The following is a 57,671-nucleotide window of genomic DNA, read 5'->3' as shown; positions in this document are numbered from 1 at the left end:
GGTACCATGCCCGTTGACCACCCATTATCCTTGGGAATGTTGGGAATGCATGCAGCACGCTCAACCAATCTGATCATGCAACAAGCTGATTTATTGATCGTACTTGGGGCGAGATTTGATGATCGTGCTATCGGAAAAGCAGAACAATTCTGCCCTGATGCCAGCATCATTCATATTGATATTGACCCGGCTGAGTTAGGCAAAATCCGCCGACCACACCTGGCGATGAATGCCGACATTAAGCAGGTATTAACCCACCTGTTGCCTTTAGTTGAAACTCGTTCACGCAGCGAATGGCGCTCAACCGTCAGTGATATGCAGCGCGAATTTCCGTTCAATCAACCCAACAGCACCAACCCACTGTGCCACTATGGTTTGATTCGCGCGGCGGCCGAAGCGCTGGATGATGACACCATCATTACCACTGATGTGGGACAACACCAGATGTGGGTAGCGCAGGCTTATCCGTTGCATCGCCCGCGACAGTGGTTAACGTCTGGCGGGCTGGGCACCATGGGATTTGGTCTGCCCGCTGCCATTGGTGCAGCACTGGCGAAACCAGAGGCAAAAGTAGTGTGTTTTTCTGGTGATGGCAGCCTGATGATGAATATTCAGGAAATGGCGACCGCCGCTGAAGAACAGCTGAACGTTAAGATTATTTTGATGAATAACCAATCATTGGGTTTAGTCCATCAGCAACAGGAACTGTTCTTTGGTAAACGTATTTTTGCAGCCGACTACCCGTATCGCACAAACTTCATCCATATCGCAGAAGGGTTTGGTTTCTCCACATGTGACCTCAACACAGCCAGCGACCCTTATGCTGCCTTGCATGAAGCCTTAAACCGACCAGGCCCGGTATTGATCCACGCACTGATTGATGTGGATGAAAAAGTGTATCCGATGGTGCCACCGGGTGCGGCAAATATCGATATGATTGGAGGGGAGTAATATGACGACTCAACAAATGGCAGGACAACCAACACCAAACCTATCGACTTCTGCGCAGGTGACACTGTTACTCACCGTACGCAACCACCCCGGGGTGATGTCCCATATTTGCGGGTTATTTGCCCGGCGCGCATTTAACGTCGAGGGAATTTTATGTATGCCGTTGGCTGGCGGTGACGAAAGTCGCATTTGGCTGCAAGTCTTGGATGATCAGCGATTACTGCAAATGATAAGCCAGTTGGAGAAACTGGAGGATGTGCTCCAGGTGCGCCGCTTCGGGCCTGAAATGCCTATTTTTGACCAAGTAGAAGACTTAATTGCCAATCAACGGTGACGTTGTCACTAGCATTGAATTACGTTGGATGGCAGACCTTTCAAGCTTGCAACTAATATACGAGCATAGATAACCGGCTGTTATCGATAATATACCGTTAACGGCCTTTTAAAATTAGATAAGAGGTTAATTAGGCCAAGAGTAATTTCTGTAACTCTGCCAGCGAACTGACTTGGTAACGAGGCGCAATATTATCATCCGGTACACTGCCGTGCATATTAAGCCAGCAAGTATCTATCCCTGCATTAATACCACCCTGAATATCGGAATGCAGATTATCGCCCACCATTAGAATATGCTCTTTGGCCGGGTTATTCATTAAATTGAAAGCATGCTCAAATATAGCCACATCCGGTTTGGCCACCCCGACTTGTTCAGAAATGATCAGCGGAGAAAAGACATTTTTCAGACCAGTACGTTCCAAACGTATCGTTTGTAGCTCGGTAAAACCATTGGTAATAATGCCCATATTCACTTTACCACTCAAGGCATCAACCAACTCACGGGCACCCGGTAGGAGTGAACAGATATCCGCCATGGCGACTAAAAACTCACTGTTCAACCGGGTAGCTGCCACCCCCAGTTTCTCTGCCCACATCTCAAAACGGGTGTTTTGTAATTCGCTGGCGGATATTTTCCCATCTTGATAATCAACCCACAGTGGTTTATTAACCAATTGATAATAATCGAAATCCTGCACGGAAAAATCCACATTAAAGCGAGAAAACATCAGCTTTAACCCTTGATATGCATCAAAGTGAAATAGTGTCTCATCCGCATCGAACAGTATCCATTGGTATTTCATCACGACTATCTCTCTGACATTATTAGGCGCGCTATGGTAGCGACTATTAGCGTTCAGCTCAAGTTACACCGCGACGATACCTGGCTAATCATATTAATAGTGCTGCCGATATATCACGGTTTATTGCGATAACGTCTTCACCGGTTACTAAGGGGGCATCAAACGCCGACAATACTTTGCGGTTTATTTCAATCAGCGCGTCGTCAATTTTGATTTCCATATCTAACGCGATATCTGCTAATTTTTCTCTTTCCCAAGAGTCGCGGGAAATCAATAATTTCAAGAAAGTCACGATGCTATCGGGCAAATTAGCACTAATTGCTGTTATTGATTGTGGATTAATCTCTTCCTGAGTCGATACCTCAGTATTTTCAGTAACAAACAGACTCTCCAGCAACACCACTAATTGCTGGCTTTCATTTTTTAACAGATTAATACGGTCTGTATCATTAATAACTTCAGCGGCTTGAGACGGCAGACTCAGTGTCATCGGGGTTGCACGGCTATCAAGATCGCTATAAACCAATTTGCTGTCTAAGGCAAAACGCTTATATACCCGTTCAAGAAATTTCACTTCTGGTGGCGTAATGGTTCCCTCTACCTGAATCAAATGTGCCAAAAAGCGAGCAATGGCCCGACGGTTCTCCAGCGAGAGCGGCTCAAGATTATTTTTCAGGGCCAGTAGGGTATTATTTTTCCTGATACCGGGTTGGAGATAAGCTTTCAACCGCATACGCTGACCGGGGCTAAGATAACCCCAGGCATCAATATGTCGGGTCAATATCATGGATTCTGGCTCACCGATACGCCCATCGATCATCACCGCTGCGCAAGCCAACTCCACCGCAAGCATGGTCACGCGGTATGCGGCAAAGGTGGCAGATTCAGCCACCATTGACTCAATAGGGAACAGTGCCACAGTATCTTGCAAAACAGGTGTGCGGTTATCTGCTCTGACATCAGGTTCAATACCCACTTGCAGTGATGCTAATGCAAAGGTTAATGCCATAACCTGACTGCGGGATAAACGCTCTAATGGCTTGGTGTCGCACGCCGTACTGAGCCGAAGAAAAAGCTCATCCAGCGTTACCATCAACAAACCATAACCCACTCTCGCTTTGATACTTTCTAACTCTGTTTTTAATGCTGCTGACCACAACGGCATCGGTAGTAATAGTTGCCCTTCCAGTGACATTTTTTTCTTTGGATTAACACTGGCAAAACGGTTATAGATATCCAGGTCATGCTGGCAAGATTCAAATATTGGCCTCAGCCTATCCCTATGCGCTTTACACACAGCCACATTCGGCAGTTCCCCCATCTGCTGAAAGAATTCTTGCCCCATTAATCCCGCAGATGCAGGGCGATAAAATATCAGTAGCTTGGTTTTATTTATGGGTAATAAAAATCCGTCTCCATACTGCTCACGATAACGCTGCTGAAAAAGTGAGGAGAAAATATCAGCACAATGTGCCATTGAGATATTCTGATTTATCGCCGGATCAGCCTCGCCCCAGGCGAGCGCCCAGGCGGCAGGCAAAGGTTGCTGGTCAACAGCCAACTGCCCTAAACCAACCAGTAGCGCCAACGGAAGTTCTGTTGATGCCTCGCGGGTTAATGGGGGTGGAGAGAGATAGAGTTTCTCTTCTATATTCACTCGAGATATATAAACCAACAAGTTCTGCGCATAATGATTAAATGCGTTATTTTTCCCATAAATATTTAGCAGGCGATTAATTTCTTCTTCAAGAATAGGAAGTTCTTTTTTCGCTACCGGATCAATTGCAGCATCGATTAAAATCCGATGTTCCAAACCATAGAAGAATAGGAAGACGTAACCAATATGCGCAGTAGGTGATTTACGCCCATCTGCAAGCCATTGTAAATAAGCTCTTCTCGCTTGCGGCGAACATGTCGAGTAATCAGGCGCATTATCAATCAGCGGCAAGGAGATATCTATTTCTTGTTCTGCCACATCCATCGATGGGTTAATAAATGCAGGTTCCGCACCAGTGCGATTACTTTTGTATTTATTACCAATGTAAATCATGCCATCGGGTAAATTTATTCCAGCCACAACCGCCAACTCGCCAGGACGTAACCAGGAAGCGCGGGCTAAAGATCCTCGCGAGGTCTCGGGTTTTTTAGTCGCGGGTTTCTTGATTTCATCAACTGATGGGGTCTGATTTGCGCTGCTACCTTCAATGCTATGTTCGGGTTCAAGCTGCGAAGGGGTAATAGGATAATCGCCAAGATCAGGTATCGCTGCAGTTTTCTGCATGTCCGCGCTAATAGATGAGGCGACAGACCGCTTCGTCCCTTTAAGATTTTGCCAGACAAAATACATGCATAAGATAGCCGCACTCAGTGCAATCCACACTTCTCTTGGGATACCTGTAATCAGCCCTAAAACGACTATTAGTAGGATAACCCAGCCGGTACCGGTAGATTTTCTCTTCGCCACGATGGTTTATATGCCCCTATCTTAAAATAGTAATTTTTATTCTGCCTTTAATGGCGATTTTTAATAAATAACTCTTTTCACACACCGTTTTTACACAAATAAACCACGGCAAAAAGCCGTAGAGAAAACCTGTAAATTTAACTTAAGTGCAATTTACAGGTTAAATAATAAGTCAGTGTTTTAATTTAATGCATCTGCCCACCATAACAACAGGCCAGAATGCACAATAAATCAATTATGCCAGTTGATTATGCATTCAGCTAGCAAAGACTATGCAACCATTGGATAAACTCCGCCGCTCTTGGTTTGTCCAGGGTTCGCTTGGGATAAATTAGATAATAAGGTTTTGTAACGGGTAATTTATGTTCAGACAACTGAATTAAACACCCCTCATCTAATTCTTTTTTAATCAAATGTTGTTGGCCCAGTAAAATACCGTTCCCCGCCACGGCCGAATCAATCGCCATGGAGGTTAAGTTGTAGATTGGCCCTCGGTTGGGAACACACTCATCTAATTTTGCTGACAGCAGCCATTCATGCCAATCAGGTAAGAACTGCCCTTCTTTGCCCCAATCAACATGTATCATTGGGTAGATAATGTTGTGTTTACCATCAAGCCAAGGGGTAGTTAATAGCAGTGGGCTTGCAACCGGAAAAACCCAATCCTGAAATAGCATTTCTTTCTCTTGCTGGGGATAATGTTCATCACCAAAAGCCAGATAAAAATCTGCCGCAGTACGATTGAAATCAACCACCCCGTGAGTAGCATGAATCCGAATATCCACATCGGGATATTGGTCTAACCACTGCTTGAGATGCGGATTAAGCCATCGACTCGCCAGGGCGGGCAGTGCTGAGATATTCAATGATATATTGCCTTTATCCCGCGCCATACTCTGTTGGGCCATCCGTAATGTTTCAAATGCCTGCTGTACATAAGCTAAATAGGCACTACCCTGCGAGGTCAGTTCAACGCCTGATTTCGAACGGGCAAATAATTGAATCCCCAGATGTTGCTCTAACTGACGTATTTGCTGGCTAACCGCCGCTGGCGTTAATGATAACCGGGCCGCCGCACTGGCCAGACTGCCGGTATTAGCGGCTGTCTCGAATGCTAAAATGGCGGTTAACTTTGGCAAACGAACAGCCTTCAAACTATTCATAACAGCCTCCCTTCTCCATAACGCATTATATTGATACCGATAGCCAAACTTAACCTAACAGTAACGTTTTATTGTTATTCCAGTTACAACTAATCCTATACAGTTAGGAACAGAAACCAAGCAACATTTAGCATTACTGGGAGGATATATGCAGCAGCTCAGCGAAATTATTAATATGGAAGCCAACCCAATCAACGATGTTATGTTCATCACACAGTGCAAGAACACGTTAGAAACATACGGTGCCTTGGTACTATCAGGCTTCTTGCAGCCCCGCGCGCTGAGTAGTATTAAACAAGAAGGCGTCAGTCATAAGCATCGAGCTTACTATGCCGCTAATCAGCATAATGTTTATCTGACCAAAGCCGATCCCGCCTTCCCTGCTGACCATCCCCGTAATCGGTTGGTTACCTCATCAAAAGGCTGTATTACTGACGAAGAGATCCCTACCGATTCCGCATTACGAACGCTGTACAATGCGCAAGATTTCCAAGACTTCTTGTGTGCCGTATTAGATGAAAAACAACTCTACCCTTACGCCGATTCACTTTCTTCCATTAACTTGCACTATGCCAGTCAAGGCCAAGAGTTAGGTTGGCATTTTGATAATTCATCATTCGCCATCACCTTATTAGTACAAAAACCGCAAGCGGGTGGCGTCTTTGAATATATTGAAGAGATGCGCGATGCCGATAAAGGAGAGATGAATTACTCAGGAGTGGAACGACTGTTAAACCAACAGGTCACACCTAAAACATTGCAAATTGAACCCGGGGACTTAGTGCTATTTCGTGGAAGAAATGCGATTCACCGAGTCACGCCGACCCAAGGGGATATCACACGAATGCTGGTAGTGTTAGCCTATAATGCTCAACCCGATATTGCGCTATCCGAGACCGCCAGAATGACTTTTTACGGTCGTATTTAGTTTTCAGTGGTTTTGCATTTACTTAACGGCTCTGCGGGCGTCCTTGCCCGCTAATAACATAGCTATTTTCTGCCAGCATACAACATTATTAAACCACTCCGGTGGTCACGCTGAAATGGCGGCTCTCTCCTGGGGATAACATTAATAACGTCCCCTTTTCTTTCGCCGCCAAATACCCTTCCGGGCGACAGGTTGCAGGTAAAATAAATGCAGCCACTTTCTGATCGCCATTATGTAAAATCCAACGAGTAGCATAATTAAACTGCGCGGTGGAAAAACGAGTAACAAAACGATGTCCTTGCGGGGACAACATAAAGAATTCTGCATTATCAACATATTGCGCAAGATTATCGGCAAAAAATACAATTTCTGGATCGTAAAACTCCGATTCATTTAAATCGGTTAATCCCTGAGTTCTTTCCCGTAATTGTTGGGTGTAGTGCAACCATTGCGGGGTTGGGTGTACATGTGCCGGCACTGTCTCACGCAATTTCAGTGCTGAACCGGGTAAGTTTTGACGGAAAGTGGCCCCAGGAATATAGGTGTAGTTCATATGACACATATATTGCAAAGGCATCGGCATACTGGATAAGTTAGTCACCTTCATCTCAATATCGAACTGCGCGCTACCGGCCCTGAGCCTAACCAGCGGTTGCGCACAATAATGATCACCGAACCCTTTCACATATTCCACACTGCCCGTGACGGCAAGTGTGTCGCCGTCAATAAGGAGCCAAGCGTAGTCCATTTCAGCACAAGGCATCTCGCCGTGTAATACATGGTCGTCCTCAGGCGATGGACAACCATTACGGCGCAAACCCGAATGGAAAGCAAAACAACCGTAGGTGTCAACAATGTTCTCTCCGCGCTTAGGTTGAGAGAACATATTTTCCATTTTCAGGTTATGCCCATCAAATTCCGCATCCCAAATCATTTGGCCGTAATAAGGTAAAACGGTCAGGTACCCACGAGAATTAACAATTTTCAGAGCTTCAATACCTGAGGCATATTTAAAACTGATAACAGTAAAATCACTACTGCTATAGATCTCTTGCTCCTGGTGACTGAACTGTTCACGGATTAGCGTTATTTTGGCGGTCATTTATTGTTACTCCCGGTTCAATTAAGACTCATTATTTGCCAATGTTGCCGCACTTGTCCGTTGTTTATTGCGCAGTTCACCCCAAAAATAGAAACCAACATAGGCGAAACACAATAATGAGACAAAAAATGCATGTTGCATTGAACCAAGATGGTCAGAGACAAACCCTTGTAATGCTGGTACCACTGCGGCCCCCACTATCGACATCACAATAATGGCCCCGGCCACTTCGGTATATTTGTTGTCTACTGTATCCAGGGTACCTGCATAGATAGTCGCCCAGCAGGGCCCAAACAAGACGCTGACAAATACGGCTGCATATACCGCAGTAAAGTTGGGTACGGTTACGACATAAAGCAGCGTTAATGCACCTAAAATAGAATAGGCAATTAACACTTTTTCGGCTTTAAATCGTGTCATCAGGAAGTTGGCCACAAACTTACCAATAAAGAAGCAAATAAAACTGTAAATCATAAAGTTCGAGGCATCTCGTTCATTAGATGCGCCCAGGTTTAAGGCCAGGCGAATCGTAAAGGACCATACTGCGACTTGCATACCCACATAGAGGAACTGCGCCGCAATGCCTTTTTTAAAACGACTGTTCCCAGCTAAATATTTCAAGGTTTCTTTTAATGACGGTGAAACCACTTTTTTACCGCTATCACCTTGTGGTTTGCAATGAGGATAACGAGTAATAACAAATAACAGCATAACCAGCAGCAGAACAAAAATCAGATATTTATAAGGTTCCAATGTATGTTCTAACATCGTAAGACGAAAAGCATGAATCTGATCTGGCGTCATCGCGGCCATTTGGTTGTGTAAACTATCACCTTCCTGAAATACCAGGTATTTACCGAGTACTATCCCCATCAATGCGCCGATCGGGTAGAAAGTTTGGCTGATATTAAGCCGTAAAGTGGCATAGTCTTTATGACCAATCATGGAGCTGTAGGTGTTAGCAGCAGTTTCAAGGAAACTTAAACCAATAGCGATGGCAAAAATAGCGGCCAGAAACATAGTATATGTTGCCATATGGGAGGCAGGATAAAACAACATACATCCGATAATATAAAGTGTTAACCCGATTAATATAGCAACTTTGTAACTGCTTTTTTTGATGACCAAAGAGGCAGGAATAGCAATCAGAAAATAACCGCCATAAAAGGCACTTTGTACCAGTGCACTGGCAAAATCACTGAGTGCAAATACGCTTTTAAATTGAGTAATTAAAATATCATTCAGACTGGCTGCACATCCCCATAGCGGGAATAAGCAGGAAAGCAAAATAAATTGGAATAACGGCGTTTTATTTAAATAGCCATCTGGCAGTTGAACGGTATTAAGGCGCATTTTATTTTCCTTGGTGTAGGGTCTTTAAAAAATCAATAAATTGCGACGCATCAGGATAAGAACGTTGGGTTCCCTTTCCTGTGACACTGTAGGCTGCAAAAGCAGAAGCCATTTCCATCGCTTTTAATATATTGCCGTGCTGGACATATTCATGAGCAAAACAACCAATGAAAGCATCACCTGCGCCGCTGGTGTCGATGGCGTGGACACTAACCGGTGGCACATGGTCAATGTGTTCACCGTGCATCCATAATGAGCCGCGATGCCCCAAAGTAATGATCAGGTTATGTAACCCTTTATCCAATAAGCTGCGCCCCGCACGGTAAATGTTATCCAGACTATCAACTGGCATTCCGGTCAGAATCGCCAGCTCAGTTTCATTTGGCATAAAGAACTCGCACTGACATGCATAGCCGATATCCAATGCTTTAGATGCGGGGGCTGGATTAAGAATAACTTTAATCTGGTGCTGGCGGGCAAAGTCGATAGCGGCGTAGACCGTTTCCAGCGGAATTTCGAGTTGTAGAATAATCAATTGGCAAGCTTTGAGCGCATCAGCAGCAGCATCGACATCCGCGGGTAACAAATGATTGTTAGCGCCTTTGATAATCAAAATTCGATTTTGTGATGATTTATCGACGAAAATCGGAGCCACACCACTCGAGGCCCCTGTAACTGCTTTTACATACTGGGTATCAACCCCAGCTTTTTGTAGATTTCTTATGGTATTTTCCGCAAACAGATCATCACCAACCCGAGTGACCATCATCACATTGGCACCTAACTTGGCAGCGGCAACCGCCTGATTGGCCCCTTTACCGCCGCACCCAATTTCAAAATTCGGTGCCTCCAATGTTTCCCCGACTTGCGGCATTTCATCAATATAGGTGATCAGATCAACCATGTTGGAACCAATTACTGCAATATCCATTGTTAACCCCTTTATTCTAATTTTCACCACGCAATGTTATTGCAATAACATTATCAGCTGACAAATGTTATGTGTGTGACAAAGATCGCAGCAATTGAAGTGCGCAGCATGGGAACTACAGGAGTTTGACATGAATTAAAATGTTATTATTATAACAATTGGTAAGGAATGATAATGTAAATCAGTGATATTTAGAGGATGGATATAATCGTGGCTAACAGAAACTAAAAATCCCGGCCATTATTGCACCGGGATTATTCAGGGAATTGTGTTGTAACAGGTGTATCGTGGCTTATTTAATCGCCATAGCATCACGCATGGTAAAGAACAGGTCGGTCTGGTCTGTTAGACCAACCACATTTGCCGCATTCGGTCCGTAAGCTGCTATGCGCAATTGGGTACCCGTGTGCCCTTGAGAATCATCTTCAGAGTTGCCGTAGCTTATCGCCATAACTGCGCCATCTTTCGTGGTTAACGCTTGTGTTAAGCCAGGAGCTTTTGCATCTGCTTCAATAATTTGACTGGAATGCGCGTGATCTGCTGTCACAATAACCAAGGTATTACCGTCTGCACGCGCAAACTCCAGTGCTTTTTGTACTGCTTCATCCAAATCGACAGTTTCACCGAACTGACCACAAGGGTTCGCCGCATGGTCTTGTTTATCAATGGATGCCCCTTCAACCTGTAAGAAGAATCCTTTTTCGTTATGTTTCAGCAGGTCAATTGCTTTTTCAGTCATCACTGCCAAGGTTGGAATATCTTTAGTACGCTCAGCATTGTTTTCACAAACTACCGGCGGCTTATCTAAATTGCCATGATAAGACGCTTTCGGCCCCTGCCAACGTACTGGCATGTTACCTGGGCTAAATAACCCTAATAGCGGTTTTTGTTGGTCTGCCTGCTTTATTGCATTCAGATCAGCAAGATTTTCGACAATAACATAACCTCGAGCCAGGGCTTGTTCACGCAGAGATTTATCTTTCCATTCACCGGCTTTAGCGACTTGGCTGAATGATTTAGCGCCACCACCCAATGTGACATCCGCGCGCCCGGCAATCATCTGCTCAGTAATTGAACCGCGCCCACCATTTTCCAGCGCATTGCTACTGCACTTCTCGCTCGTTTCCTCCGGGCCATAGCATTTTCGCCCAGTTACGTGAGCAAACTGTGCCGCAGGAGTGGCATCTTGCAGTTCAGCAGTTGAAACGTTACCGGTTGCTTTACCGGCTTTCTTCGCTAACTCCAACAAGGTGACGTGATCTTTTCCGAGCACATCAACACCCAGCGCGCCGTTATACGTTTTTACACCTGAGGACCAAGCTGTTGCGGAGGCAGCCGAGTCAGTCACGTAGTCTGGTTTTTGCGTTTTCTTATCTAATGAGTAGTGCGTGTATTGCCCTGTCAGCGGTAACGCATCAATTCCTTTAAAGAAACCACCGGCCCCCATAGCATAGTTACGTGCTGAGGTGATTTCTGAATCGCCCATACCATCGCCAATCAGTAAAATGACATTCTTTACGGTTTTATTGGAAAGCGAATCACGAAGAGCCTGTGTCTGATCACCGGTCAAACGTCGTGCCCCACCAAATTGAGTGACATCTCCCTTGGCGCTACGGTCATATAAGCCAGTGGCGGAAGCAACAGCATTCGGTGTAAACAATGAACTGGTGAGTATCAGAGTGGATAACGCTATGCCGGACAAAGTGGATACGCGGTTCTGCATCGGTATAATTCCTTGTTGTAAAACAGTAATACAATTTGTATTGATTGGTTACAACGGATACTAGAACAAGCGAATGACGCTTTTATGACAGTCGCGATTAATTGTTATCTCTGACAATGCAGGCTCCCCTGACCTTTCCACGTGTTCACCACAGGCTAAATCAGGCCACCGTTGGCGCGTAAAACTTGCCCATTAATCCAGCCACCGTCTTTTCCAACCAGAAAAGCCACGGCTGCTGCAATATCCTCTGGCGTTCCTAATCTTTCTAGTGGCGCCATTTTCGCCATTTTTTCAATTAATTCTGGTGATTTACCATCAAGGAAGAGCGAGGTTGCCGTCGGCCCAGGAGCCACAGCATTAACGGTGATATTACGCCCCCGCAACTCTTTCGCCAGAATAGCTGTCATGGTTTCAACCGCCGCTTTGGTTGCAGCATAAACACCGTATTTTTCCAGTTTCAGCCCGACAACACTGGTTGAAAAGTTTACGATGCGGCCGCCATCTTTCAAACGCTTTGCCGCTTCACGCATCCCGTTAAAGCTCCCTTTCAGGTTAATGGCGATCTGGCGGTCAAAGTGTTCATCATCACTGTCTGCAATGGCACTGAGAGATAGAATTCCAGCATTGTTGACCAAGACATCAACCCCGCCAAACGCAGCTTCTGCTTGAGAAAATAACTGTGCAACCGCTGCGGCATCACTGATATCCCCCTTCGCACTCACTGCATTTCCGCCCGCTTGTTGAATTTTGCGCACCAGTGTTTCCGCCTCAATGTCACTCCGGGCATAATTGATTAGAACGGTATACCCCTCCTGAGCCAAACGCTCAGCAATTGCTGCGCCAATACCCCGTGATGCTCCGGTTACAATGGCAACCTGCCCGGTTGTATTCACCATGATTTTCTCCTCGACGTGTATTTTATCGTTTGTGACGATGCATTGATTGCTATCCAGCAAGTGGAGCATGCTATGTTTAACCGCCCGCAAACAGAGAATGCCACTTTTATCGTTTCGGATAATCATCTATTATTCGTTAACACTATCCGAATAAAGCGAACAATCACGTGGACCGAATTGATGCAATGCGGGTATTTATCAGGGTAGTGGAACAACGCAGTTTTACCCAAACCGCCCAAGATTTAAATCTACCGCGATCTACAGTGACAGATGCTATTAAACAGCTCGAAAAGCGTTTAAATGTGCGCTTATTGCAGCGAACTACCCGACATGTTAGCCCTACGCTGGATGGTGGCGCTTACTACCAGCGCTGTCTGCGTATTATTGCTGATATTGAAGATGCTGAAATGGCCTTTGCCAATGCTAAGCCACGGGGTTTGTTACGAATTGATGTACAGGGCACGCTAGCCCGCCATTTCGTCTTGCCACAATTACCTGATTTTATTGCTCAATATCCTGACATTGAGTTATTTATCAGTGAAGGTGACCGCTTGGTCGACCTTATTCGAGAAGGTATTGACGGGGTGCTACGTGTAGGTAATTTACAAGACAGCGATATGGTCGCCCGCCGAGTGGCGCTGTTGCCACAAGTCACCTGTGCTGCACCGCAATATTTACAACGACAGGGTACCCCACTCCGGTTGGACCAATTATCAGGTCATCAGATGGTAGGTTTTCGTTCTAGCGCAACCGGTAGCCTGATGCCACTGGAATTTGGCACTGACAGCACCCTTAGCCGCGATAAAACAACAGGTTATAATAAAGCACCGTCCTCCAGGGTAATAACAGAAAGCGCATATCTACCCTCTGCTTCGTCTTCATATACTAAAACTCAGCAAGTAAAATTACCGACGGTTCTATCAGTCAGTGGTGCAGAAAGCTTTGTAGCAGCCGCACGTCTTGGATTGGGTATTATTCAAGTGCCTCGTTACCATATCGAATCTGACTTAATCGCTGGCACCTTGGTTGAGATACTACCAAAATACGCACCACCCCCGATGCCAGTCTCGTTCCTGTATCCTCACAACCGCCAGCTTTCCCCTCGAGTACGTATTTTCAGTGACTGGTTGAGCCAGTTATTTCTTGCCACTGAGATAAAGTGATAATACGCCGGTACGCCTATCCTGAATCCATGTTGCCACGATAGGCAGCCGCACCAACCGACACGGCCGCCACTCATTATTGTGCTTTTTCAACCGATTGACAGATATCGATATCAAAATAACCATCGGTTATGCCGTCATTGAGGTAAACCTCATAACACGCACCTTCTACCGAACGATAACCACTTTGTGGCAGATGCTGGTTATACAACTCGCTCCAGGCTTTGGCATAATCATCATCCGTTACCCTGGTGTGATACACCGCATACAAACCGCCGGGAATCACTTGTAGTTGTAGTTGATCACTGAGTTCTGCGGGCAACACATAATCGTCAGCCACCGACAAGGATACGTCAGCCCGTAGCTCAGCAGGAGGATTAGTCTCAGGATTGTCCCAGTAAAGAGCCAACCACTCTTTCCCAGGGATTTGGTACTGAGTATAGAGTGAAGAAAGTTGGTTAAAGCCTTGCGGGATAGTCTCGTGATAAGGGCCGACCAGCCGAATACTGACTATTTGCTGCGGTTGCTTTTCTACTATCTTAAATGTCATATCGCTACCTCGACTTAATGGTTTCAAGAAAGATGAAGTGACCAAAAATGCGATTTTACGCCACAACTGTACATTCATACAGTATAGCGAGATTTTATGACATTCGGTTAATTTTCAACCTTGATTTGTGAAGAGCTTCGCAAAAAATCATCTGCCTGTTTAAGCTGATGATGGCTGAAAACGGTTATTCCGTGGCGGCGCAATAACGCCGTGGTGACTCCCTGTCCTGTGCGCTGGGTGCCGCTAAAATGACCATCATAGATGCGACTGCTCCCACAAGATGGGCTCCCTTCGGTCAAAATTGCTACTGTGCAGCAGTGCTTTTGCGCCAACTCCAGAGCCTGATAAGCCCCTTGCAAAAACTCCCGGCTAACATCATTGCCCCACTGCTCGATCACCCGCGCCAGCCCTTGCAACACCGCCTCGCCGTTACCTTGCTGAATTTCGGCTGGCGGACGCGGTACCGGCATACCTGCGGATAATTCAGGGCAAATAAGGACCAGTCGCCCCTCATCCTGCCAGCGTTGAATAATTTCATCGCTAACAGACAGGGCACTGCCGTTATAACGCACCGGTTTTCCCATTAAACAGGCACTGATCAGAATGCGCGCAGGTTTTGGTTCCACGTAATTATCAACCTTAATATTATGCAGCGAATAAAAAATGATGATTATGCTGATAATAACCAATTAATGGCTGTTGGTCATGAGCGTGCGTTGATAATTGGTGCAGAACCGATAATTTTCATGTCAATAAATGGCATTGCTGCTTATTTTGCATAATTCAATGCCGCTAACACCTGCGGCAACAGTCGCGCCAAACGGCTAGCCCAGAGCGCCTGACCTGCTTGATGCGTAATAAGATCCTGACGAATCTCAATACCCACATAAGGTAACTGCCGCTGTTCTGCGTGGAAGGGTAACGTGAAATCTGTTGCATCCGTCATGGCATAAGGTTCGTTAATCCCGACGTGCAAGTCACCTTCTTGCTGTAACAATGAAACCAGTTGCAAAGCAAACTCAGGATTACGATGAAACAAGGTACCAATCTGCCAGGGGCGCGCGATGTTTTTAAACGACGGTGTAAAACTGTGCATGGAGAGGATCACACTCATCTGGCCGCTATCACGGCGTTGATTCAGCGTTTGTGTAATCAAATCATGATAAGGCTGGAATACCTCAACCCGGCGCGCTTCAGCCTCTGCTACGGTGACACCAATATTGCGCGGGATCCGAGTGTGCTCGGAAATTTCAGGGATCGAACTGGCGATTCCCGGCGTGCGATTGCAATCAATCACCAATCGAGAATATTGCTGATGAATCAAGGTTGCATCCAGATACTGGCTAAGTAACCGCGCCGTTGCCAATGAACCTATATCCCAACCGATGTGGCGGTCAATTTCTCCTGAGGGTAACCCCAAATCACCAAGTTGAACCGGTATCCGTTGACCGGCATGGTCGGCCAGTAAGATAAATGGCGATTGGCTGTGCGGGCGCTCGATAACAGCTGACTGAGGATCGCCATCACGTAATAAAGGAGACAAAATGATATTTGACATGGAGTTAGTACCTGGCATGAAGTGGCAATCGTAAGTATCAGTCGTCACAACAGTTAATACTCACAATCAAGGGCTTTCGTAATCAATAAGCTCTCATCCTAGCCGCTAATGTTGGGTTCGCCCACCCCGAATTTATACCTAAATTTTCTTGGTTATGCGATTATCGCCACAGTAGGTATCTTTTGATGCCATATTTCAGGCAATCATTATTGGTAAAACTGTCTACAACCAACGGCAGCAGCATAGCGGAGAGTTATGGAAACGTTTTTTATTGATCGGATGGCAACTCCACAAGGTGAACTGTTACTGATCGCAGACCAAGAAAACCGGCTACGTGCCATCGATTGGACTGACCACTACGAGCGTCTGATGAAGTTGCTAGGCAACCATTACGGCCCGGGCGCGTTTACATTGGTTGAACAACGCAATCCCGGTGGGCTAAGTGACAGTATGCAACGCTATTTTGCTGGTGACCTGAGCATTATTGATAATTTACCGGTTAAAACCGCTGGGACTGATTTTCAGCGTCAAGTCTGGCAAGAGCTGCGAAAAATCCCCTGTGGCGAAACGATTACTTATGGCGAGTTAGCCAAACGAATCAACCGCCCTACCGCTTCGCGTGCTGTCGGGATGGCGAATGGATTGAACCCTATTTCAATTGTTGTCCCTTGTCATCGGGTCATTGGGCAACAAGGTGCATTGACAGGATATGCCGGTGGAGTGGAGAGAAAACGCTGGTTATTAATGCATGAGGGTTATCTTTTAGCACGCTAACTATTGTTGCTCTTATCAGACGCAAGAAAAGATGTTAAAATTGACGCATATCAATATTAATGGGAATACCCTATGATCCCGGAAAAACGCGTAATCCGACGTATCCAGTCTGGTGGTTGTGCAATTCACTGTCAGGATTGCAGTATTAGCCAGCTCTGTATTCCGTTTACCTTAAATGAAAACGAGCTGGATCAGCTCGACAATATCATTGAAAGGAAGAAACCTATTCAGAAAGGACAGGCGCTGTTTAAAGCGGGTGATGAACTCAAATCCCTGTATGCCATCCGTTCCGGGACCATTAAAAGCTACACCATTACCGAAGAAGGTGATGAGCAAATCACCGGTTTCCATCTGGCGGGTGATTTGGTCGGTTTTGACGCTATCAGCAATTTGCAGCATCCGAGCTTCGCACAAGCTCTGGAAACATCCATGGTTTGTGAAATCCCGTTTGATACGTTGGACGATTTATCCGGCAAAATGCCAAATCTGCGCCAGCAGATGATGCGCCTGATGAGTGGTGAGATCAAAGGTGACCAAGATATGATTTTGCTACTTTCCAAAAAGAATGCAGAAGAGCGTCTGGCGGCCTTTATCTATAATCTGTCTCGCCGTTTTGCTCAACGTGGTTTCTCTCCACGTGAGTTCCGCCTGACGATGACCCGTGGTGATATTGGTAACTATTTAGGTCTGACGGTAGAAACCATCAGCCGTTTACTGGGCCGTTTCCAGAAAAGCGATATTCTGAGTGTGAAAGGTAAGTACATTACTATCGAGAATACCGAAGCTCTGGCCAAACTGGCGGGTAATCCAAGACCAAGTCTGTAACCTGATCAAAACCAGAATAATAAATACCCGATAGATTTCAAGTTGCAGGAAGGCGGTAAGTAACGGCCTCGTAGAGGCCAGGTCTGAGGATCGACCGGGTAACGCAAGCCGCCAGCAAATCTGCAACTTGAAAATTTATTGGTCTGCTTCCCACAGCCACCTATCCTGTTTCCCTTTCATGGTTTACTCTTTAACTAACATACTGTTAATTCACGTTTGTAAGGAGACTCTATGGCAAAGTATCAGAATATTCTGGTTGCTATTGACCCCAATCAGGATGATCAACCTGCACTAAGACGTGCAGTTTACCTTGTGCAGCGCAATGGCGGCACCATCAAAGCATTTTTGGCTATTTATGATCTGTCATATGATATGACCACCCTGCTGTCGCCTGATGAGCGTACCGCAATGCGTAAAGGGGTTATCAGCCAACGTTCCGCATGGATAAGCGAGCAATGCCGCTTTTATCTTGATGCCGGTATTCCAATTGAAATCAAAGTGGTATGGCATAATCGGCCCTATGAGGCCATTATTCAGGAAATCCTGAACGCCAAGCACGATTTGTTGTTAAAAATGGCGCATCAACACGACCGCCTGGAGTCGATTATTTTTACCCCAACCGACTGGCATTTATTGCGTAAGTGCCCATGCCCAGTCTGGATGGTGAAAGACCAACCCTGGCCGGAAGGCGCCACAGCGCTGGTGGCCGTTAACCTCTCAAGTGAAGATCCACTCCATGACCCACTAAATCTCCGTTTGGTCAAAGAGACCAGAGAGTTAGCCGAACATGTCAATCAAACGCCAGTGCATCTGATCAGCGCCTACCCGGTAACCCCGATTAATATCGCCATTGAATTGCCTGATTTTGACCCGAGCGTCTATAACGATGCAATTCGTGGTCAGCATTTGGTTGCGATGAAAGCATTACGCCAGCAATTTGGCATTGATGAAAAATTCACCCATGTTGAAAAAGGTCTCCCTGAAGAGGTTATTCCTGATTTGGCTGAACACTTGCGGGCTGGGGTGGTTGTTCTGGGTACCTTGGGGCGTACTGGGCTATCTGCCGCCTTTATTGGCAATACTACCGAACATGTGATCGACCATCTTAAGTGTGACTTACTGGCAATTAAACCCGAAGGATTTACCTGTCCGATAGAAGGTCATGAAGATCTGGAAGAGATTGAATAACCCTTGTCTGACATCACCCATTGATTAAATCAAAAAGAAGGGCCACCGAATAGGTGGCCCTTGATCTGCGATTCGTAATAACGAATTACAACGCGCGTAAAATTGCTTCTACGCTGTCTTTAGCATCGCCAAACAACATTTGGGTATTTTCTTTAAAGAACAATGGGTTTTGCACGCCAGCATAACCGGTATTCATTGAACGTTTAAAGGCAATAACACTTTGCGCTTTCCATACTTCCAACACCGGCATGCCGGCAATCGGGCTACGCGGGTCTTCAAGTGCTGCTGGGTTAACCGTATCGTTGGCACCAATCACCAACACGACATCAGTACTTGGGAAATCATCATTGATTTCATCCATTTCCAGCACTACGTCATAAGGGACCTTGGCTTCAGCCAATAACACGTTCATATGACCGGGCAAACGCCCAGCTACCGGGTGAATACCAAAGCGGACTTTGATGCCCCGCGCTTGTAGTTTTGCAGTAATCTCAGCGACGGGGTATTGTGCCTGTGCCACTGCCATGCCATAACCCGGAGTGATGATAACTGAGCTAGCATTTTTCAGCAGGTCAGCCACTTCTTCAGCCGTGGTTTCACGGTATTCACCCATTTCTTCAGCATTACCGGTTGAAGAACCATCAGTACCAAAGCCACCGGCGATCACACTGATAAATGAGCGATTCATCGCTTTACACATGATGTAAGACAGAATAGCACCGGAAGAACCGACCAAGGCCCCCGTTACAATCAACAGGTCATTGCTCAACATGAAACCTGCGGCAGCCGCAGCCCAACCGGAGTAGGAGTTCAGCATTGAGACCACAACCGGCATGTCAGCACCACCGATAGATGCCACCAAGTGCCAGCCAAAGCCCAAAGCAATCACCGTCATCAATAACAACGCGACCACTTGTAAGCTAACGCTGTCGGTTTTGACGAACAAAATCATCAGCAGGAATGACACAACCAGCGCCACCAGATTCAACTTATGGCGTTGTGGCAACATCAGTGGCTTGGATGAGATAATCCCGCGTAACTTACCAAAGGCAACAATAGAACCGGTGAATGTGACTGCCCCGATAAAGATACCTAAGAAGACTTCGGTCAGATGGATATTCACCATCACCGCGTCCATCACCACCGGGCCGTGATCCAGATAGCTGTTAAAGCCAACCAGAACGGCTGCCAGACCGACGAAACTGTGCAAAATGGCGACCAGTTCTGGCATTTCAGTCATTTCGACTTTCTTCGCCAGATAGATACCAATTGCGCCACCAATCACCATGGCAATGATAATCCAGCCAACATTACCTGAATCCGGCCCAAGGATGGTGGCGATAAGCGCGATAGCCATACCGGTCACACCGAAAGTGTTACCTTGTTTGGATGTTTCGTGGCGCGACAGCCCAGCCAAACTGAAAATAAATAAAATCGCAGCAACTATGTACGCAGCTGTAACGAGACCACTAGACATCAGTTACCCCTATATTTTTGTGTGACATTATTTTTATACCCACCGAGTTTTATACCACTCAGTTTTTACGGAACATTTTCAGCATGCGCTGGGTGACCGTAAAGCCACCAAAAATGTTGATACTGGCAATCAGTACGGCAATAAAGGATAAGAAGCTTACCCAGCCGCCATGGCCAATCTGCAATAATGCGCCGACAACAATAATGCCTGAAATGGCGTTAGTGACTGACATTAAAGGTGTATGTAGTGCATGGCTGACGTTCCACACCACGTAATAACCCACTACGCACGCCAGTGCAAACACCGTAAAGTGAGATAAAAACTCTTTCGGAGCAACATTTGCTAACCAGCCAAACAACACAACGACCAGTGCCATAATGATGTATTTCGGCCATGGCGAGCCAGGCTTGGCGTCTTCTTTCACAATAGGTTCAGCTTTAGCCGCCTGAGGCTGTGCTGATACCTGAATAGGCGGTGCTGGCCACGTTATTTCACCGGTTTTGACCACGGTTACACCGCGAATCACGGTATCTTCGAAATCAATATCTATCTCACCATTTTTCTCTTTACAGAGTAATTTCAGCAAGTTAACCAGGTTAGTTCCGTAAAGTTGCGATGACTGTGTGGGTAAACGGCTGGGTAGATCGGTATAACCGATAATTTTTACGCCATTGTCTGTCACTGTCACTTTATCGGCGACGGTCAATTCACAGTTACCACCGGTTTGCGCGGCCAGGTCAACAATCACACTGCCCGACTTCATGGATGCCACCATCTCTTTGGTGATCAACCGAGGAGCAGGTTTACCCGGAATCAGTGCAGTGGTAACAATGATGTCCACTTCAGCAGCTTGAGCGGCAAACAGTGCCATCTCGGCTTTGATAAAAGCGTCAGACATCACTTTGGCGTAACCATCACCACTGCCCGCTTCTTCCTCAAAGTCCAGCTCAAGGAATTCAGCCCCCATACTCTGAACTTGTTCTTTTACTTCTGGGCGGGTGTCGAATGCACGCACGATAGCACCCATACTCCCTGCCGCCCCGATGGCTGCCAAACCTGCAACCCCAGCCCCGATAATCACCACTTTCGCCGGTGGAACTTTACCCGCGGCCGTAATTTGCCCAGTGAAGAAGCGACCAAATTCATGGGCAGCTTCAACAATGGCACGATAGCCGGCTATATTTGCCATTGAACTGAGCGCATCCATCGATTGCGCGCGAGATATGCGCGGCACTGAATCCATGGCCAATACGGTTACCTGACGCTCCGCTAACTTTTGCAGTAATTCCGGGTTTTGAGCTGGCCAGATAAAACTGGCTAACGTACTCCCGGCGCGCATCAGGCTAATTTCTTCCTCAAGGGGCGCATTCACTTTGAGGATAAGGTCGGATTGCCACACATCGGTGGTATCCGTAATGGTGGCACCCGCTTCCTGGTACGCCGCATCGTCGAAGCTGGCTAAGTGACCAGCTCCACTTTCAATCGCCACGGTGAAGCCTAATTTCAGCAGTTGTTCCACCGTTTTCGGCGTTGCTGCAACACGGGCTTCATTGGCCAACCGCTCTTTTGGTACACCAATACGCATAATGTTCCCTTTTTACCTGTCTTTGATGATGAGTATTGCCATATCCATCTTACTCGGCGTTGCTGGGACGTTAGCGACCTACACTCACCCGAACCACTGACGTGGGATTCGTTTGCTTGCAGCCTACCGGCAACACCCACTAATTTGGGTATGCTTCAGTTCTATTTGGTTACTGATAAACCTGCTTTGCTACAGCTCCCTATAACCTACTGAAAATGTGACTGATGATCCATATCTGTGTGTGCTTCTGGTGCAGTTTTTGCACTAAAACTGGCAGGCGGAAAGAACTCTCTATAATTCACTACAAAAATAATATTTACCAGCGGCTTGTCCTGCAACTTTGCACCAAAATAACAAGCCGGACAATAATGAGGCAGCCCAGTAATGGCGCGGCAGCAGGTTAGCAAAATGTAAATAATCAGCACTTATGACGTTAAAGCAATTATTCGTAAAGCTTATCCCTATTATTGCTGTAAAGTACCGGCGGGCTAATCTTCAGAATTGATATACTAAGTCATATAAATTGCTGAGACACCCGCCATTATTACATGTAATAATCATCTGCTATTCTGTTACACATCAATTGTTCCGCACGTATCAACGTTAATGCGCAAGGCGAAAGGATTTTTTATGAAGCTGAAATACACGATCATCGCATCGGCATTGCTATCACTCACCGCGCTTTCTGCTGCACAAGCGGCAAAAGAACTCGCGCCTGAGCAAGCAGCAGCCATTAAGCCATTTGATCGCATTACTATTACTGGCCGATTTAATGCAATAAATGAAGCAGCGGATGCGGTATCCCGCCGTGCTGACAAATTGGGTGCAGACTCCTTCTATATTCAGGATATCAACAGCAACAATAATGGCGGCAACTGGCGTGTAACGGCCGATGTTTATCATAACGATGCAGCGGAAGTGAGCAAAGAAACCCAGTATCGCGTCTTTAATGATGTGAAAGAATTGCCAAAAGCAGAAGCCTACGCGCTTCAGCCTTATGATACCGTTTCTGTTAGTGGCTTCTTCCGCAGCCAGCCTGATATCAACGATGCCATTTCAAAAGCGGCAAAAGAGAAAGGGGCTTACTCCTTCTTTATCGTGCGTCAGGTTGATGCAAACCAAGGCGGCAACCAGTTTGTGACGGCATATGTTTATAAAGCAGATGCGGCAAAACGTGTTGTTCAGAGCCCGGATGTTATTCCTGCCGATTCTGATGCTGGCCGTGCGGCACTGGCTGCCGGTGGCGCAGCTGCTGCCAACGTTGAAATCCCAGGTGTTGCCTCTTCAGGTACGCCAAGTGCTGATGTGGGCCGTTTCTTCGAAACGCAATCATCAACCGGTAAACGTTACACTGTCACCCTGAATGATGGAACTCAAATTCAGGAGCTGAATAACACGACAGCCGCACAGATGGTGCCGTTTGATTCTATTACCTTTAGCGGTCACTACAACAGCATGACTGACGTATCTCATGAAGTGGCTAAACGTGCTGCGGCAAAAGGTGCGAAGTATTACCATGTGACTCGCCAGTGGCAGAACCAAAGTGGTGGTAACCTGAGTGTTAGCGCTGACTTGTTCAAATAAGTTTGCTTAAATCGTTACTGTAAGGGCAGCTATGTGCTGCCTTTTTTTATGTGTCTGTTGTTGTCCTGCTTCTTATTGGTACGGACTGAATAATTTTTTGCCCAAATCGCATAACCAATCATTGCATGATCGCGTTCCACTCCGTAAAATCTCCCAAAAAATTTGGGGCTATTATCTGTCAATTATCGATAATCTTTCCTCATATAATGCTGCTTACAAGTCAGTAACCATTCATTAATACTTTCAAAACCAGGATCCATAATTGGAAAAAAAACTCGGCCTGACTGCGCTAACCGCGCTGGTGCTTAGCTCAATGCTGGGAGCAGGTGTCTTCAGCTTACCGCAAAATATGGCAGAAGTTGCCAGCCCTGCGGCACTGCTTATCGGCTGGAGTATTACCGGCGTGGGGATCATCTTCCTGGCGTTTGCCATGCTGTTACTGACGCGCTTGCGCCCTGATCTCGATGGCGGAATATTCACCTATGCCAAAGAAGGCTTTGGTGATCTTATCGGTTTTTTCTCAGCCTGGGGTTACTGGCTATGCGCCGTTATTGCTAATGTCTCTTACTTAGTAATTGTTTTTGCTGCATTAAGCTTCTTTACTGATAAATCGGGCCACATTATCTTCGGTGAAGGGAATACTTGGCAGGCATTGCTGGGAGCCTCCTTCCTGCTATGGTTGGTGCATGCACTGGTTCTGCGCGGTGTCCAAACCGCCGCCAGTATTAACCTGGCCGCCACCTTGGCAAAACTGCTGCCTATCGGTGGCTTTATTGTGTTGGCGGGCCTGGCATTCAGCCTTGATACTTTTAGTTTTGATTTTAGTGGTGTCGCGCTGCATACCCCGGTCTGGCAGCAGGTTAAGGACACCATGCTAATAACGCTCTGGGTCTTTATTGGAGTGGAAGGCGCAGTCGTTGTTTCGGCCCGCGCACGCAATAAAAAAGATGTGGGTCGGGCAACCATGTTAGCCGTGCTTTCTGCCCTGTGCGTTTATTTGCTCATTACCCTATTGTCTCTTGGCGTAGTGCCGCGGGCTGAGTTAGCTGGTATGCGTAATCCGTCGATGGCTGGAATTATGGTCGAGATGATTGGCCCTTGGGGTGAAGTCATCATTGCCACTGGGCTCATTATTTCTGTGTGTGGCGCTTATCTTAGCTGGACCATTATGGCTGCTGAAGTGCCGATGGTTGCAGCTAAGCACGGGGCTTTTCCCAAAATGTTCCGCCATCAGAATAAAAACAATGCACCGGCACAATCTTTGTGGTTAACCAACTGCGCAGTACAGGTGGCTCTGATTCTGATTTGGCTGACGGGCAGCAACTACAATACCTTACTAACAATTGCGTCAGAAATGATTCTGGTACCCTATTTCCTCGTGGGAGCCTTCTTATTTAAAGTCGCCTTAAAGCGTCATGACTGGCGTTTGATTGTTGCTGCCAGTGGCGCGTGCTTGTATGGTTTGTGGTTAATTTATGCTGCCGGGTTAGTGTACCTGCTGTTGTCCGTTCTGTTATATGCCCCAGGATTATTGGTATTTATTTATGCGCGCAAAGGGCATGAAGGGCTGAAATTACTCAATACCGTGGAGCGAGCGGCTATCGGCCTGGTGTTGATTGCAACTATTCCAGCAACCTGGTTCGCGATGCATTAAGCCCGAATAAAAGCGGCGAAAAATAAGATCTCAAATGGGCTGACCGCGTTACCTCAGTTTGCCCGTTTGAGTATCGTCTGTTAACTAATGATTAGTTGCCCCCGCCAAATCCACCGATAAACACTCCCCCTGCTGGCTTAATTTTATCGATTCCGGCAATTTTTGTTTAATCTCGCCGAGTTGAGCAGTCTCCAAAGGGTAAGGCAACTGGATATCCAACACCGTAATGCCCTGTTGTTCGGCTAGCCGAATCAAGCGAACAATATTGGTTTGGTCATTAAGCTGGGTAGATAATACCTGTAAGGCCAATGCGTTAAGCCGCTCTTGCGGTGTTTTTTCCGATTCAGTCTGCGATTTTACTACCATGCCAAATATCGGCATAACACCATAAATCGCATCGATAAAACTCCACCGTTTTTTGCATGATGCGGCTAAAAATTCCGTGTAATTGAAACAAACCTTTTCACTGTGCGCTGGCGCACCAATGTGTTCGCCACTCATCCCTCAGTCCTCAGCTGATCGATACAGCTATTCATTAATCGTAAGTATTGATATATAAACGATAGGCGCAACAAAATAGAGATGACGATATAATCACTTTTATTAATATAATGAAATGATTTGCCTGTTGTCTAGCAATCACTCATCAGCATTAATGATAAGCGGAATAAATAACATGCATAGTATTGCTGTCAACTGCGCGCTATGCTGAATTCTGGCACCTTTATAAACTGAAAAACATGACCAAAATTGTTTTTGTGGAAGACGACCCGGAAGTCGGAAAATTGATTGCGGCCTATCTGGGTAAGCATGACATTGATGTGTTTGTAGAACCCCGTGGCGATACTGCCCAGGCGGTGATTGAACAACAACAACCGGACTTGGTATTGCTTGATATCATGTTGCCAGGAAAAGATGGCATGACGCTATGTCGTGATTTGCGGCCGGTTTATGAGGGGCCGATTGTGCTACTGACCTCGCTTGACAGTGATATGAACCATATTCTGTCGCTTGAAATGGGCGCAAATGACTATATTCTCAAAACCACACCACCCGCAGTACTGCTAGCACGCCTACGGCTACATCTTCGCCAGCATAATCAGCAACAAAGCAAAGAGATCATTAGTCCGCCATTTACCGGTCATAATGCGATTCATTTCGGCTTACTCTGTATCGATCCGGTAAACCGCCAAGTTAATCTTAATGATGAAGAGATAACATTATCCACGTCTGATTTTGATTTGTTATGGGAGTTAGCTACCCATGCAGGAATAATAATGGACCGTGAAGCGCTACTGAAAAATTTACGCGGAGTCAGCTACGACGGCATGGACCGCAGTATAGACGTTGCCATCTCGCGTTTGCGGCGCAAACTCTATGACAATGCTTTCGAGCCATTTCGCATCAAAACCGTGCGTAATAAAGGCTATTTATTCGCCCCCAATGCCTGGGAGTCCGTGCAACAATGAGGAAGCTATTTATTCAGTTTTTCTTATTGCTGTTCGTCTGTTTTATGGTGATGGCGATGCTGGTCGGTTTGGTTTACAAAGTCACCGCAGAGCGTGCTGGCCGGCAGTCATTAGATGACCTGATGAAAAGTTCACTTTCGTTGATGCGCAGTGAATTGCGAGAAATTCCCCTGAAGGATTGGAATAAAACCATTGCTACACTGGATTTAAATCTTTCCTTTCAGTTGCATATAGAACCTCTCGATAAACGAGATCTCGGCGAGCGTTTGAATAAACGCCTGCGTGCCGGTGAAATTATTGCGTTAGATGATGAATATACTTTCCTGCAACGTATCCCACGCAGTCACTACGTTCTTGCTGTCGGCCCAGTCCCCTATTTATTTTATTTGCATCAAATGCGCCTGCTCGACTTGGCCTTATTAATCCTGATTGGTATGTCCTTAGCGCTGCCAGTATTCTTGTGGATGCGCCCGCACTGGAAAGACCTACTGAAACTGGAGAATGCAGCTCAGCGACTGGGGGCTGGCTATCTTGACGAGCGAACCCATTTTGATCCTACGTCCAGTTTAAACCGCTTAGGCGTGGCGTTTAATCAAATGGCTGACAATATCAATACTCTGATTGTTAGCAAGAAATTACTCATTGATGGTATTGCTCATGAACTCCGCACACCGCTCGTGCGTTTACGTTATCGTTTAGCGATGAGTGACAACCTGACAGAAAGTGAACAATTGGCTTTAAATCATGATATTGGCCAGTTAGAAGCACTGATTGATGAGTTACTGACCTACGCTCGATTGGACCGCCCGCAGGTTTCCCTTAATCTGGAACCCATCGACCTACCCGCCTGGTTAACAGCAAAAGTCGTGGATATGCGCTTAATCCATAGTGATCGGGAAATCGAACTCGATATCCCCCATCGCGGTGACTTTGGTGCTGTTGACCTGCGTCTGATGGAGCGTGTATTAGATAATCTGGTTAATAACGCGCTACGCTATTCCACTCAACGACTACGTATCGGATTATGGTTTGATGGTGACAACGCCTGCTTGCAAGTTGAAGATGATGGGCCTGGTATCCCTTTGGAAGAGCGCGCACGCGTTTTTGAGCCTTTTGTTCGCCTCGATCCCAGTCGCGACCGGGCAACAGGAGGCTGTGGCCTGGGCTTGGCGATTGTTCACTCCATCGCACTGGCTTATCAGGGCAGTATCTCCGTCGATGCCAGTTCATTAGGCGGTGCCAGTTTCCGGTTCTGTTGGCCGGTAAAAAGCCTTTACTCACTGTCCGTTGATCAAGATTAAGCACTAACTTTTACTTTGGAGTGTTTTATGACCACCGCTTACCACCACCTGCGTACAACCTTTACCCGTCTTGCACGTTTCGAACACCTGTCGGCTATTGCCGGATGGGATATGCAGACTATGATGCCAGCGAAAGGTAATCTTGCCCGCTCAGAAGCGATGGCGGAGCTAAATGTCTTACAACACCAGATATTAACGGCCAACCAGGTTGGTGAATGGTTAAAACAAGCTGAGCAAGAAACGCTTGATGATATTGCGCAGGCAAATTTATGCGAAATGCGTCGCCATTATGACAATGCAGTCCTGCTGCCAGAAGCACTGGTAGAAGCTAAATCACTGGCAGGTGCACGATGTGAGCATGCATGGCGGCAACAGCGTATCGCTAATGATTGGCATGGTTTTGCAAAAAACTTGCGGGAAGTGGTCAAACTCAGCCGTGAAGAAGCCTCGATACGTTCTCAGGCGGCTGGTATCTCGGGTTATGACGCATTACTTAATCTCTATGAACCAGGGACTAACAGTGCCGATTTAGACCGTATATTTGGTGATCTTAAGCAATGGCTACCTGACCTATTACAAAAAGTGACGGCTAAACAAGCCAATGAAAACTGCCTGATACCACAGGGCCCTTTTGACGTGGAAAAACAGCGTCAGCTTGGGTTACAAGTGATGAAAGTACTCGGTTTTGACTTTGACGGCGGGCGGGTCGATGTCAGTGTACATCCGTTCTGCGGTGGTGTTCCTCAAGACGTACGCATTACAACTCGTTATAACGAACAAGAATTTCTCAGTTCATTAATGGGTATTGTGCATGAAACAGGCCATGCCCGTTATGAGCAAAATCTACCACGTGAATGGTTAGGGCAACCCATTTCCCATGCACGGTCAACCGCCATCCATGAGTCCCAAAGCTTACTGTTTGAGATGCAATTAGCACGTAGTAATGAATTCTTACAAGTGATCCGCCCACTGGTAGCAAACCAATTTGGCGATCAACCCGCTTTTGCGCAACAGAACTTCATAGCTCTCAATCAACGGGTTAAAACGGGTTTTATTCGAGTTGATGCCGATGAAGTGAGCTATCCTGCCCATGTTATATTGCGTTATGAAATCGAAAAAGCGTTGATCAGTGGTGAAATCGAAGTAGATGATATCCCTATGCTGTGGAATGAGAAAATGCAGCAATACCTCGGTATTAATACTGAGGGTAATTACCGTAATGGATGTATGCAAGATATCCATTGGACCGATGGTGCTTTTGGCTATTTCCCAACGTATACATTGGGTGCAATGTATGCAGCGCAACTGTTCCAAACTGCCCGTGATGCTATTCCGGGGCTGGATAAGAGTATCGCTAGTGGCGATCTCAGCGCCCTATTCACCTGGTTACAACAGAATATCTGGCAGCATGGCAGCCGTTACTCAACCGCAGAATTAATGACCAAGGCTACCGGTGAAACACTTAACCCTCGCTACTTCCGCCAACATTTAGAGCGGCGTTATTTGTAATTTATTGCGTGTTGGTCTGCGCCTAACCTCTCATTAGGGTTGGGCGCCCCTCTCCCTGCATAACTCAAATTACATCCCACTATCAAGCGACGTTGATGTTACATAAGACGATAAGTTTATTAAAACGCTTACTGTATGTTGTAACTAAAACAAGTGATTTTGTCGGTTATTTATCTGGTTTATTACCGTTGTACAATCGGTTACAAGCCGAAACCAATGACTCACGGAAGCCAGTATATATTTCCTCTACTCTCTTTATAACGACCCAACGGGGCCGATATACAAACAGAACACTGAGGAATAAATTATGAAAACAGTATTAGCTCTGATTGTTGCTGCAACCTTGGGTGTATCATCTATAGCAATAGCCGCCGACACCGTTGCACCACCGGCGGCACCCGTTGTTACAGCACCAGTAGCTCATAATGCACCGGCTAAAACCATGCACCACAAGAAAGCTAAAAAAACTGATTCGATGAAAAAAATGGATAAAGCAGCCCCGGTGCAAAAAGCACAGGCGGCCAAAAAACACCATAAAAAAGCGACACACAGTAAGTCTGCTCCAACCGCAGTGCCAGTGACCAAATAGCGGCAGCATTTAACTTGTGAAAGCCACAACAGGCTCTCACGATTGACCTGCAACAGCGATTCACTCGACACCCGGTTTACCGGGTGTTTTTTATTAGGAGTGCTGATAATGCTGCGCCATTATTTATTTGAAATCACTTTAGCCATATTAGTTATTTGCGGTCTGATCACATTATTCTTTTATTTATAGTACCAACGGCCGATAGCGCTCTAAAATTATCGAAAAATCAATTACTGACAACATATGACACAACTTATTATGTCTATAGTTAGCGCTAGTGGAGCTGTGATTAGCCGTCTAATCAGCAGGTCTCAGGTGTGTTAATGGATAACCTTTGGTCAGTAAATAAAGGCAAGGCTAATTATTTATGCGTTTATCTTCATTATTGCTATTGAGTCTGTTGCCACTTTCCATCTCTATGGCTTTAGCCCTTCCCCCCACTGACAAGCCGGATGACGAAAGCAGCATTGCGGATCAAACCACGTTGTTCTTCGGGAAAGATGACCGTACAGCGATAACAAACAGTACGGAGTGGCCGTGGCAAGCCATCGGGCAAGTTGAAACAACCAGTGGCAACCTTTGCACAGCAACGTTAATCTCCCCTCGTCTGGCGCTCACCGCAGGCCATTGCGTTCTTACCCCACCGGGGAAAATTGATCGCGCGGTTGCCTTACGTTTTATGTCTCATGATGGTCATTGGAAGTACCAGATTACCCGACTGGAAACGCTGGTTGATGCCAAATTAGGTAAAAAACTTAAACCTGATGGCGATGGTTGGATAGTTCCACCCGCCGCCGCCGCTTATGATTTTGCACTTATTCGGTTAACTAACACAAAGCCTATCCCGATTAAGCCGTTACCGCTTTGGGATGGAACCGCAAGTGAGCTGACACAAGCGCTTAAATTGGTTAATCGTAAGATAACTCAAGCAGGTTATCCCCTTGATCATCTTGAAACTTTATACAGCCATGAAGACTGTCTGGTTACCGGTTGGGCACAACAGGGCGTACTCTCACACCAATGCGATACCTTGCCAGGTGACAGTGGTTCCCCACTATTACTAAAAAATGGCGACGCGTGGTCTTTAATTGCGATTCAAAGTTCTGCACCGGTCGCCAAAGACCGCTATCTTGCGGATAACCGCGCCCTGGCGGTAACGGCGATTAGAGAACGGTTAAAAACGCTCGCTAAAAATGCAGCAAAGTGACCACTTTATTCAGTGATACACAGAGTGAGGGATATCCCCTATTTCTTACTGACACAATGGGGCTTTTGGTTGAATTTGAAAACAAAAGTCCCACCTAATGCTGCTGCGTAACGGCTCAACGTGGTGAGGTTGGGAGAAATGATACCTTTCTCCATACGACTGATATTTTGTTTTTTCAGCCCTGCTCGTTGCGCCACTTCCTCTTGTGTTAAATTACATTGCTGACGGGCAGCTTTCAGCTCAGTCATCATGGCGTCGCGAATCTGCAAGTCTGTGTAAGCTTCTTTGACCTGAGGATGATTTAAAGCATCTGCTTTAATCTCAGCAAAAGAAATAATGTCAAAGTCATCTTGTTTTTTCATGGTTGCAATCTCCGTTTGATTTCCTTCATCCGCTGATAAGCCAACATCAGTGTTCGTCTTGGGGTCTTTTGCGTCTTCTTTTGTAAGATATGAATGATGTAAACCTGCCGACCCAGGTGGTAAAAGAAAAAACCACGCCCGCCCCCCTCTCTAGCACTAACCCGCAACTCCTTTAGCCCGCGCCCAATATCCCGCACCTCTGGCTCCCGCAACTCATGACCATAAGCCTCTAACTCATCCATAGTTTTAATCAGAGCCGCCTGAATGCCTACAGGTAATTTAAACAACTCGCGCTGTGCCAACCTCAACAAACTAATTTGATACATAAGCAATCCCTGCGCTGGAAAAACTCTATCAAACTCACCATAGGTAATCAAATATGGTGACCCTAAATCAGACAAACTTTAACCCAATGGTCTGATTTGTCAGTACCCATATAGCGGGAGTTCAAGATAGGAGGCAATAACGCCGCGGCCATGCAGCCCAGTTAATTTACAATTCTCGAGAGGCTTCGCATCAACATCAGCAAGTTTCATCTATTACATAGTTGACATGCAGATAAAAATAGATGAATCATAAAGATAGTGAATTTTATAGCGGTATATTAGGAAGGAATTTAGTCAGTAAGAGACTCCGCGCCTAAATCAATGATACTTAGAACGCGGAGTGATATTAATCGCTAATCAGGCAGAAAGCTGTTCGATAGTTTGCAGAATACGCTTGTCAGAAATAGGGTAAGCTGTCCCCAATTGCTGAGCAAATAAGCTCACACGCAGTTCTTCAATCATCCAGCGAACTTCTTTAACTTCTTCATCTTGCTGGCGTTTTGGCGGCAATTTATGCAGCCATTGCTGCCACATCTGTTGCACGTGTTCTACGCGTAGCATTTGGGCACGATCACGATGCGGGTCCATAGCCAGCTTTTCCAATCGGCGCTCAATCGCTTGCAGATAACGCAGTGTATCCGGCAGACGTTTCCAACCATTATTGGTCACGAAACCACGATAAATAAGCCCCCCTAGCTGGGCTTTAATATCAGAGAGAGCCAATGCCATTGAGATATCTATCCGGCCTTTCAGTCGCTTATTAATACTGAATACCGTCGTCAGAATTTGTTCAACTTGCTTGGCAATCTCAACCACCGTGTCATTCAGTTCAGCACGAACCTTTTCCTGTAGTCGAGCGAACTCCGCCTCTTGCCATGCGGGGCCACCATACTGCGCAACTAACTTATCCACACCACAAGCTATGCAGTCATCAATCAGGTCCAACACTTTGCCATAAGGATTGAAATAGAGCCCGAGCTTGGATTTGTTCGGCAATTTCTCATGTAAATACTTTATAGGGGATGGGATATTCAATAATAGTAAACGTCTTGTCCCCTGCCACATAGCTTGTTGTTGCTGAGATTCTGTATCAAACAAGCGAATAGCGACACTGTCTTTTTCATCCACCAGTGCCGGGTATGCCTTGACTTCATAGCCACCACGACGCTGCTCATAGCACAGCGGTAGATCACCGAAACTCCAGATATGTAAGTCAGTTTGTTCAATACCATCGTCGGCAACGGCGGACAATGTTTCCTGCACTTTCTCTTGTAACTGTAGCTTCAAGGCAGCAAGGTCTTTACCTTCACGCAAAATACGATTTTTATCATCGAGCACACGGAAGGTTATTTTAAGATGATCTGGCACTTGGTCCCATTGCCAACTATCACGTGACACTGTCACACCCGTCATGCGCCGCAGTTCACGCTCTAATGCATCGAGCAGCCCCACCTCCATCGGGGTAACGCGAGCCAGAAACGCCTCAGCATAATTGGGCGCGGGGACAAAATTGCGCCGCACCGGTTTAGGCAAAGACTTGATCAGTGCAATCACTAATTCACGCCGAATCCCCGGTATCTGCCAATCAAAACCCTGCTCTTGGATCTGATTAAGGATGGGCAACGGAATATGTACGGTTACCCCATCAGCGTCAGTACCGGGTTCAAATTGGTAGGAAAGCCGTAACTTAAGCGAACCCTGATACCAAAAGTTGGGATAGTCGAGCGGGTTAACTTTGTTCGCGCCATCTTTGATAAGCATGGTTTTTTCAAAGTTCAATAACTCTGGCTGTGTCTGGCTGGTTTTCTTCCACCAGCTATCAAAATGACGGGCTGAAATAACCTCGCGACCAATTCGCTGGTCATAGAAGTTAAACAGTGTCTCATCATCCACCAGAATATCGCGCCGACGTGATTTGTGCTCCAACTCTTCAACTTCAGCCAATAGTTTGAGATTGGCGCGGAAAAAAGCGTGACGCGTTTGCCAATCCCCCTCCACCAAGCCATGACGAATAAACAGCTCACGGCATAGCGGTGGGTCAATCGGGCCGTAATTGATTTTGCGCTCAGCAACAATGGGTAAACCAAATAGGGTGACTTTCTCACTGGCCATCACCGCACCCTGTGCTTTCTCCCAATGCGGATCACTATAATGGTGTTTCACCAAATGCTGCGCCAAAGGTTCGATCCATTCCGGCTCGATGCGAGCAGCAATGCGGCCCCATAAGCGACTGGTTTCGACCAGCTCAGCCACCATGCTCCATTTCGGCGGTTTTTTAAATAAGCCGGAACCGGGGAAGATAGCAAACCTTGCGTTACGAGCACCGGTATACTCTTGCTTTTCAACATCTTTTTGGCCGATATGAGATAACAAACCGGTCAATATCGCGGTATGCACGCTACGGTAGTCGGCTGCAACACTATTCACCGGAATACCCAGTTCTTTCACCACCTGGCGCAGTTGCGTGTAGATATCCTGCCATTCGCGCACCCGCAGATAGTTGAGAAAGTCACTGCGGCACAGTTTACGGAACTGCGCTGATGACAACTCTTTTTGCTGCTCTTTCAGGTAATCCCATAAGTTAACAAATGCCAGGAAATCAGAATCCTTATCCGCAAAGCGACGATGTTTTTCATCAGAAGCCTGCTGCTTATCCATTGGCCGTTCACGCGGGTCCTGAATCGACAACGCCGAGGTAATGATCATCAATTCGCGGACACTGCCACTTTTCTGTGCTTCCAGCACCATCCGTGCCAGACGAGGGTCGACGGGCAATTGCGCTAATTGCCGCCCCAGCGGGGTCAGTTGTTGATGACCATTATCGGCGGTTTGTATCGCACCCAGTTCTTCCAGTAACCGAACACCATCTTGGATATTGCGTTTATCGGGGGCTTCCACAAACGGGAATGCCGCAATATCACCCAGACCGAGTGAGGTCATTTGCAAAATGACGGAGGCCAGGTTGGTTCGTAGAATTTCCGGGTCAGTAAACTCTGGGCGAGAGAGGAAGTCCTGCTCAGAATAAAGACGGATACAGATACCGTCTGACACACGGCCACAACGGCCTTTACGCTGATTAGCTGACGCCTGAGACACCGGCTCGATAGGCAACCGCTGCACCTTAGTACGGAAGCTATAACGGCTGATGCGAGCTGTACCGGGGTCAATCACGTACTTAATCCCAGGTACGGTGAGCGAGGTTTCGGCCACGTTGGTCGCCAATACAATTCGCCGCCCATGATGCGACTGGAACACCCTATTCTGCTCACTGTTTGATAAGCGGGCATAGAGTGGTAGCACTTCCGTATGAGGCAGATTTTGCTTCATCAATGCATCAGCGGTATCACGAATCTCACGCTCACCACTCATAAAGATCAGAATATCGCCAGGGCTTTCATGGCCTAACTCATCAACCGCATCAAAAATAGCCTGTAGTTGGTCACGTTCAACATCATCGGCATCATCCACAATAGGGCGATAACGTACTTCGACCGGATAGGTGCGGCCAGAAACCTCGATAATAGGGGCATTATTGAAATGCTGGGAGAAACGCTGCGGATCAATGGTCGCCGAAGTGATAATCACTTTTAGATCTGGGCGTTTGGGTAATAATTCACGCAAATAGCCCAAGATGAAATCAATGTTCAGGCTACGTTCATGGGCTTCATCGATAATCAACGTGTCATATTGCATCAACAGACGATCTTGCTGAATTTCAGCCAACAAAATCCCGTCGGTCATCAACTTAACCAGCGTGTTTTCACCCACTTGATCGTTAAAACGCACTTTATAACCGACACAACCGCCCAGGGAGGTATCCAGTTCATCCGCAATACGGTTTGCGACGGTGCGCGCAGCCAGACGACGTGGTTGAGTATGGCCGATCACCCCTTGCACGCCCCGCCCCAGCTCCAGGCAAATTTTCGGCAACTGGGTGGTTTTACCGGAACCGGTTTCACCGGCGACGATCACCACCTGATGGTCACGAATAGCATGGTAGATATCTTGCTTTTTCTGGCTGACTGGCAAGTTTTCAGGATAAGTTATCGCCGGACAAGCAGCTCGACGACGAATAACCCGCTGCATGGCGGTTGCTATATCAGCCTCAAGCTCGAGGCTAATCGCCTCTACGGCCTGTGGATTATTAATTTTTCGTGCGCCTTGCAGCCGACGCCGCAGGCGTTGTTGGTCACGGAGCATCAACTCACCGAGTTGGGTGGATAATGCTGCGAGCGAAGATTTCACGTTCTGTGTTCCTTGTTACGATGCGGCTGCAACCTACGGTATCAGCCCAATGATTTTATGCTATGAGTTTGATTGGCCGATATTTTTTATTAATCGGTATCAATTTTTAACCTGCCAATACACCCATTTTCGACGCCAAATAGATGAGTGACCCATAGCTTTTATTAGATAAACCCTTACCCGATATGGTAACACAGCCTCGGATTACGCTGTAACCCGGCGGAAATTTCCTATCTGATTATCATCATTCAATTAAATCGAACAAAGAACGCAAAATATTGCGCTATCACTAATAGAAAAATATTAATAAAGTGTATCTCATTGAAAGGGCGAACCGCCTAAGTCTCTGTTACCTGTTAAGGAATTACGATGAGCAAAGTACTGGTCCTGAAATCAAGCATTCTGGCAACTTATTCACAATCCAACCAATTAGCTGACTTTTTTGTCGAACAATGGCAAGCAGCCCATGCTGACGACGAAATCACTGTACGTGACTTGGCCGCTCAACCGGTTCCTGTGTTAGATGGTGAACTGGTGGGTGCTCTGCGCCCTTCAGATGCCGCGCTAACACCGCGCCAACAAGAGGCTTTGGCACTGTCTGATGAGCTGATTGCTGAACTGCAAGCCAATGACGTGATAGTTATGGCAGCACCAATGTACAACTTCAATATCCCGACGCAGTTGAAAAACTATTTTGACCTGATTGCCCGTGCTGGCGTGACTTTCCGCTACACAGAAAAAGGTCCAGAAGGCTTGGTAACTGGCAAACGTGCCATTATTCTGACCAGCCGTGGAGGCATTCATAAAGATACCCCAACTGATCTGGTGGTGCCTTACTTGCGTCTGTTCCTGGGCTTTATCGGCATTACCGATGTTGAATTTGTGTTTGCAGAAGGCATTGCTTATGGTCCTGAAGTGGCGACCAAAGCACAAGCTGATGCCAAACAGTTACTGGCTCAGGTTGTCAGTGCTTAATTGATAACTTTCGCGCAGAAGTGGGTGTCTCCGTCAATGCGCGACTGAAAATGACCTTGTATTACCCTCGTGTTACCCAGTAGTGTCATTGGTTAATTGCGCGCCTTTCGGCGCGCTTTTTTCTCTGTGATTATGCCAGTAACGCCATCGCACTCTCTTCATCCGTAACCAAACCATTCACCCAATGCCCCCTGAGCGCCGCTTTAATAGCCTGATGTTTCTCCTTACCACCTGCGATAGCAATCACCGGTTTTTCTGGCTGAATACGTAAGCTGGCACTGGTTAAACGCTGATCCAATTCATAGGCGACGCGCTGACCATCGCTATCAATGAAATTACCCAGCATTTCTGCCACAACATTCGCGGCCATGAGCACATCGACATCTTGTGCAGAAATAAAGCCATCTTTATGCAATGGACAATGATACCCCATTGAGCCAATACCGATAAACGTAACATCAGCCTGAGCTGCTTTCTCAGTGACAGTGCGGTAAATCCGGTGATTACACCACAGGTCACGATCCGCCGCGCTGTCAGCAAACAAAGGGGCGGGCAAAATAAAGTAGCGTCCTTGTGTTTTCTCGGCCATCCACAGCGGGACGTCATAACGTGTACAGGAACCATCAGCAGCAATAGCGCCGATAAGTGAGACACAACTGTGCTGAGGACGTTCGAAATCAGGTAACTCATCAATGGCGGCTTTCAAACTGCGACCAGAGCCGACACCAATGACCAGTGGCTGTTCTTGACGCAGAAATTGCGACATCACTTCAGCCCCCACCACAGCAATGGCTCGTTGGATACCCGCGCTGTCCATCCCCAAGCTGGGGACCACCTGACACTGATGCAAGCCATACTGCTTTTGCACCTGTTCGGCCAGCGCCATACAGCGGCCAACCGGGTGAGCAATGCTGACACTGACCAGCCCGTTATCAATAGCACACGCCACCAGCCGCTGTGCCACCTGACGCGAAACCCCCAGGGCATCAGCAATTTCATGTTGCGTCTGCCCGGCAACGTAATACATCCAGGCCGCTCTGGCCGCTTGATCCAGCTTCTTATCACTCTTCTGCATGAGTTATCTGCGCAATATTGTTTGAAATAGAGATAGGGGGTGAAACCACCATGGTCATTATCTTACGCCTCTATTTGACAGATTTTTATCTCTACTTACGGTTATGTGAGCCAAAGCCCACCTTTCGGGCAAAAGTTACATTACCCTAACGCCATCGGAGCAAATGCCCCACGTTAGAGCTTATGCTCAAATTATAACGCCAACACTTACCGTGATTGTGGAGATAATTTATGAACAGTTTTCTAAATACCCCCCATGCAGTGTGGTTGCACATTGGTGCAGGCTCCTTCCACCGTGCTCACCAAGCCTGGTATCTACACCGGTTACGGGCCATAGGCGATAATCGTTGGTCTATTGCTCTGGCTAATATTCGGGATGACACGACCCCGTTGCTCAATGCATTACAAGCCCAAAACGGCGAATACACCTTGGAAACCGTGACACCAGGGGGAGAGCGTCAATATGAAAAAATCACATCAATCCGCAAAATCATCCCTTGGGATAAAGAACTGAGCCAATTGGTAGCACAAGGTAGCCTGCCAGAAACGCGCGTTATCTCCTTTACCGTGACCGAGGGCGGTTACTACCTGGATAACCAATTTAACCTGCAACAGGATAATGCGGATATCCAGGCTGACCTCAAAGGTGATTGCCGCACAATATACGGTGCTATCAGCCGTATCTTGCTGCAACGCCAACAGATGCAGAACGGGCCAGTGACCTTGCTGAACTGCGATAATTTGCGTCATAACGGTGAACGTTTCCGCCATTGCCTGCTTGAGTTCCTCGCACTTCGCGACCAGCAAAGCTTGCTCAGTTGGGTGACAAGTCAAACCCGTAGTCCCAATACCATGGTTGACCGCATTACCCCGCGCCCCGCTGATGACATCGCACCACGGGTGCTGGAACAAACCGGTTTCGCTGATCTGGCACCGGTTATGGGGGAATCATTCATCCAGTGGGTTATTGAGGACGATTTTATTGCCGGACGCCCAGCATTGGAGAATGTGGGTGTAGAGATGGTGGAATCAGTTCTGCCGTATGAAGAGGCAAAAATCCGCATCCTCAATGCCAGTCACAGTTGTATTGCCTGGGCTGGCACCTTGCTTGGGCAAAGTTACATTCATGAAAGTACCCAGACTGACGCTATTCGCCAGATGGCCTATGACTATGTGACTCAGGATGTCATCCCATCACTGTCGCCAAGCCCACTGGATCTTGCCAATTACCGTGATGTGGTGCTGGACCGTTTCAGTAATCCGTATATTCGTGACACCAACCAACGGGTGGCGGCAGATGGCTTTTCCAAAATTCCCGGATTTATTACGCCCACATTGATGGAGTGCTACCAACGAGGTGATACCCCAGCAGCAACCGCGATACTACCCGCATTATTCTTCGTATTTATGGAAAGTTGGCATCAGGGCACCCTGCCGTATGAATACCAGGACGGAATACTGGACGCCGCCGCCGTCCATGCCATGTTCCAATCAGCTGATCCGGTAGGTCTGTTCGCTCGCGACAGCAAGCTATTTGGGCCACTAGCCAGTGACAGCCAGTTTGAACAGCTGTTGCGCCAATCGATTGACCGGGTAAATACCTGGCTCGTTGCTAACCGTTAATCATCGACAAGGAATTGCTATGTATCTTGGACTTGATTTAGGGACGTCAGAAATTAAAGCCATGGTGATTGATGACCGGGGCCAGATTCTGGCCAGTGAAGGCGAACCCTTGACCGTGCAGCGCCCACATCCTTTATGGTCGGAGCAAAATCCCACTGACTGGTGGCAAGCGACACAACGGGTTATTGGCCGCCTGCGCCATAAAATACCCCAGCGCTGGGGTGAGATCCTCGCGATTGGCCTTTCCGGTCAAATGCATGGCGCGGTGCTGTTGAGCCGCGAGGATCGTATCTTGCGACCGGCTATTTTGTGGAATGATGCGCGCTGTGCCGAAGAGTGTGATGAGTTGACCCGCAATGCCCCACAGTTACATCAGATTGCCGGAAATCTGGCGATGCCAGGCTTTACTGCACCGAAACTGCTGTGGGTTGCTCGCCATGAGCCGGAGGTGTTCGCACAACTGGCGACGGTACTGCTACCTAAAGATTATCTGCGCTGGATGATGAGTGGCGATAAGGTCAGTGATATGTCCGATGCCGCCGGAACGTTATGGTTGGATGTCGCCAGGCGCGACTGGTCGGACTCTCTCCTGGCTGCCTGCGGATTATCCCGCGATATGATGCCGCGTTTGATTGAAGGTAATGAACCCAGTGGTTACCTGAAAGCAGATATTGCGCGCGAGTGGGGCTTAGCCGATAAAGTGATTATTGCTGGCGGTGGTGGCGATAACGCAGCCAGTGCCGTTGGGATTGGTGCCATCAATCCTGGTGATGGCTTCATCTCTCTGGGCACGTCCGGTGTATTGTTTGCCGTTAATGATTGCTACCGGCCCAATCCACAATCTGCCGTTCATGCCTTTTGCCATGCTTTGCCGCATCGCTGGCATCAGATGAGTGTCATGCTGACCGCAGCCAGCGCCCTGCGCTGGTTGTGCCAACTGCTGGGAACCAATGAAACCACCCTTCTATCCGAGGTGGCGCAACTCAGTCGGTCAGAGCAGCGGCTGGCACCAATTTTCCTGCCTTACCTTTCAGGCGAACGCACCCCCCATAACGATCCGCTGGCAACCGGCGCGTTTCATGGCATGACTCATGCGACAGACCGTGCGGCGCTGGGATATGCCGTGCTGGAGGGGGTGACTTTCGGTATTGCTGATGGCCTGGCGGTGTTACAGCAGGCCGGTACCCAACTGAGCCAATCCTCCTTGATTGGTGGTGGTGCACGCAGTGTGTGGTGGGGGCAATTGATGGCTGACACCCTTAACCTGCCAATTGTCACCCACAGCGGTGGGGAGGCTGGTGGGGCTTTAGGTGCCGCACGTTTAGGGTGGCTCGCCAGCGGCGGTGATGAGCAGGAGGTGTGCAGCAAACCACAAATCGACCAACGCTTCATCCCTGATGTTAACCGGCAAGATACCTTGTTTGCCCGCCTTGAACGCTATCGACTGCTCTATCAACAGCAGCGGCAGTTACGCCAACAACTGCCGCAATAACCATCTAAAAAATAAAGATATAACAAGCCCGGGCGAGCCTATCGCCCTTTTTCTCTGTCCCTATAACCGTTGCTCCTACCAGCAACTCAACCAGCCGGCGCTCAAGCGCCAGAGGAACTTACTATGCAAAAAAAACCTACCCACTGGTTTGGTTTGCCAATGAATTTGTTCTGGGGTTACATTGCCATTGCCATTTTTATGAGCGGCGATGGATTTGAAATGGCCTTCTTATCCAAACATATTACTGATATGGGCTTTTCTCCGGCACAATCAGCCTTTGTGTTTACACTCTATGGCCTAGCTGCTGCCATTGCCGCCTGGAGCTCTGGTGTGGTTGCAGAGATCATCACGCCACAACGCGCCATGCGGATTGGTTTTGTGCTGTGGGTGGTCATGCACTGCTTATTTATGGTATTCGGTTTAGGCATTAAAAGTTATCCATTAATGTTGCTGTTCTATGGTATTCGTGGGTTGGCCTATCCGTTATTTATCTATTCATTTGTTATGTTAATTGTCCAAAACGTCCCTAAACAGCAACTCTCTTCTGCCATGGGTTGGTTTTGGGCGATGTATTCAGTCGGTATCGGTGTCATAGGGAGCTATTTGCCCAGTTTTACCATTCCGGTGATGGGTGAAACCGGTACGTTGTGGTTTGCCATTGTCTGGGTCATGGCCGGCGGTATGATGGCGTTGATATTACTGCGCAATGTTGGCACTGCCAGCCCTAAAGCATCACTCTCAAATAAAGAAAAAATCAAAGAGTTGTCTCGGGCCGTCACTATTCTGTTTACCAATAAAAACATCTTCTTATCCTGTTTAATCCGCATCATCAACACCCTGTCATTATTTGGTTTTGCCGTTATTATGCCGCTCCTGTTCGTTGGCCGACTTGGTTTTACCATGTCTGAATGGCTGCAAATCTGGGCGGTGTTCTTCTTCGTGACAATTTTCACCAATATTATGTGGGGGATCTTGGGCGAAAAAATTGGTTGGATGCGGCAGGTGCGTTGGTTTGGCTGTATCGGTTGTGCCCTTTCCAGTCTGGCGTTCTACTATATTCCGGTTCATTTCGGCCATAATTTCTGGGCGGCCCTGATCCCGGCAGTAATGTTGGGGATAACCGTAGCCGCTTTCGTTACGATGACCGCGGTATTCCCGGTATTGGAACCGGAACACAAAGGTGCAGCCATCTCGATTTATAACTTGTCTGCGGGTCTGAGTAACTTTGTTGCCCCGGCGATTGCCTCGCTGGTGTTACCTTTCTTCGATATTGTTGGCGTGGTGTGGGTTTATACTGCGCTGTATCTGATTGCTGCTGTGCTGACCCTGATTGTTAAAGTTGAGCAACCAGGGCATGCAGATACCTATTATCGCAAAGAATCACTCGATAGCCTCGCGGGGCATCCTGCTACGGCCAGTTTACACCCTGAGCGCTAGCGGGTTATTTTTAAGCTGAGGCCAATACCGTCGAAATCAATATTTCAGCAACCCGAAGTTTAGACATAAAAAACGCCCGTGCTGAGACGGGCGTTTTCCATAGCGTCATTGATACCATCATCGCAACAATTAGCGCTGCATCCACTGGCCATTAATACCGCGCACATATTCACCGGCAGCCGCACGGTTAACTAACTTTTGCCCTGCCAGCTTGGCAACATCTTCAGTTGAAATATGGTTTTTCTGCGCCACTTCCTGATATTTCTCTGTTCTGGCAATATTGATTTGCTCTACCAACGCCAGTGTCTCAGGATCTTTTTTGACCGGAGCCAAATAACCACTTAGGGTTTCGCCAACCCGCCCTTGCTGCTTTGCCTGTTCCACTGTCAGGGCGAAAGCCATGGCGCTGAACAGCAAACTGCCACTCAATATCGTCCACCCCAACATCACTCGAATCAGCCTTAGTCTGCCACCAATCCAGCCTGAATTTTGCTTTTTCATCGTGGCTCCTTAAAATAGATTGGATTGATTTTTAAGCAAGTTTTCCACATCTTTATCAACTTTTATCTGGATTTCATGCTCAATCTTGACGTTCATATTGATAGTGATCGGTTTTTCCGGTGTCGCTACCTCAAGGCGTAAACAGCCACTGAGCATCAAAACACCCAAAGCTATTGCCACACGTTCCCCTGTCAAGATCTTCATTCCTTCGTCCTCGCCGGTATCACTGTTGGTTGTAAAGAAAGCGTCTGTTGTAGCCACTCTTGTAAATTGTCACCAAAACGCAGGCTACGCCAGAGTTGGAACACATTTTCCTGATGCTGATAATTCAATACTATCTCACGCTTTGAGTTTTTTTGCGTATTCACACCATGAATCTTCGAGCGTAATGTCAATTGCCCCAAATTATCCAGATCCACTTTGGCATAAGATTGATAAATCTCCATATAGCGTAACCAATCAATCGCGGCACCGGCGACAAAGTTACTATCACCGATTGAATTGGCCAGATCTTGATCGAGGCGCAATGTCACCCTGCCATCGTTAGCAATCCAACCATTACGCACCAACCACTGTGGGTTATTGAGATAAAGAGGCAACTCCCCGTTGACCTTCCCCGACATCGCAAACTGTTTCGGTTGTAGCACCGTAAATAGCTCACTCAAGTCAATGGCAGTTAATTTCAGCACGGCGGCGTCGTGTTGCGGTAAGCGTAACGCGGACAAACTCAGATGGCCGTTAAGAATGTCCATACCGACGTTACTCAAAGTTAACGGTGCATCATCAGAATAGGGATAAGTACCTTGTAAATCAGCAGTAATATTCTGCATTTCAAACAAGTTGCTTATTGAGGCGATACGCAACATCACCGGGTCTTTCGCGCCCAACTGCCAGTGGTGATTCTGCAAGCGATACGACATAACAAAATCTAACCCGCTCATTTCGCCGTCTTTCAGCCACATCCCGCCATTGTTCACCACCCAGTGACCACCGGCGGTAAAGCCTTGTTCTCGGGCTGCCGAAAAGGCCGCCTGAGCATACAGCTCTCCATCACGCAGTTTGATGCCTAATTCTGATGCGATAAGCGGCTGGAATACGGTTAACGATTGTTTCGGCCACCAGCCCTCACCCCGTAACCGCTCGCCATCCCAGCGGCCGCGCAGTGGGATCGGCCCGATCGGCTGCGCCTGCAATTGCCCCTGCCACAGAAAGCTGTTTGGTTCCCGACCATTGAGTTGCAAAGATAATTCAGCGGGAGGTAGATAACCGCCCCCGTCGCTGAACGACACTTTTTTCGCCCCTAACGCAAAACCGGCAATAAAGGCTGGGTGATGGTTATCGCGCTGCCAGGTGAGTGGCTTCACCAATGTCAGTCTTGGTGCCTCAACCTTAACCAGACCATATTGCAACCGATCAAAACCAGTCGAGAGCTGGTCAACGGTGATTAATGTATCGCGCCAACTCCCCTTGCCCGCCATATCCCAGCGAGCAGCCAGTGGCGGCAGGTGACCATTGCCCCAGTAACGCCACTGCCAATAACCTTTGTCCGGCCAAAACTCTTGCGCCTGACCATCCAAATGCAGGTTGAAATTCCCCCAATAGCTGTCTTGTGCATCAACGATGGCTTGTAGACGCCCGCTAACCCCGGCAGCCGTGACCTTGACACCAGCCAATGGCCAGCGAGCATCTCTTATCCGCAATTCAGGCGTCACATTGCCATGCGCGCGCAGTAACGCCCCTGGGTGCAGCACCCACGTTGGGTTCAACACCGAACCACTGAGCAGCCCTGGAATGGTGGCATTAAGCACCATTTTCTCCAGATTGGCCTGACCACTGAGTTGGAATTTTAAATCGCTGTTTATCATGCTCAGATTACCCGGCCCGAGGGTCAACACGGCATTCCCCTTACCGCTCTGCCCAGAGGTAATCACATTAATTCGCGCGTCAACTGAGGTCTGATCCAACCCTTGGTCCCAGTCATGTAACGTCAGGTTAATACCGCCACTTAATGGTTGCTGCGCGTATGGCCATTGCCACTGTCCGTTAACTAGCTGAATTTGGTTTACCGCAACACGCCATGGCAACCGTGCGAGCGGTACATCATCGCCACGCTCAGTGAGCGTCAGCACACCTTGCTGCTGTTGCCAGCTCAAGTTTAGAAGCAGTGGTTTAGACAGATAACCGGTGGTTAGCATCCCCTGTAATTCACCCTGTTCCGGCCAATCATCCAGTGACAAAGGAATCTTTATTTTGCCACTGAGTTCGAAAGGCTGCGGGGTACCAGGAACCGCAATAGAGAATTGATGCAAACTCAGTTGTTGATCCTGATCAAGGGTCGCGGCAAAGCTCAGTTGCGGCCCTTGATAACGTAACTCTTGAATCAATTTAAGCTTATCGGGCGAGGTGAGGGTCAGTTTACCGGCATATTGCTGCCAGGGCGTAATCTGCAAATTACTGATATCCAGATCCAGCACCGATAACTGCTGTTGCCAGTAAGCTAAATTCAGTGGTGCGCTGTCGCCATTAGTCGGTAATTGACTCAAACAGGCGGTATCCAACGCAACATTACCGGCCGCAAGTTGCCAGCGCCCCTGATGGTAGCCGACACTCAATTGATTCATATTAGCGAGGGTGCAGTCTTGTATCGAATAGCGCAATTGCTTGATACGCAGTGCGCCGTCACGCCATACCGGTGGCGTAGCCAGCGTTATCTGACTCCCCACAGGTAACCAATAATGTGCCACTTTGGGTAACCACTGTGGCAGGGTTTTCCATAATGCCATCAGAGAAATTGCGCTGATTAATAACAACCAACCCACTATTTTTGCGCATTTAGCCATGACTCGCCTTGTTTTATCCCCAACCAGACTTACGGTGTGCTTTAATCAAATCACCGCAAGATACCATAATAGATAACGCTACCCTTGCAACTCAGACAAAACTGTTGCCATTGAAAGTTGGCATAAAAACCTTATCTCTTTGGCATGAAAAAGTTACAAGTGCTCTATTTAACTTATTATTGTGGCAAATTGTATGATTTATTCAAATCTGTTAGATTGATCACAATATTTTAGCGGAGATATCGCGATGAAATTAGCCGTTTACAGTACTAAACAGTATGACCGTAAATACCTCGAATTGGTCAACAAAGATTTTGGCTTTGAATTAGAGTTTTTCGATTTTCTGTTAACGCCAAAAACAGCAAAAATGGCTGCTGGCTGTGATGCGGTCTGTCTTTTCGTCAACGATGATGGTTGTCGTGCGACATTAGAAGAACTGAAAAGTGTCGGCGTCGAGATTCTGGCGTTGCGTTGCGCTGGTTTCAATAATGTGGATCTGGAAGCCGCGAAAGAACTGGGAATTCAGGTAGTTCGTGTCCCGGCCTATTCACCTGAGGCGGTCGCTGAACATGCTGTGGGTATGATGATGAGCCTTAACCGCCGAATTCATCGTGCTTATCAGCGCACCCGCGATGCCAATTTCTCGCTGGAAGGACTGATCGGTTTCAATATGCATAACCGTACTGCCGGGATTATCGGTACCGGTAAAATTGGTGTGGCAACCATGCGCATTCTGAAGGGTTTTGGTATGCGTCTGCTCGCTTTTGACCCCTATCCAAGTGCGCAAGCTCTGGAACTGGGTGCTGAATATGTCGATCTCAAAACGTTATATGCCGAATCTGACGTTATTTCCTTGCATTGCCCGATGACACCGGAAAACCATCATCTGCTTAATAAACAATCATTTGATCAAATGAAAAACGGTGTAATGATCATCAACACCAGTAGGGGTGGTCTGATTGACTCTACCGCAGCCATTGATGCCCTGAAACAGCAAAAAATAGGTTCGCTCGGCATGGATGTGTATGAAAATGAACGTGACCTGTTCTTTGAAGACAAATCCAACGACGTGATTCAGGATGATGTTTTCCGCCGTTTATCTTCTTGTCATAACGTGTTATTTACCGGGCATCAGGCGTTTCTGACCGAAGAGGCGCTGACCAGTATTTCGGCCACCACAATGCAGAATATTGCCCAGTTGAAAAAGGGTGAACCCTGCCCGAATATTATTACCGCCTGATTATTTATACGTTTAACAAGCGGCAACATGGGATACCCAATAGATTTCGAGCACAGGCAGGTGGCAAACAGAAGTAGCCAATACACCTGATACTTGAAAGATGGCGGGTATCAACGTGCCGGACAAGCGCCGCGCATTAACGCCCATTCCTCACAACGTTTACCATCGGGTAACTGACACATCCCTACGCTGCCACCATTGAGTTGTTTGGCAATGGTTAATACACCACCGGCATTGGCACAATTGACTGCCGCCGGATTGGCCATATTAATATTATGGTGGACACTGGCGCTGGTGGCTTGTTGCACGGGTTCATAGGCATCAACATTATTTAAAGCTGTATCCGTTGGGTCATTGCTGCTACAGGCGGCTAAAAAGAACACAGCGCCACCCACAAACATTGATAATACTTTCATTCTTCTGCTCCGGCATGAGAAAGGCATAAATCTATTGTTTAATGCAATTTCGTTTACGCTAATTGGCTTATATAATATCTGTTATAATTAAAACACAACATAAATAAGCGCAAATTCGATAATTAAACTTAACCTGTAACAAGGTGAATAGTCGAATTATCAAGGTAGTTTGCTGTTAAAAATTTGGCGAAATAACCAAACCGAGACTAATTAGATAGAGAATCAGTTACCTACGATTTGGATAAAAATAAAACGGGAATAACTATGATCACTGATTTACTGCTACGAATAGCCCTTGCCGGATTGCTGGGTGGGTTAATAGGTATTGAACGTCAATTGCGGTCAAAAGAAGCAGGATTGCGTACTCATATCCTGGTTGGCATCGGCAGTGCCATGTTTATGATTGTTTCAAAATACGGTTTCGAGGATTTACTGACACTGGAACACGTCAGTTTTGACCCTAGTCGAGTCGCAGCACAGGTTGTCAGCGGCATGGGGTTCCTGGGGGCCGGGACGATTATGATTCAAAAGCAGATGGTTAAAGGCCTAACAACCGCAGCCGGTATGTGGGTAACAGCGGCTATCGGCCTGGTGATTGGTAGCGGCCTGTATGAAATTGGCATCTATGGCACGCTGATGACACTGGTGGTACTGGAGATCTTCCGCCAATTGAGTAATCGCCTGCTTGGCCAGCACCATTATGTCTCGATCAAACTGTTACCCGAGAGTGTGCCACTTATTCTGGTCGCACTGCAAAAACTGCGACTGCGGCCAATTAACCTGTCAGTGGTACAAAAACGTGAAGAGAAGGATGCCGGTTGTGAACTGACCATGGAAGTGACCTTGTCACCTAGAAAAAGTCTCGATCAGTTTTATGAGACGTTATTGGCTATTGATGGCATACATCAATTAGACATTAAATAGTTGAAAAGGACGTTGTCCTACGTTTCAGTGACACCGACCCTCACCCATTAGCGTGTTATCCCGCCCCACCACGATAACGCGCTAATAGATGAGTTCCGCCTGTATCCTACAGGCGTGATTAATGCATGGGTGTCTTAGACAGCAGATTAATCACCATAACCCCCGCAATGATTAGCGTCATCCCGGCAATGGCTGCCCAATCAAGTTTTTGTTGGTACATAAAGGTAGCGGCGATCGACACCAAAACAATACCCAACCCTGACCAGATGGCATAAGCGATACCCAATGGCATGGTTTTAACCACCTGCGAAAGCCCCCAAAATGCAACACCGTAGCCAATAACCACCACAATTGAGGGTACCAATCGGGTAAACCCATCAGATGCTTTCAGCATCGTAGTCGCCACTACTTCGGCAACAATTGCCATCATTAAATACATGAAACCGCTCATCATCATTTTCTCATTTCAGTATTGGGTCAACATTATGCCCGTCCCATATTAAATGTTCATTAAATCTAATTCAGTTTCACAATTATTTTACAAAAGCACCCATAGGTATTGCTTCGCCAAGCGATATCTGAGCAGCGCAATAAATAGTTTTCTAATTGTAATAATTATTATCCGAATAACATCTATATAAGCTTTGCCAGCATTACTGGCTTATTTTCTGCATTTTAACTGAAAGCATTTAGCCCCCCAGCCACACAAATTCGATAACTGACAAAAATGCACTCTGCTAGAATTTCAGTATTAGTTCAAATAATTCGTTAACCGTCAGAGGCACCCATTACTACTTTGGTCTCTGCGTGACAAGCAATGTGAAGGTATAAATTAATGATTACTACTGACGGTAACAGTGCAGTAGCTTCTGTGGCCTATCGCGCCAGCGAAGTTATTGCTATCTACCCTATTACACCCAGTTCTACCATGGCAGAGCTTGCTGATGCATGGTCAGGTGATGGTAAAGTCAATATTTGGGGAGACGTTCCCCGCGTGGTTGAAATGCAGTCAGAAGGCGGCGCCATTGCCACTGTGCATGGCGCACTACAAACTGGCGCGCTGTCGACCTCCTTTACCTCTTCGCAGGGATTGCTGTTGATGATCCCCACGTTGTATAAGTTAGCGGGTGAACTGACCCCTTTCGTACTGCATGTTGCAGCCCGAACCATTGCGACTCATGCCTTATCCATTTTTGGTGATCACTCCGATGTTATGGCCGTGCGCCAGACCGGTTGTGCCATGCTGTGCGCCAGCAGTGTACAAGAAGCGCAGGATTTCGCCCTGATTTCACAGGTAGCGACGCTCAATAGTCGCATTCCATTTATTCATTTCTTTGATGGTTTCCGCACCTCACATGAAATCAATAAAATTGTGCCACTCGATGATGACACGCTACGCCAATTATTGCCGCAAAAAGGGATAGATGGCCACCGCAGCCGAGCGCTGTCACCGGAGAGTCCGGTTGTGCGCGGTACCTCTGCCAACCCTGATACCTATTTCCAGTCGCGCGAAGCGACCAACCCTTGGTATAACAACACCTATCAGCATGTTGCTGATGCCATGGCCGCTTTTGCCGCGGCCACTGGGCGCGAATATAAACCATTTGAATATTACGGCCACCCACAGGCGGAGCGTGTCATTATCTTAATGGGTTCCGCTATCGGCACCTGCGAAGAAGTGATCGATACTTTGTTGACGCGCGGCGAAAAAGTCGGCGTGCTTAAAGTGCGTCTATTCCGCCCTTTCTCTGCAGCGCAGCTGTTGAGTGTCTTACCCCAATCAGTAATAAAAGTGGCCGTGTTGGATCGCACCAAAGAACCGGGTGCACTGGCCGAGCCACTCTATCTTGATGTGATGACCGCATTGGCTGAAGCCTATAGCCGTGGCGAACGCGCCACATTACCGAAAGTGATTGGTGGTCGTTATGGTTTGTCTTCCAAGGAGTTTGGCCCTGATTGTGCTCTCGCCATTTTCAAAGAGTTGACATTGGTTCTGCCTCGTCCACGTTTCACCGTAGGGATTTTTGATGATGTTACTGGCCTGTCATTACCATTGACTGATGAAAAGATAGAACAACGCGCCACACTGGAGGCGCTGTTCTATGGCCTGGGCAGTGATGGTTCGGTCTCTGCCACTAAAAACAACATCAAGATAATCGGCAACAGTACCTCACTGTATGCACAGGGTTATTTTGTTTATGACTCGAAAAAAGCGGGTGGCCTGACGGTCTCGCACTTGCGCGTCAGTGAAACGCCGATCAATTCCGCCTATCTGGTCAGCCACGCCGATTTTGTCGGTTGCCACCAGTTGCAGTTTATTGATATTTACCAAATGGCCGAACGGCTGAAACCGGGTGGTATCTTCCTGATTAATACCCCATTCAATGCAGACGAAATGTGGTCTCGCCTACCACAAGAAGTGCAAGCTGTATTGCACCAGCGCAATGCTCGGCTGTTTGTGATCAATGCAGCCAAAATTGCCCGTGAATGCAAACTGGGCGCTCGTATTAATACCGTGATGCAGATGGCGTTCTTCCATCTGACACAGATTTTACCCACTGCGATGGCGCAACAGCAGTTGCGGGCCGCGATTGATGGTAGCTACAGCAATAAAGGGCCAGAAATTGTCACGCGCAACTGGCAGGCGCTGGATGCCACCCTTGATGCACTGATTGAAATCCCGCTACAACCGATTAATGAAAACAGCCCGATGCGGCCACCGATCGTCTCCGATCAGGCACCTGATTTCGTCAAAACAGTTACCGCAACCATGCTGGCTGGTTTGGGTGACGCGCTGCCGGTGTCGGCCTTCCCGCCTGATGGAACCTGGCCGGTGGGTACGACCCAGTGGGAAAAACGCAATATTGCAGAAAATATTCCTATCTGGCAGCCCGATCTCTGTACCCAGTGCAACCACTGCGTTGCCGCCTGCCCGCACTCAGCAATCCGTGCCAAAGTGGTACCGCCAGAGGCTATGTCTGGTGCACCTGACAGCTTGCAGTCACTCGATGTCAAAGCCCGTGATATGCGTGGGCAGAAGTATGTGTTACAAGTCGCGCCGGAAGATTGCACCGGATGTAACCTGTGCTATGAAGTCTGTCCGGCCAAAGATCGCCAGAATCCTGAAATCAAAGCCATCAACATGCAACCACGGCTGGAGCACCTGGTGGAAGAAAAAACGCACTATGACTTCTTCCTCAAATTGCCGGAAATCGATAAAACCCAAATGGAACGTATTGATATCCGTACGTCACAATTGATTTCCCCGCTGTTTGAATACTCTGGAGCCTGTTCGGGTTGTGGCGAAACACCGTATATTAAGCTGTTGACCCAGTTATATGGCGATCGTCTGTTAATTGCCAACGCCACCGGTTGCTCATCAATCTATGGCGGCAATCTACCTACCACGCCTTATACCACCAACGCCGATGGCCGTGGTCCGGCATGGGCTAACTCACTGTTCGAAGATAATGCCGAGTTCGGTCTGGGCTTCCGCCTCACCGTCGATCAGCATCGTCAGCGGGTAACCCGCCTAATCAACCAACTGGCACCACAGTTGCCGCAAGAGCTGGTCGATCAGTTAATACTTCAGGATGCCACGCCAGAAGTACGCCGTGAGCAAGTCTCTCAATTGCGTCAGCTATTGCGTGACATCCCAGGCAATGATGCTCAACAATTGGCAACGGATGCGGATTATTTAGTCGATAAATCCATCTGGTTGATTGGTGGCGATGGCTGGGCATATGACATTGGTTTTGGTGGACTTGACCATGTATTGAGCCTAACAGAAAACGTCAATGTGCTGGTGCTCGATACCCAGTGTTACTCCAACACCGGCGGCCAGCAATCTAAAGCGACCCCGCTCGGGGCGGTCACTAAATTTGGTGAGCATGGCAAACGTAAGGCGCGCAAAGACTTAGGCGTCAGTATGATGATGTATGGCCATGTCTATGTTGCGCAGATTTCGCTGGGAGCGCAGCTCAATCAGACGGTAAAAGCCATTCAAGAAGCGGAAGCCTATCCTGGTCCATCGCTGATTATCGCTTACAGTCCGTGTGAGGAGCATGGTTATGATTTGGCCTACAGCCATGATCAGATGAAGCAATTAACCGCCACCGGTTTCTGGCCGCTATACCGCTTTGACCCACGCCGCACTGACGAAGGCAAAGCGGCCTTGGCATTGGACTCCCGCCCACCAAGCAGTGACCTGACCACCACACTGCTGAATGAGCAACGTTTCCGCCGACTCAATACCCAAGAGCCGGAGGTGGCGGCACAGTTGTACGCGGCGGCGGAGAAAGACTTGAAAAAACGCTACGACTTCCTGAGCTTACTGGCAGGGAAAACAGAAAAAACCGCCTCTGAGGGATAAGTTCACTCAGTATCAACATCGTTTATCAGCAGGATAACAACGCCTCATTCGGGGCGTTGTACTGCGGGTTTTGATTCTGGGGGCACCCTATTCTATTGTTTTTCTCGTACTGAGTATTCCCCCATAAATCAATGGGGGAATAGCAGAATGGGTCAAAGGTGATATTACCGCGTTAACTTAATAGATAAATAAAATCAGAGATTGGTTACATCTATATACAGGGCGTTATTGATATTGGTAGAAGAAACCGTTGCTTCACTAAACGCGTACTCTTCCCTATCCCCTTCACGATCTAACGGCAGGTTGACGAAATCAAAAAGGTTACGGTCAGCTAACTGGCTTGGGCTTACGTTTTGTATTGACTTAAATACACTCTCAACCCGGCCCGGATCTTTTTTATCCCATTCGCTTAGCATGGTTTTAATCGCCTGGCGCTGCAAATTCTCCTGCGAACCACACAGGTTACATGGAATTATTGGAAAAGTTTTATACTCAGAATACTTAATCAGGTCTTTCTCGCGGCAATATGCCAGCGGCCTGATAACAATATTACGTCCATCGTCAGAACGTAATTTTGGCGGCATCGCTTTCATGCGTGCACCATGGAAAATATTCAAAAATAGCGTTTCAACAATGTCATCCATATGGTGACCGAGCGCGATTTTTGTAGCGCCAATCTTCTCCGCAAATGAATACAATGTTCCTCTGCGTAGACGAGAACATAGCCCGCAGGTTGTTTTACCTTCAGGTATTTTCTCTTTAACAACCGAATAAGTATCTTTATCCACAATATAATAAGGGATATTAAGGCTTTCAAGATACTCAGGCAGAATATGTTCAGGAAAACCGGGTTGTTTTTGGTCTAAATTTACCGCAATAACATCGAACTTGATCGGCGCAACCTTTTGTAGGCCGAGCAGGATGTCCAACATTGCAAACGAGTCCTTCCCACCACTCATGCATGCCATTACAACGTCATTATCTTCGATCATGTTGTAATCGGTGATAGCATTGCCGACATTTCTCCGAATGCGCTTCTGGAGTTTATTGAACTCAAGGGTTTCTTTTCTTATATCTTCTTGATTCATAAATACTTATCAGGTCTCTAATAACGTTCAGAGCGACTAATTCCGAGTGAAAAAGTAAAGCGTTATTATACGTAAGTTTATGCATCCATGAAACAGTAGAAATTGCAGCGACCCTGAGCAGGTTGAAAGGAATTAAATATCTTGCTAAAAATGCATAAAAAAAATGCCGATGTTGAGACAACATCGGCATCGTAACAATTATGTGCTATGCAGTAATTCAAAATAAAAGTATTACAAATATGGAGCGCAACGCCCATCGCTTGACGTTGCATTCACCTGCACAGTGATAATGCCTGAGTCATTACCATCAAATCTTGATGTGGCTCAATTTTGCAGTGATTAACCCTATCTCTGGCACACTCTTTTACACGCCTGCCGCTTCATTATTAGAGCCATTTACTGCGCTTTAACCACCAGGCAACACCTAATACCAAAGCCACCAACATCATGCAAAAAGTTGCAAAACCAAAAGAGTCGGTGTTACCGGGGATCCCACCAAGGTTGACCCCAAACAAACCGGTCAAAAAGGTCGTCGGTAAAAAGACCATTGCCAAAAGCGACATGGTATAGGTCCGCCGGTTCATCGCATCAGCCATTAATGAACTAATTTCATCAGACAGCACTGCCGTGCGGGCGATGCTTGAATCTAAATCCTCTAATCCACGGCCCAGACGTTCTGAGATTTCCTGCATTCGACGCCGATCATCATCATTCATCCAGGGCAAACGCTCACTAGCTAATCGAGAGAATACATCGCGCTGTGGTGCCATATAGCGGCGTAACACAATTAGCTGCTTGCGTAATAATGCCATTTGCCCACGCTGGGGGATTTTTTGCTCCAGTAAATCATCTTCGAGATCGATAATTTTGTCGTGTAAGTCTTCGATAAACTCACTGGTATGGTCGGTCAGGCCATCGACAATCTCCACCAGCCAATTACCACTGTCTGTCGGGCCGGTGCCGCTTTGTAAATCATTTAATACATCATCGATGGAGTAAACCTTACGATGGCGAGTTGAGACGATCAATTTATCCGTGATATAGACCCTAATCGTCACTAACTGATCAGGACGGGCATCGGTGTTAAAGTTAATACCACGCAAGGTTATCATCGTGCCATCACCCAGCCGGGTGACCTTAGGACGCACACTCTCCCCCGCCAGGCCATCACGGACCACCTCTGGCAGTAATGGTGTATTTTGCAGCCAGGCTGCACTTTGCGGATAGGTATAATCCAGATGCAACCAGCAAGGCTGCCCCGCGGTGGCGACGGCATCAACACTTATTGACGTCACCCCCCCTTTACCATCGAGTTGATAGGCATAAACCGCATCAGAGACTTGAAGTGCTTTCCCTTCGACTACATCCACAACAACATCCTCTATTTCGGAATTTATCATGCAATTAGCTCAGTGTAGCGCTAGCCACCCGATCTTTAAAGGTGATGAATCAGGATAGCTCGCCGCAGCCATAACAGAACCGTCTGACACTAACAAAACGCAATGTTAAATGTAGTAAAATAATCTAAACATAAAGTGACCAGATAGATTTAATTATCTCATCACCACTGAGAGCAAATTAAAAAAATAGAAAAAGCCGCCAATTAATACTGGCGGCCTAACTGTCAGAAATACACCGACTTTAGTGTTTGATGATATACATCGTCTGACTGTATGCCACATCCTCAGGGTTAGTGATTGGATAACCTTTCACCCACGGTTTAATTAAACGACCATTGGTAAATTGATATATAGGTGCGATAGGTACTTGCTCGGCAATAATCTGTTCAGCTTTATTATAATCATCACTCAGTGCTTTAGCATTGGTCTGTTTACCCGCTTCATTGAGTAATTTATCATAATCTACACTATTAAATTTGGCGATATTTCCGCTGTGTGTGGATGTCAGCAGTGACAGGAAGGTAGACGGCTCATTATAGTCACCGACCCATGACGCACGAACCACATCAAAATTACCGGTGTTACGGCTGTCAATATATGTCTTCCATTCCTGGTTAATCATTTTGACATCCACACCCAATGTTTTCTTCCACATAGAAGCAATGGCAATGGCTAATTTCTGATTATTATCAGAGGTATTATACAAGAGGGATAATGTTAACGGCTTATCAGGACCATAGCCCGCAGCATGCAGCAATGCTTTGGCTTGTGCGTTCAATTCATCCTGATCTTGCTGCTGCAATAAATTTGCAACCGGATGGTAGCCGGCAGTAACATCAGGCGTAAAGTGATAAGCTGGCTTCTCTCCAGTACCTAATACTTTTTCAGCAATGATTTTACGATCTATCGCATAAGACAATGCTTTACGTACGCGAATATCATTGGTTGGTGCACGTTGCGTATTAAAGGCGTAATAATAGGTTCCTAGCTGATCAGGCGTATAAACCTGGTCAGGAATATCTTTTAGCAACTTCTGATATAAATTTTTCGGAAATGATTCTGTAATATCAATATCACCCGCACGATAACGTTTAGTGGCATTTGCTTCCTGATTAATTGGAATAAACGTTACTTTGGTCAGCACCGTATGAGCATGGTCCCAATAGTGTTCATTTGGTACCAATACCAATTTTTCATTGACGACTCTATCTTGTAATTTAAATGCGCCGTTGCCTACCAGATTACCGACTTTGGTCCAATCATTACCATATTGTTCAACAACAGACTGGGGGACCGGGAATAAACTGAAATTTGCAGTCAGACTTGGGAAATAAGGTACCGGTTTACTGAGTTTGACTTTTAAGGTGTGATTATTAATAGCACTCACCCCTAGCGTGTCGGGTGACATTTTCCCTGAAATAATTTGCTGTGCATTCTCCATCCCCGCTAATTCAGCGAACCAGGCAAAAGGAGATAAACTTTTAGGGTCAACTAATCGACGCCAGCTGTAAACAAAGTCCTGTGCAGTGACCGGTGAGCCGTTAGACCATTTAGCGTCTTTACGTAAGGTAAATATATAGGTTTGGTTATCTGTTGTTTGCCAGCTTAATGCCACTCCGGGAATTATTTGGCCCTGAGCATCCTGATTCACTAAGCCTTCAAACAGGTCACGCGCGACCTGAGCCTCGATTAGCCCCACGGCTTTCATCGGATCAAGGGAGGCTGGCTCATCTTTAATATGACGAACGATTTCTTGTTTTTCTGCCAATACGGTACCCGCAGGAACATCAGCAGCATTTGCTGCGCCCAACGCGGTGCCCACTAATGCGGCACACAATGCATAACGGAAATAGCGCATAATCGATAACCTTATCGTTGTTGTCCATGTCAGCGAAAGCAGCCCCTGACTGCTCATAACGTTAACTACTCACAGCGCGTACCAACATATTCTATGCAGGCAATATTCAGCCATGACCTTGGGGTTACTGTGTGTGTAAATTTAACCCATCATTATTTCTGGATCTATTTATTTAAAGTAAATCAAACAGTAAAGCTTCAACATCAACTCAACACGTTGTCGATATAAACTAGCAGATTAAACCCTATATTGACGATGATAAAATATAGCTCACCACGGCAACATCAAAAGTAAACTGCATTCAACAATACAATCAGCGACTGACGTTAGCCTTTATGGTTCTCTGAACCATTGCCATCAGCATCAAAAATAACTTATTGATTCAAAGAAATAATATTAAATGCTATGTTGAAAG

The 57,671-nt window shown here is 47.1% G+C and carries 47 protein-coding genes (1 of these 47 running past the window's edge); 21 read left to right on the top strand and 26 right to left on the bottom strand.

Annotated elements, in window-relative coordinates:
• Together ilvB and ilvN are read left to right on the top strand one after the other, a co-directional pair.
• Positions 1 to 951 carry the 3' portion of an acetolactate synthase large subunit gene (ilvB, locus tag V2A85_RS02010; RefSeq protein ID WP_193784659.1) on the top strand. It extends 717 nt beyond the left edge of the window, so the window shows 951 of its 1,668 coding nt (coding positions 718-1,668); its start codon lies beyond the left edge, outside the window; it ends in the stop codon at positions 949 to 951.
• A 1-nt stretch (position 952) separates the two neighbouring features.
• The gene (gene ilvN / locus V2A85_RS02005) at positions 953 to 1,285 is read left to right on the top strand and encodes an acetolactate synthase small subunit (protein WP_372559051.1); all 333 of its coding nucleotides are present in this window, start codon (positions 953 to 955) and stop codon (positions 1,283 to 1,285) included.
• A gap of 130 nt (positions 1,286 to 1,415) precedes the next feature.
• On the opposite strand, the gene yjjG is transcribed toward ilvN, so the two are convergent.
• The 3 genes from yjjG to V2A85_RS01990 all read right to left on the bottom strand — a co-directional run bounded on the left by yjjG (position 1,416) and on the right by V2A85_RS01990 (position 5,717).
• Complete coding sequence (gene yjjG, locus V2A85_RS02000; RefSeq protein WP_083158814.1) at positions 1,416 to 2,090, bottom strand: pyrimidine 5'-nucleotidase; 675 nt, start codon at positions 2,088 to 2,090, stop codon at positions 1,416 to 1,418.
• Positions 2,091 to 2,178: 88 nt separating this feature from the next.
• A complete protein-coding gene (locus V2A85_RS01995; RefSeq protein ID WP_420070827.1) occupies positions 2,179 to 4,554 on the bottom strand; it encodes a TerB N-terminal domain-containing protein in 2,376 nt (791 codons plus the stop codon).
• Between the two features lie 260 nt (positions 4,555 to 4,814).
• Positions 4,815 to 5,717, bottom strand: coding sequence for a LysR substrate-binding domain-containing protein (locus tag V2A85_RS01990; protein WP_420070826.1), 903 nt, complete (start codon positions 5,715 to 5,717; stop codon positions 4,815 to 4,817).
• A 148-nt stretch (positions 5,718 to 5,865) separates the two neighbouring features.
• Between V2A85_RS01990 and V2A85_RS01985 the strand changes: the two genes are divergently transcribed.
• Entirely contained in the window at positions 5,866 to 6,645 is a 780-nt protein-coding gene (locus V2A85_RS01985) for a HalD/BesD family halogenase (protein WP_420070825.1), read from the top strand.
• An 88-nt stretch (positions 6,646 to 6,733) separates the two neighbouring features.
• Here V2A85_RS01985 and V2A85_RS01980 read toward each other — a convergent pair whose 3' ends face one another.
• The 5 genes from V2A85_RS01980 to V2A85_RS01960 all read right to left on the bottom strand — a co-directional run bounded on the left by V2A85_RS01980 (position 6,734) and on the right by V2A85_RS01960 (position 12,650).
• A complete protein-coding gene (locus tag V2A85_RS01980; protein ID WP_420070824.1) occupies positions 6,734 to 7,747 on the bottom strand; it encodes an aldose 1-epimerase family protein in 1,014 nt (337 codons plus the stop codon).
• 21 nt (positions 7,748 to 7,768) lie between these two features.
• Entirely contained in the window at positions 7,769 to 9,100 is a 1,332-nt protein-coding gene (gene fucP / locus V2A85_RS01975; protein ID WP_372559056.1) for an L-fucose:H+ symporter permease, read from the bottom strand.
• A gap of 1 nt (position 9,101) precedes the next feature.
• Positions 9,102 to 10,031 carry a ribokinase gene (gene rbsK / locus V2A85_RS01970; RefSeq protein ID WP_372559057.1) on the bottom strand — a complete coding sequence of 310 codons (930 nt, stop codon included), beginning with the start codon at positions 10,029 to 10,031 and terminating at the stop codon, positions 9,102 to 9,104.
• Between the two features lie 292 nt (positions 10,032 to 10,323).
• Positions 10,324 to 11,754, bottom strand: coding sequence for an alkaline phosphatase (phoA, locus tag V2A85_RS01965; protein ID WP_420070823.1), 1,431 nt, complete (start codon positions 11,752 to 11,754; stop codon positions 10,324 to 10,326).
• 155 nt (positions 11,755 to 11,909) lie between these two features.
• Positions 11,910 to 12,650, bottom strand: coding sequence for an SDR family oxidoreductase (locus V2A85_RS01960; RefSeq protein WP_372559059.1), 741 nt, complete (start codon positions 12,648 to 12,650; stop codon positions 11,910 to 11,912).
• A 167-nt stretch (positions 12,651 to 12,817) separates the two neighbouring features.
• Here V2A85_RS01960 and V2A85_RS01955 point away from each other — a divergent pair, with 167 nt between their 5' ends.
• Positions 12,818 to 13,813 carry a LysR family transcriptional regulator gene (locus tag V2A85_RS01955; protein WP_420070822.1) on the top strand — a complete coding sequence of 332 codons (996 nt, stop codon included), beginning with the start codon at positions 12,818 to 12,820 and terminating at the stop codon, positions 13,811 to 13,813.
• Between the two features lie 76 nt (positions 13,814 to 13,889).
• Here V2A85_RS01955 and sbmC read toward each other — a convergent pair whose 3' ends face one another.
• From sbmC to V2A85_RS01940, 3 genes are all read right to left on the bottom strand, one after another.
• Positions 13,890 to 14,363 (bottom strand): DNA gyrase inhibitor SbmC, encoded by a 474-nt coding sequence (gene sbmC / locus V2A85_RS01950; protein ID WP_420070821.1) that lies wholly within the window; start codon positions 14,361 to 14,363, stop codon positions 13,890 to 13,892.
• A 107-nt stretch (positions 14,364 to 14,470) separates the two neighbouring features.
• Positions 14,471 to 14,989: a DUF523 domain-containing protein gene (locus V2A85_RS01945; protein WP_372559062.1), complete on the bottom strand. Its 519-nt coding sequence runs from the start codon at positions 14,987 to 14,989 to the stop codon at positions 14,471 to 14,473.
• A gap of 143 nt (positions 14,990 to 15,132) precedes the next feature.
• Positions 15,133 to 15,921: an N-formylglutamate amidohydrolase gene (locus V2A85_RS01940; protein ID WP_420070820.1), complete on the bottom strand. Its 789-nt coding sequence runs from the start codon at positions 15,919 to 15,921 to the stop codon at positions 15,133 to 15,135.
• 255 nt (positions 15,922 to 16,176) lie between these two features.
• On the opposite strand from V2A85_RS01940, the gene ogt reads away from it, so the two are divergent.
• The 3 genes from ogt to uspE all read left to right on the top strand — a co-directional run bounded on the left by ogt (position 16,177) and on the right by uspE (position 18,708).
• A complete protein-coding gene (gene ogt / locus V2A85_RS01935; RefSeq protein WP_372559064.1) occupies positions 16,177 to 16,695 on the top strand; it encodes a methylated-DNA--[protein]-cysteine S-methyltransferase in 519 nt (172 codons plus the stop codon).
• A gap of 72 nt (positions 16,696 to 16,767) precedes the next feature.
• A complete protein-coding gene (locus V2A85_RS01930) occupies positions 16,768 to 17,520 on the top strand; it encodes an FNR family transcription factor (protein ID WP_004390269.1) in 753 nt (250 codons plus the stop codon).
• Between the two features lie 231 nt (positions 17,521 to 17,751).
• On the top strand, positions 17,752 to 18,708 hold the full coding sequence (gene uspE, locus V2A85_RS01925) for a universal stress protein UspE (protein ID WP_083158802.1): 957 nt from the start codon (positions 17,752 to 17,754) through the stop codon (positions 18,706 to 18,708).
• Between the two features lie 85 nt (positions 18,709 to 18,793).
• On the opposite strand, the gene pntB is transcribed toward uspE, so the two are convergent.
• Positions 18,794 to 20,185, bottom strand: coding sequence for a Re/Si-specific NAD(P)(+) transhydrogenase subunit beta (gene pntB, locus V2A85_RS01920; protein WP_372559065.1), 1,392 nt, complete (start codon positions 20,183 to 20,185; stop codon positions 18,794 to 18,796).
• 58 nt (positions 20,186 to 20,243) lie between these two features.
• On the bottom strand, positions 20,244 to 21,770 hold the full coding sequence (gene pntA, locus V2A85_RS01915) for a Re/Si-specific NAD(P)(+) transhydrogenase subunit alpha (protein ID WP_372559066.1): 1,527 nt from the start codon (positions 21,768 to 21,770) through the stop codon (positions 20,244 to 20,246).
• A gap of 630 nt (positions 21,771 to 22,400) precedes the next feature.
• On the opposite strand from pntA, the gene ydgH reads away from it, so the two are divergent.
• Positions 22,401 to 23,354 carry a DUF1471 family protein YdgH gene (gene ydgH, locus V2A85_RS01910; RefSeq protein WP_083158798.1) on the top strand — a complete coding sequence of 318 codons (954 nt, stop codon included), beginning with the start codon at positions 22,401 to 22,403 and terminating at the stop codon, positions 23,352 to 23,354.
• 262 nt (positions 23,355 to 23,616) lie between these two features.
• Positions 23,617 to 25,008, top strand: coding sequence for an amino acid permease (locus V2A85_RS01905; protein WP_372559067.1), 1,392 nt, complete (start codon positions 23,617 to 23,619; stop codon positions 25,006 to 25,008).
• Positions 25,009 to 25,092: 84 nt separating this feature from the next.
• Here V2A85_RS01905 and V2A85_RS01900 read toward each other — a convergent pair whose 3' ends face one another.
• Positions 25,093 to 25,509 (bottom strand): hypothetical protein, encoded by a 417-nt coding sequence (locus V2A85_RS01900; protein WP_372559068.1) that lies wholly within the window; start codon positions 25,507 to 25,509, stop codon positions 25,093 to 25,095.
• A 239-nt stretch (positions 25,510 to 25,748) separates the two neighbouring features.
• Here V2A85_RS01900 and rstA point away from each other — a divergent pair, with 239 nt between their 5' ends.
• From rstA to V2A85_RS01875, 5 genes are all read left to right on the top strand, one after another.
• A complete protein-coding gene (gene rstA, locus V2A85_RS01895; protein ID WP_083163624.1) occupies positions 25,749 to 26,477 on the top strand; it encodes a two-component system response regulator RstA in 729 nt (242 codons plus the stop codon).
• On the top strand, positions 26,474 to 27,778 hold the full coding sequence (gene rstB, locus V2A85_RS01890; protein ID WP_372559070.1) for a two-component system sensor histidine kinase RstB: 1,305 nt from the start codon (positions 26,474 to 26,476) through the stop codon (positions 27,776 to 27,778). The genes rstA and rstB overlap by 4 nt, the downstream gene beginning before the upstream one ends.
• A 27-nt stretch (positions 27,779 to 27,805) precedes the next feature.
• Positions 27,806 to 29,287, top strand: a complete 1,482-nt coding sequence (locus tag V2A85_RS01885) for a carboxypeptidase M32 (RefSeq protein ID WP_372559071.1) — start codon at positions 27,806 to 27,808, stop codon at positions 29,285 to 29,287.
• A gap of 307 nt (positions 29,288 to 29,594) precedes the next feature.
• A complete protein-coding gene (gene asr, locus V2A85_RS01880) occupies positions 29,595 to 29,876 on the top strand; it encodes an acid resistance repetitive basic protein Asr (RefSeq protein ID WP_372559072.1) in 282 nt (93 codons plus the stop codon).
• A gap of 367 nt (positions 29,877 to 30,243) precedes the next feature.
• Positions 30,244 to 31,083, top strand: a complete 840-nt coding sequence (locus tag V2A85_RS01875) for a trypsin-like serine peptidase (RefSeq protein WP_420070819.1) — start codon at positions 30,244 to 30,246, stop codon at positions 31,081 to 31,083.
• Positions 31,084 to 31,121: 38 nt separating this feature from the next.
• Here the strand turns inward: V2A85_RS01875 and V2A85_RS01870 are convergent, their stop codons facing one another.
• The 3 genes from V2A85_RS01870 to hrpA form a co-directional block, all read right to left on the bottom strand.
• Positions 31,122 to 31,445, bottom strand: a complete 324-nt coding sequence (locus V2A85_RS01870) for a helix-turn-helix domain-containing protein (RefSeq protein ID WP_372559074.1) — start codon at positions 31,443 to 31,445, stop codon at positions 31,122 to 31,124.
• A complete protein-coding gene (locus V2A85_RS01865) occupies positions 31,442 to 31,771 on the bottom strand; it encodes a type II toxin-antitoxin system RelE/ParE family toxin (RefSeq protein ID WP_420070818.1) in 330 nt (109 codons plus the stop codon). Before V2A85_RS01865 ends, V2A85_RS01870 begins: the two co-directional genes overlap by 4 nt.
• Positions 31,772 to 32,128: 357 nt before the next feature.
• Positions 32,129 to 36,016, bottom strand: coding sequence for an ATP-dependent RNA helicase HrpA (gene hrpA, locus V2A85_RS01860; protein ID WP_372559076.1), 3,888 nt, complete (start codon positions 36,014 to 36,016; stop codon positions 32,129 to 32,131).
• Between the two features lie 369 nt (positions 36,017 to 36,385).
• On the opposite strand from hrpA, the gene azoR reads away from it, so the two are divergent.
• Complete coding sequence (gene azoR, locus V2A85_RS01855) at positions 36,386 to 36,991, top strand: FMN-dependent NADH-azoreductase (protein WP_083158789.1); 606 nt, start codon at positions 36,386 to 36,388, stop codon at positions 36,989 to 36,991.
• Positions 36,992 to 37,121: 130 nt separating this feature from the next.
• Here the strand turns inward: azoR and V2A85_RS01850 are convergent, their stop codons facing one another.
• On the bottom strand, positions 37,122 to 38,066 hold the full coding sequence (locus V2A85_RS01850; RefSeq protein ID WP_372559077.1) for a sugar-binding transcriptional regulator: 945 nt from the start codon (positions 38,064 to 38,066) through the stop codon (positions 37,122 to 37,124).
• Positions 38,067 to 38,296: 230 nt separating this feature from the next.
• On the opposite strand from V2A85_RS01850, the gene dalD reads away from it, so the two are divergent.
• From dalD to V2A85_RS01835, 3 genes are all read left to right on the top strand, one after another.
• A complete protein-coding gene (gene dalD / locus V2A85_RS01845) occupies positions 38,297 to 39,688 on the top strand; it encodes a D-arabinitol 4-dehydrogenase (RefSeq protein ID WP_420070817.1) in 1,392 nt (463 codons plus the stop codon).
• A gap of 19 nt (positions 39,689 to 39,707) precedes the next feature.
• Positions 39,708 to 41,180 carry a xylulokinase gene (gene xylB, locus V2A85_RS01840; protein WP_420070816.1) on the top strand — a complete coding sequence of 491 codons (1,473 nt, stop codon included), beginning with the start codon at positions 39,708 to 39,710 and terminating at the stop codon, positions 41,178 to 41,180.
• Between the two features lie 123 nt (positions 41,181 to 41,303).
• Positions 41,304 to 42,617 (top strand): MFS transporter, encoded by a 1,314-nt coding sequence (locus V2A85_RS01835; protein WP_420070815.1) that lies wholly within the window; start codon positions 41,304 to 41,306, stop codon positions 42,615 to 42,617.
• A gap of 129 nt (positions 42,618 to 42,746) precedes the next feature.
• Here V2A85_RS01835 and V2A85_RS01830 read toward each other — a convergent pair whose 3' ends face one another.
• The 3 genes from V2A85_RS01830 to V2A85_RS01820 are packed head-to-tail and all read right to left on the bottom strand — an operon-like array spanning position 42,747 to position 45,958.
• On the bottom strand, positions 42,747 to 43,118 hold the full coding sequence (locus V2A85_RS01830) for a YdbL family protein (RefSeq protein ID WP_083158786.1): 372 nt from the start codon (positions 43,116 to 43,118) through the stop codon (positions 42,747 to 42,749).
• A 9-nt stretch (positions 43,119 to 43,127) separates the two neighbouring features.
• Positions 43,128 to 43,322 (bottom strand): YnbE family lipoprotein, encoded by a 195-nt coding sequence (locus V2A85_RS01825; protein ID WP_372559081.1) that lies wholly within the window; start codon positions 43,320 to 43,322, stop codon positions 43,128 to 43,130.
• The gene (locus tag V2A85_RS01820; protein WP_372559082.1) at positions 43,319 to 45,958 is read right to left on the bottom strand and encodes a YdbH family protein; all 2,640 of its coding nucleotides are present in this window, start codon (positions 45,956 to 45,958) and stop codon (positions 43,319 to 43,321) included. Before V2A85_RS01820 ends, V2A85_RS01825 begins: the two co-directional genes overlap by 4 nt.
• 247 nt (positions 45,959 to 46,205) lie before the next feature.
• On the opposite strand from V2A85_RS01820, the gene V2A85_RS01815 reads away from it, so the two are divergent.
• Positions 46,206 to 47,198 (top strand): 2-hydroxyacid dehydrogenase, encoded by a 993-nt coding sequence (locus V2A85_RS01815; protein ID WP_083158784.1) that lies wholly within the window; start codon positions 46,206 to 46,208, stop codon positions 47,196 to 47,198.
• Between the two features lie 110 nt (positions 47,199 to 47,308).
• On the opposite strand, the gene V2A85_RS01810 is transcribed toward V2A85_RS01815, so the two are convergent.
• The gene (locus V2A85_RS01810; protein ID WP_083158783.1) at positions 47,309 to 47,614 is read right to left on the bottom strand and encodes a DUF333 domain-containing protein; all 306 of its coding nucleotides are present in this window, start codon (positions 47,612 to 47,614) and stop codon (positions 47,309 to 47,311) included.
• Positions 47,615 to 47,878: 264 nt separating this feature from the next.
• On the opposite strand from V2A85_RS01810, the gene V2A85_RS01805 reads away from it, so the two are divergent.
• Positions 47,879 to 48,538, top strand: a complete 660-nt coding sequence (locus V2A85_RS01805) for an MgtC/SapB family protein (protein WP_420070814.1) — start codon at positions 47,879 to 47,881, stop codon at positions 48,536 to 48,538.
• 118 nt (positions 48,539 to 48,656) lie between these two features.
• Here V2A85_RS01805 and V2A85_RS01800 read toward each other — a convergent pair whose 3' ends face one another.
• Positions 48,657 to 48,989, bottom strand: a complete 333-nt coding sequence (locus V2A85_RS01800) for a DMT family transporter (protein ID WP_372559906.1) — start codon at positions 48,987 to 48,989, stop codon at positions 48,657 to 48,659.
• Positions 48,990 to 49,373: 384 nt separating this feature from the next.
• On the opposite strand from V2A85_RS01800, the gene nifJ reads away from it, so the two are divergent.
• Positions 49,374 to 52,910, top strand: coding sequence for a pyruvate:ferredoxin (flavodoxin) oxidoreductase (nifJ, locus tag V2A85_RS01795; RefSeq protein WP_420070813.1), 3,537 nt, complete (start codon positions 49,374 to 49,376; stop codon positions 52,908 to 52,910).
• Positions 52,911 to 53,104: 194 nt separating this feature from the next.
• Here the strand turns inward: nifJ and ttcA are convergent, their stop codons facing one another.
• The 3 genes from ttcA to V2A85_RS01780 form a co-directional block, all read right to left on the bottom strand.
• Entirely contained in the window at positions 53,105 to 53,998 is an 894-nt protein-coding gene (ttcA, locus tag V2A85_RS01790) for a tRNA 2-thiocytidine(32) synthetase TtcA (RefSeq protein WP_420070812.1), read from the bottom strand.
• 386 nt (positions 53,999 to 54,384) lie between these two features.
• Positions 54,385 to 55,368, bottom strand: a complete 984-nt coding sequence (zntB, locus tag V2A85_RS01785) for a zinc transporter ZntB (RefSeq protein WP_372559086.1) — start codon at positions 55,366 to 55,368, stop codon at positions 54,385 to 54,387.
• Between the two features lie 271 nt (positions 55,369 to 55,639).
• Entirely contained in the window at positions 55,640 to 57,256 is a 1,617-nt protein-coding gene (locus tag V2A85_RS01780; RefSeq protein ID WP_083158778.1) for a peptide ABC transporter substrate-binding protein, read from the bottom strand.
• Positions 57,257 to 57,671: the final 415 nt, after the last annotated feature.

Source organism: Yersinia sp. 1252 StPb PI (assembly GCF_048593885.1).
Lineage (GTDB): Bacteria > Pseudomonadota > Gammaproteobacteria > Enterobacterales > Enterobacteriaceae > Yersinia > Yersinia enterocolitica_E.
This window is presented reverse-complemented; position numbering and strand designations above follow the sequence as displayed.

Coding starts and splice junctions, on each gene's coding strand:
- nifJ (WP_420070813.1), top strand. CDS start 49,374: ATGATTACTACTGACGGTAACAGTGCAGTAGCTTCTGTGGCCTATCGC.
- ogt (WP_372559064.1), top strand. CDS start 16,177: ATGGAAACGTTTTTTATTGATCGGATGGCAACTCCACAAGGTGAACTG.
- V2A85_RS01810 (WP_083158783.1), bottom strand. CDS start 47,614: ATGAAAGTATTATCAATGTTTGTGGGTGGCGCTGTGTTCTTTTTAGCC.
- phoA (WP_420070823.1), bottom strand. CDS start 11,754: ATGCAGAACCGCGTATCCACTTTGTCCGGCATAGCGTTATCCACTCTG.
- ydgH (WP_083158798.1), top strand. CDS start 22,401: ATGAAGCTGAAATACACGATCATCGCATCGGCATTGCTATCACTCACC.
- V2A85_RS01990 (WP_420070826.1), bottom strand. CDS start 5,717: ATGAATAGTTTGAAGGCTGTTCGTTTGCCAAAGTTAACCGCCATTTTA.
- ilvN (WP_372559051.1), top strand. CDS start 953: ATGACGACTCAACAAATGGCAGGACAACCAACACCAAACCTATCGACT.
- V2A85_RS01820 (WP_372559082.1), bottom strand. CDS start 45,958: ATGGCTAAATGCGCAAAAATAGTGGGTTGGTTGTTATTAATCAGCGCA.
- pntB (WP_372559065.1), bottom strand. CDS start 20,185: ATGTCTAGTGGTCTCGTTACAGCTGCGTACATAGTTGCTGCGATTTTA.
- sbmC (WP_420070821.1), bottom strand. CDS start 14,363: ATGACATTTAAGATAGTAGAAAAGCAACCGCAGCAAATAGTCAGTATT.
- V2A85_RS01930 (WP_004390269.1), top strand. CDS start 16,768: ATGATCCCGGAAAAACGCGTAATCCGACGTATCCAGTCTGGTGGTTGT.
- V2A85_RS01805 (WP_420070814.1), top strand. CDS start 47,879: ATGATCACTGATTTACTGCTACGAATAGCCCTTGCCGGATTGCTGGGT.
- rstB (WP_372559070.1), top strand. CDS start 26,474: ATGAGGAAGCTATTTATTCAGTTTTTCTTATTGCTGTTCGTCTGTTTT.
- V2A85_RS01800 (WP_372559906.1), bottom strand. CDS start 48,989: ATGAGCGGTTTCATGTATTTAATGATGGCAATTGTTGCCGAAGTAGTG.
- V2A85_RS01885 (WP_372559071.1), top strand. CDS start 27,806: ATGACCACCGCTTACCACCACCTGCGTACAACCTTTACCCGTCTTGCA.
- V2A85_RS01870 (WP_372559074.1), bottom strand. CDS start 31,445: ATGAAAAAACAAGATGACTTTGACATTATTTCTTTTGCTGAGATTAAA.
- rbsK (WP_372559057.1), bottom strand. CDS start 10,031: ATGGATATTGCAGTAATTGGTTCCAACATGGTTGATCTGATCACCTAT.
- V2A85_RS01865 (WP_420070818.1), bottom strand. CDS start 31,771: ATGTATCAAATTAGTTTGTTGAGGTTGGCACAGCGCGAGTTGTTTAAA.
- V2A85_RS01850 (WP_372559077.1), bottom strand. CDS start 38,066: ATGCAGAAGAGTGATAAGAAGCTGGATCAAGCGGCCAGAGCGGCCTGG.
- V2A85_RS01960 (WP_372559059.1), bottom strand. CDS start 12,650: ATGGTGAATACAACCGGGCAGGTTGCCATTGTAACCGGAGCATCACGG.
- V2A85_RS01835 (WP_420070815.1), top strand. CDS start 41,304: ATGCAAAAAAAACCTACCCACTGGTTTGGTTTGCCAATGAATTTGTTC.
- pntA (WP_372559066.1), bottom strand. CDS start 21,770: ATGCGTATTGGTGTACCAAAAGAGCGGTTGGCCAATGAAGCCCGTGTT.
- V2A85_RS01815 (WP_083158784.1), top strand. CDS start 46,206: ATGAAATTAGCCGTTTACAGTACTAAACAGTATGACCGTAAATACCTC.
- uspE (WP_083158802.1), top strand. CDS start 17,752: ATGGCAAAGTATCAGAATATTCTGGTTGCTATTGACCCCAATCAGGAT.
- xylB (WP_420070816.1), top strand. CDS start 39,708: ATGTATCTTGGACTTGATTTAGGGACGTCAGAAATTAAAGCCATGGTG.
- azoR (WP_083158789.1), top strand. CDS start 36,386: ATGAGCAAAGTACTGGTCCTGAAATCAAGCATTCTGGCAACTTATTCA.
- fucP (WP_372559056.1), bottom strand. CDS start 9,100: ATGCGCCTTAATACCGTTCAACTGCCAGATGGCTATTTAAATAAAACG.
- V2A85_RS01980 (WP_420070824.1), bottom strand. CDS start 7,747: ATGACCGCCAAAATAACGCTAATCCGTGAACAGTTCAGTCACCAGGAG.
- dalD (WP_420070817.1), top strand. CDS start 38,297: ATGAACAGTTTTCTAAATACCCCCCATGCAGTGTGGTTGCACATTGGT.
- V2A85_RS01825 (WP_372559081.1), bottom strand. CDS start 43,322: ATGAAGATCTTGACAGGGGAACGTGTGGCAATAGCTTTGGGTGTTTTG.
- ttcA (WP_420070812.1), bottom strand. CDS start 53,998: ATGAATCAAGAAGATATAAGAAAAGAAACCCTTGAGTTCAATAAACTC.
- V2A85_RS01875 (WP_420070819.1), top strand. CDS start 30,244: ATGCGTTTATCTTCATTATTGCTATTGAGTCTGTTGCCACTTTCCATC.
- V2A85_RS01940 (WP_420070820.1), bottom strand. CDS start 15,921: ATGTCAAATATCATTTTGTCTCCTTTATTACGTGATGGCGATCCTCAG.
- asr (WP_372559072.1), top strand. CDS start 29,595: ATGAAAACAGTATTAGCTCTGATTGTTGCTGCAACCTTGGGTGTATCA.
- V2A85_RS01830 (WP_083158786.1), bottom strand. CDS start 43,118: ATGAAAAAGCAAAATTCAGGCTGGATTGGTGGCAGACTAAGGCTGATT.
- V2A85_RS01900 (WP_372559068.1), bottom strand. CDS start 25,509: ATGAGTGGCGAACACATTGGTGCGCCAGCGCACAGTGAAAAGGTTTGT.
- yjjG (WP_083158814.1), bottom strand. CDS start 2,090: ATGAAATACCAATGGATACTGTTCGATGCGGATGAGACACTATTTCAC.
- V2A85_RS01780 (WP_083158778.1), bottom strand. CDS start 57,256: ATGCGCTATTTCCGTTATGCATTGTGTGCCGCATTAGTGGGCACCGCG.
- V2A85_RS01985 (WP_420070825.1), top strand. CDS start 5,866: ATGCAGCAGCTCAGCGAAATTATTAATATGGAAGCCAACCCAATCAAC.
- rstA (WP_083163624.1), top strand. CDS start 25,749: ATGACCAAAATTGTTTTTGTGGAAGACGACCCGGAAGTCGGAAAATTG.